37 protein-coding genes, 1 tRNA gene and 6 pseudogenes (1 of these 44 running past the window's edge) are annotated in these 41,595 nt (G+C 32.3%); 24 read left to right on the top strand and 20 right to left on the bottom strand.

Annotated elements, in window-relative coordinates:
* Nucleotides 1-380: 380 nt before the first annotated feature.
* The 3 genes from AACL09_RS06285 to AACL09_RS06605 all read left to right on the top strand — a co-directional run bounded on the left by AACL09_RS06285 (nucleotide 381) and on the right by AACL09_RS06605 (nucleotide 2,601).
* The gene (locus tag AACL09_RS06285; protein WP_339047840.1) at nucleotides 381-1,226 is read left to right on the top strand and encodes a transporter associated domain-containing protein; all 846 of its coding nucleotides are present in this window, start codon (nucleotides 381-383) and stop codon (nucleotides 1,224-1,226) included.
* An 844-nt stretch (nucleotides 1,227-2,070) separates the two neighbouring features.
* Nucleotides 2,071-2,304 carry a hypothetical protein gene (locus AACL09_RS06610; protein WP_410519796.1) on the top strand — a complete coding sequence of 78 codons (234 nt, stop codon included), beginning with the start codon at nucleotides 2,071-2,073 and terminating at the stop codon, nucleotides 2,302-2,304.
* A gap of 93 nt (nucleotides 2,305-2,397) precedes the next feature.
* Complete coding sequence (locus tag AACL09_RS06605) at nucleotides 2,398-2,601, top strand: transposase (protein WP_410519794.1); 204 nt, start codon at nucleotides 2,398-2,400, stop codon at nucleotides 2,599-2,601.
* 395 nt (nucleotides 2,602-2,996) lie between these two features.
* Here AACL09_RS06605 and AACL09_RS06600 read toward each other — a convergent pair.
* The 4 genes and pseudogenes from AACL09_RS06600 to AACL09_RS06260 all read right to left on the bottom strand — a co-directional run.
* Nucleotides 2,997-3,858, bottom strand: a pseudogene (locus AACL09_RS06600) (IS66 family transposase); the annotation flags it as partial.
* Between the two features lie 542 nt (nucleotides 3,859-4,400).
* Nucleotides 4,401-4,535, bottom strand: a pseudogene (locus AACL09_RS06270) (transposase family protein); the annotation flags it as partial.
* 912 nt (nucleotides 4,536-5,447) lie between these two features.
* Nucleotides 5,448-6,773, bottom strand: coding sequence for a ribosome biogenesis GTPase Der (gene der, locus AACL09_RS06265; RefSeq protein WP_339047838.1), 1,326 nt, complete (start codon nucleotides 6,771-6,773; stop codon nucleotides 5,448-5,450).
* A 32-nt stretch (nucleotides 6,774-6,805) separates the two neighbouring features.
* A tRNA-Thr gene (locus AACL09_RS06260) sits at nucleotides 6,806-6,878 on the bottom strand.
* Between the two features lie 26 nt (nucleotides 6,879-6,904).
* Between AACL09_RS06260 and AACL09_RS06255 the strand changes: the two genes are divergently transcribed.
* Nucleotides 6,905-7,033, top strand: a complete 129-nt coding sequence (locus AACL09_RS06255; protein WP_339047836.1) for a hypothetical protein — start codon at nucleotides 6,905-6,907, stop codon at nucleotides 7,031-7,033.
* A 20-nt stretch (nucleotides 7,034-7,053) separates the two neighbouring features.
* Here the strand turns inward: AACL09_RS06255 and AACL09_RS06250 are convergent, their stop codons facing one another.
* Complete coding sequence (locus AACL09_RS06250) at nucleotides 7,054-7,188, bottom strand: hypothetical protein (RefSeq protein WP_339047834.1); 135 nt, start codon at nucleotides 7,186-7,188, stop codon at nucleotides 7,054-7,056.
* A 224-nt stretch (nucleotides 7,189-7,412) separates the two neighbouring features.
* Between AACL09_RS06250 and AACL09_RS06245 the strand changes: the two are divergent.
* The 3 genes and pseudogenes from AACL09_RS06245 (at nucleotide 7,413) to AACL09_RS06235 (ending at nucleotide 9,394) form a co-directional block, all read left to right on the top strand.
* Nucleotides 7,413-8,182, top strand: a pseudogene (locus tag AACL09_RS06245) (transposase family protein).
* A 73-nt stretch (nucleotides 8,183-8,255) separates the two neighbouring features.
* Nucleotides 8,256-9,074 carry a bifunctional DNA-formamidopyrimidine glycosylase/DNA-(apurinic or apyrimidinic site) lyase gene (mutM, locus tag AACL09_RS06240; RefSeq protein ID WP_339047832.1) on the top strand — a complete coding sequence of 273 codons (819 nt, stop codon included), beginning with the start codon at nucleotides 8,256-8,258 and terminating at the stop codon, nucleotides 9,072-9,074.
* Nucleotides 9,075-9,172: 98 nt separating this feature from the next.
* On the top strand, nucleotides 9,173-9,394 hold the full coding sequence (locus tag AACL09_RS06235; protein ID WP_339047830.1) for a hypothetical protein: 222 nt from the start codon (nucleotides 9,173-9,175) through the stop codon (nucleotides 9,392-9,394).
* Here AACL09_RS06235 and AACL09_RS06230 read toward each other — a convergent pair.
* Nucleotides 9,377-10,072 carry a hypothetical protein gene (locus AACL09_RS06230; protein WP_339047828.1) on the bottom strand — a complete coding sequence of 232 codons (696 nt, stop codon included), beginning with the start codon at nucleotides 10,070-10,072 and terminating at the stop codon, nucleotides 9,377-9,379. The genes AACL09_RS06235 and AACL09_RS06230 overlap by 18 nt on opposite strands.
* A gap of 269 nt (nucleotides 10,073-10,341) precedes the next feature.
* Between AACL09_RS06230 and AACL09_RS06225 the strand changes: the two genes are divergently transcribed.
* Both AACL09_RS06225 and sdhA read left to right on the top strand, forming a co-directional pair.
* Nucleotides 10,342-10,599: a hypothetical protein gene (locus AACL09_RS06225; RefSeq protein ID WP_339047826.1), complete on the top strand. Its 258-nt coding sequence runs from the start codon at nucleotides 10,342-10,344 to the stop codon at nucleotides 10,597-10,599.
* A 71-nt stretch (nucleotides 10,600-10,670) separates the two neighbouring features.
* On the top strand, nucleotides 10,671-12,464 hold the full coding sequence (gene sdhA / locus AACL09_RS06220) for a succinate dehydrogenase flavoprotein subunit (protein WP_339047824.1): 1,794 nt from the start codon (nucleotides 10,671-10,673) through the stop codon (nucleotides 12,462-12,464).
* Nucleotides 12,465-12,655: 191 nt separating this feature from the next.
* Here the strand turns inward: sdhA and AACL09_RS06215 are convergent.
* Both AACL09_RS06215 and AACL09_RS06595 read right to left on the bottom strand, forming a co-directional pair.
* Nucleotides 12,656-12,788 (bottom strand): annotated as a pseudogene (locus AACL09_RS06215) (IS256 family transposase); the annotation flags it as partial.
* 419 nt (nucleotides 12,789-13,207) lie between these two features.
* Complete coding sequence (locus AACL09_RS06595) at nucleotides 13,208-13,360, bottom strand: IS630 transposase-related protein (protein ID WP_410519839.1); 153 nt, start codon at nucleotides 13,358-13,360, stop codon at nucleotides 13,208-13,210.
* 83 nt (nucleotides 13,361-13,443) lie between these two features.
* Here AACL09_RS06595 and AACL09_RS06210 point away from each other — a divergent pair, with 83 nt between their 5' ends.
* Nucleotides 13,444-13,641, top strand: a complete 198-nt coding sequence (locus AACL09_RS06210; protein ID WP_339047822.1) for a hypothetical protein — start codon at nucleotides 13,444-13,446, stop codon at nucleotides 13,639-13,641.
* A gap of 744 nt (nucleotides 13,642-14,385) precedes the next feature.
* Here AACL09_RS06210 and AACL09_RS06205 read toward each other — a convergent pair.
* Nucleotides 14,386-15,732, bottom strand: coding sequence for a hypothetical protein (locus AACL09_RS06205; protein WP_339047820.1), 1,347 nt, complete (start codon nucleotides 15,730-15,732; stop codon nucleotides 14,386-14,388).
* 100 nt (nucleotides 15,733-15,832) lie between these two features.
* Nucleotides 15,833-16,988 (bottom strand): annotated as a pseudogene (gene ubiG / locus AACL09_RS06590) (bifunctional 2-polyprenyl-6-hydroxyphenol methylase/3-demethylubiquinol 3-O-methyltransferase UbiG).
* A 221-nt stretch (nucleotides 16,989-17,209) separates the two neighbouring features.
* On the opposite strand from ubiG, the gene AACL09_RS06190 reads away from it, so the two are divergent.
* From AACL09_RS06190 to AACL09_RS06180, 5 genes are all read left to right on the top strand, one after another.
* Entirely contained in the window at nucleotides 17,210-17,389 is a 180-nt protein-coding gene (locus AACL09_RS06190) for a hypothetical protein (protein ID WP_339047814.1), read from the top strand.
* A gap of 199 nt (nucleotides 17,390-17,588) precedes the next feature.
* Nucleotides 17,589-17,786 carry a transposase gene (locus AACL09_RS06585; RefSeq protein WP_410519804.1) on the top strand — a complete coding sequence of 66 codons (198 nt, stop codon included), beginning with the start codon at nucleotides 17,589-17,591 and terminating at the stop codon, nucleotides 17,784-17,786.
* 28 nt (nucleotides 17,787-17,814) lie between these two features.
* A complete protein-coding gene (locus tag AACL09_RS06580; RefSeq protein ID WP_410519803.1) occupies nucleotides 17,815-17,976 on the top strand; it encodes a transposase in 162 nt (53 codons plus the stop codon).
* A 331-nt stretch (nucleotides 17,977-18,307) separates the two neighbouring features.
* On the top strand, nucleotides 18,308-18,532 hold the full coding sequence (bamE, locus tag AACL09_RS06185; RefSeq protein WP_339047812.1) for an outer membrane protein assembly factor BamE: 225 nt from the start codon (nucleotides 18,308-18,310) through the stop codon (nucleotides 18,530-18,532).
* A 167-nt stretch (nucleotides 18,533-18,699) separates the two neighbouring features.
* Nucleotides 18,700-20,148: a replicative DNA helicase gene (locus tag AACL09_RS06180; RefSeq protein WP_339047810.1), complete on the top strand. Its 1,449-nt coding sequence runs from the start codon at nucleotides 18,700-18,702 to the stop codon at nucleotides 20,146-20,148.
* Here the strand turns inward: AACL09_RS06180 and AACL09_RS06175 are convergent.
* From AACL09_RS06175 to AACL09_RS06155, 5 genes are all read right to left on the bottom strand, one after another.
* Nucleotides 20,145-20,888 (bottom strand): hypothetical protein, encoded by a 744-nt coding sequence (locus AACL09_RS06175; protein ID WP_339047808.1) that lies wholly within the window; start codon nucleotides 20,886-20,888, stop codon nucleotides 20,145-20,147. The two genes, AACL09_RS06180 and AACL09_RS06175, sit on opposite strands and share 4 nt — an antisense overlap.
* A gap of 219 nt (nucleotides 20,889-21,107) precedes the next feature.
* Nucleotides 21,108-21,353 (bottom strand): hypothetical protein, encoded by a 246-nt coding sequence (locus AACL09_RS06170; RefSeq protein WP_339047806.1) that lies wholly within the window; start codon nucleotides 21,351-21,353, stop codon nucleotides 21,108-21,110.
* Between the two features lie 59 nt (nucleotides 21,354-21,412).
* Complete coding sequence (locus tag AACL09_RS06165) at nucleotides 21,413-22,729, bottom strand: alanine:cation symporter family protein (protein WP_339047804.1); 1,317 nt, start codon at nucleotides 22,727-22,729, stop codon at nucleotides 21,413-21,415.
* Between the two features lie 79 nt (nucleotides 22,730-22,808).
* A complete protein-coding gene (locus tag AACL09_RS06160) occupies nucleotides 22,809-24,347 on the bottom strand; it encodes a hypothetical protein (protein WP_339047802.1) in 1,539 nt (512 codons plus the stop codon).
* The gene (locus AACL09_RS06155; RefSeq protein WP_339047800.1) at nucleotides 24,347-24,610 is read right to left on the bottom strand and encodes a hypothetical protein; all 264 of its coding nucleotides are present in this window, start codon (nucleotides 24,608-24,610) and stop codon (nucleotides 24,347-24,349) included. The genes AACL09_RS06160 and AACL09_RS06155 overlap by 1 nt, the downstream gene beginning before the upstream one ends.
* 130 nt (nucleotides 24,611-24,740) lie before the next feature.
* On the opposite strand from AACL09_RS06155, the gene AACL09_RS06150 reads away from it, so the two are divergent.
* From AACL09_RS06150 to gmk, 6 genes are all read left to right on the top strand, one after another.
* Nucleotides 24,741-25,463 carry a TRP75-related protein gene (locus tag AACL09_RS06150; RefSeq protein WP_339047798.1) on the top strand — a complete coding sequence of 241 codons (723 nt, stop codon included), beginning with the start codon at nucleotides 24,741-24,743 and terminating at the stop codon, nucleotides 25,461-25,463.
* Nucleotides 25,464-25,467: 4 nt separating this feature from the next.
* Nucleotides 25,468-26,796 (top strand): flavodoxin-dependent (E)-4-hydroxy-3-methylbut-2-enyl-diphosphate synthase, encoded by a 1,329-nt coding sequence (gene ispG / locus AACL09_RS06145; RefSeq protein WP_339047796.1) that lies wholly within the window; start codon nucleotides 25,468-25,470, stop codon nucleotides 26,794-26,796.
* 86 nt (nucleotides 26,797-26,882) lie between these two features.
* Nucleotides 26,883-27,005, top strand: coding sequence for a hypothetical protein (locus tag AACL09_RS06140; RefSeq protein WP_339047794.1), 123 nt, complete (start codon nucleotides 26,883-26,885; stop codon nucleotides 27,003-27,005).
* Nucleotides 26,977-27,531 carry a hypothetical protein gene (locus AACL09_RS06135; RefSeq protein ID WP_339047792.1) on the top strand — a complete coding sequence of 185 codons (555 nt, stop codon included), beginning with the start codon at nucleotides 26,977-26,979 and terminating at the stop codon, nucleotides 27,529-27,531. Before AACL09_RS06140 ends, AACL09_RS06135 begins: the two co-directional genes overlap by 29 nt.
* A 312-nt stretch (nucleotides 27,532-27,843) precedes the next feature.
* Nucleotides 27,844-29,520: a pentapeptide repeat-containing protein gene (locus AACL09_RS06130; RefSeq protein WP_339047791.1), complete on the top strand. Its 1,677-nt coding sequence runs from the start codon at nucleotides 27,844-27,846 to the stop codon at nucleotides 29,518-29,520.
* 69 nt (nucleotides 29,521-29,589) lie between these two features.
* Nucleotides 29,590-30,192, top strand: a complete 603-nt coding sequence (gene gmk / locus AACL09_RS06125; RefSeq protein ID WP_339049051.1) for a guanylate kinase — start codon at nucleotides 29,590-29,592, stop codon at nucleotides 30,190-30,192.
* Between the two features lie 81 nt (nucleotides 30,193-30,273).
* Here the strand turns inward: gmk and AACL09_RS06120 are convergent, their stop codons facing one another.
* From AACL09_RS06120 to AACL09_RS06105, 5 genes and pseudogenes are all read right to left on the bottom strand, one after another.
* Nucleotides 30,274-30,474 (bottom strand): hypothetical protein, encoded by a 201-nt coding sequence (locus AACL09_RS06120; protein ID WP_339049049.1) that lies wholly within the window; start codon nucleotides 30,472-30,474, stop codon nucleotides 30,274-30,276.
* 146 nt (nucleotides 30,475-30,620) lie between these two features.
* Entirely contained in the window at nucleotides 30,621-30,722 is a 102-nt protein-coding gene (locus AACL09_RS06575) for a transposase (RefSeq protein WP_410519838.1), read from the bottom strand.
* Nucleotides 30,723-31,675: 953 nt separating this feature from the next.
* Nucleotides 31,676-31,810 (bottom strand): annotated as a pseudogene (locus tag AACL09_RS06115) (transposase family protein); the annotation flags it as partial.
* 365 nt (nucleotides 31,811-32,175) lie between these two features.
* The gene (locus tag AACL09_RS06110; protein ID WP_339047287.1) at nucleotides 32,176-32,385 is read right to left on the bottom strand and encodes a hypothetical protein; all 210 of its coding nucleotides are present in this window, start codon (nucleotides 32,383-32,385) and stop codon (nucleotides 32,176-32,178) included.
* 345 nt (nucleotides 32,386-32,730) lie between these two features.
* A complete protein-coding gene (locus tag AACL09_RS06105) occupies nucleotides 32,731-32,880 on the bottom strand; it encodes a hypothetical protein (RefSeq protein WP_339047789.1) in 150 nt (49 codons plus the stop codon).
* Nucleotides 32,881-34,398: 1,518 nt separating this feature from the next.
* On the opposite strand from AACL09_RS06105, the gene AACL09_RS06570 reads away from it, so the two are divergent.
* The 3 genes from AACL09_RS06570 to AACL09_RS06095 form a co-directional block, all read left to right on the top strand.
* Entirely contained in the window at nucleotides 34,399-34,476 is a 78-nt protein-coding gene (locus tag AACL09_RS06570) for a hypothetical protein (RefSeq protein ID WP_410519830.1), read from the top strand.
* A 317-nt stretch (nucleotides 34,477-34,793) separates the two neighbouring features.
* The gene (gene clpB / locus AACL09_RS06100) at nucleotides 34,794-37,370 is read left to right on the top strand and encodes an ATP-dependent chaperone ClpB (RefSeq protein WP_339047787.1); all 2,577 of its coding nucleotides are present in this window, start codon (nucleotides 34,794-34,796) and stop codon (nucleotides 37,368-37,370) included.
* A gap of 54 nt (nucleotides 37,371-37,424) precedes the next feature.
* Nucleotides 37,425-41,595: the 5' portion of an NAD-glutamate dehydrogenase gene (locus AACL09_RS06095; RefSeq protein ID WP_339047785.1), read on the top strand. 566 nt of this gene lie beyond the right edge of the window; the window shows 4,171 of its 4,737 coding nt (coding positions 1-4,171); its start codon is at nucleotides 37,425-37,427; its stop codon lies beyond the right edge, outside the window.

Here is a 41,595-nt window from a genome sequence, read left to right as displayed (position 1 = left end):
TACACTTAATTAAATAAATTATATAATATAATACTATATTATAAATATTGTGTTGTTGATAATTTTGATTTTTCTTTATTTTTTGGTAAAAATAGTTATTCATAAAGCTGTGGATAAAACTGTGGATAAAATCTGTAACATATGGAATATCGCATGTAATTGTTGTGAATAATATCACTGCTTATGCTGTGGATAACTATAGTTAATGTTTAATTTTGCTTATTTAATAACCTGTTGATAACCTGTGGATAAATTATGAATATTTTTTTCTTTTTTGATTTATCCACAGGTTATACAGACTTTATTAACAATAGAAGTTTTTATGGATTATTGGTTTGTTATAGAATATAAACACAAGGTTTGATCTATTGAAATTAGAAATGACCCGTGATCAGGAAAAGATCTCATCTTTAGAAAAGATAAAACGTAAGTTACTTTTATTGCTGTTTAAAAATAGCTCTACCTTTAGGAAATGTGCAACCGAACTTGTGATAAAAAATAATTTGCTATATAGCTTGAATATATCCAATAATGTACTAGAGATCTGTAATAACAGCGTAAGGGATATAATGACTCCACGTGCAGAAGTCTATGCAATTGATATAGATAAAAATGATGCAATTGATAAGTTAAAGAATAGTAACCATATAGAAGTACCGGTCTATAAGAGTAATCTTGATAATATAATTGGGTTCATACGTGTAAAAGATATACTGTTTAACTATGATAGAAATATTAATTTAAAAAGTGTGATGCACAGTGTGTTCTACGTACCACCATCAATGAAGATAGTGAACTTATTTGTAAAAATGCAATCTTCGCAAAGATATCTAGCGATTGTTCTTGATGAGTATGGTTGTACTGAGGGTTTAGTATCTATGGTTGGTATTATAAAAAGTATGATTGGAGGTATGGCTAAGAATGAGTATGATGAAAGTCTTGGTTTTTCTTTTACTAAAATAGCAGAAAACAAGTTTGAAGTATCAGCAAGAACTTTAATCAAAGAAATTGAAGATAAGTTGCATATAGAGCTTAAAAACTCTGAAGATGAGGATTATGTTACAATTAGTGGTTTAGTTTTTGCAACTGCAGGTAAGGTACCGCTGATCAATGAAGTGGTCAAGCATAAAAGTGGAGTAAAATTTATAATAAAAGAAGCAAATGAACGTTACATACAAAAATTGGTACTTGATTTAAGTGAGTATAGTAAGAATGATAAGGTTTAAAGGGATTTTATGTTCAGCTTCTGCTTCAACGGCATGGTAATGAAGAAGGGAATAAGAGGGAAGGAGATTACATGTCTGCAAAAAAGTACAGTAAAATATACAATATTAGTAGAGAAGTGCTGATGAGGTGGATAGTGTAAAGCCAAATGAGGGAGATATTTTGTATTAAGCACGTAGACTGGTGCGAAAATTTGGTTTTCCTTTATAACATTAATATAGTAAATAGGATAAAGGAAAAAATCTTAATAAAATTGTAAAAAAAATATCAGAATATATTTCTTTGATAAAGAGATTTGTGCTGTTCATGAAAAAAAAGAGAATATATAGAAATAAACACAAGTGGTGATGTTAAAGTAAGTGATAAGTACTTAAAAGCTTATCAAAAAGGAAAATAGCTAATGGTAGAAGTAGTGTCTTTATAGATGATATTCATTTTTACAGTTGTGGAAAAATAATGTTATTATACACATGACATTAATATATCATTTTTATCAGGCTGGAAATCATTAAATGCAGATAATATCATTGCAATACAATCGTATCCGTTCAGGAGAATGGTTTAAGAAACGATAGATAGGAGATTGTGAAAAGCTCTTTGTTTCCATGTTAAGTATAACGAAATTATCCGTTCAAGGGAGTGTTCAACAAACTGTGTCAAACAAGAAAAATATTAATATAAAACATGGAATGAACGAAAAAACATCGAATAAAAACAGTGGATTAGTAGACTATAAAGAGTTAGAAAACAACATATTATCGTCCATCCGAGAAACTAACTGGAAAAGGAGGAACTGCTAATCAAAAAGTTACTAGAGGCTAGTTTAGAAGGTGAAATACCTATCAAATGAAGATGAAGAAAATAATCATAGGAATGGCAAAAGTTCAAAGACTATATATACAGATGCAGACTCATTTGAGCTTTCGAGATAGGGATGGAAGTTTTGAGCCACAAAAAAAAGACAGACATCCTGAACTTGAAGCAAAAATTCTTAGTATGTTTGCCAGCGGTATGAGTTACAAAGATCGCATATTGAAGAAATTTATGACCACAAGATATCGGCAGCAGAAATATCAATGACAAATTACTACCAACGAATGGCGTAACTGCAATCTGTATATCCAATAGTATTCATATGTTTTTTAAAGTCAAAGAGGATGCGTAAGTAAATGTATGTATAACATACTAGGTATAGATCAAAATGGCAGAAAAGAAGTATTGGGCTTTTATCTGGCTGATAGTGAGTTCTGGCTTAGTGTATTAAATGATCTCAAAGTGTGGAATCGTTGCCTGTGTAGATGGACTAAAAAGCTTTCCATAAACAACGTATTTCCCAACGCAGAAGTGCAATTGTGTATAATGCATCAGATAAACTAAAATATGTATCCAGCAAAATGAATGATTTGAAGAAAAGCTTCAAATAGAGAAATAGCTGAAAATTTGAGCTGGAAGAAAAATGGGAATTTCCATGGTAGTGAAATCATGGCAAAATAATTGGGAAACTGGCTATTTTAAGTACTCAGATCCTGTTAGGAGGCTACTACCAATCCAATTGAAATAGGCAAATCAGGAAATTCACTAAAACCAAGGGCTCTTTTACCAGTACAAATGCTTTGTACAAGCAGGTATATTGTGCTATAAAAAAGGTAGAGCAAAATTGGACTATACCAAATTGGGCTTTAACTATCTCTCAACTTGATATTTTCTTTCCTAATAGATTGAAAATTCAGTTGAATTAAAATATGGTTTGACACAGTTTGTTGAACACTCCCCCGTTCAAGGAATGTATTTCCCCGCCTCGATTGTGTAAAATACGAATTTTTGCGATAAACGACATAATGACGAATTTGCCGTTCAGCGTGGTTATTTGTCAGTGGAATATTTTCTGGGTCATCCTTTCAGATTTTAAAATATTTTTTGTAACTCGAGAAGCTCCAATTGCTTCAGGTAAGTAGGATATCTCCTTCAACTTGTACGTTTTCGCAACTTCCTTGCACGTCTGGTAAATCTTAAAACTTCACTTTTTAATAAATTAGTGCAAATAATTCAGTGACTACGTTTTTTAAGTAGCAGCCCAGAATTTTGACTTCAATGTTCCAACTATGCGCTAATCTTTCAAAGTCCCTTGCTGACTTGCCTATTTTTATCAGTAAAATAATTATATGCTGCATACCTGTCGGTTACCACTAAGCTAGTATGACTGTAGCATACGTTATTTTTTAACACTTTCATTCCTCTTGATTCTGCCAATTTTATAAAACTTGCTTTGCAAATATCCAGCACCAGCCAATTTATTATAATGGCTTGCTTCATCAATATTTCACTTCTGCTTGTTTCTTGTTTTCATATGTTTTTCCACATTTTGATGCAACTCTATGTTCACTGTTTGATATGCTGCCAACACTTATACTCAAATTGAAAATGTCATTTATGATGTTTTGAATTCTTGTAATTAACGCTGCAACTACTGATTTAACTCTTGGACCAAATTATCTAGTGTAACACCTTCTGGTAATTTGCTACTTCTTCTTTTTCCGCATTTTCGACAACGGCCATGCTCTAATTGATATTCTACTACATAATTTCGGAATTCTGATGAATATATGGTTTGTCACGCATTGCAATTTCTCCTCCGAAGTATTAAGCAACCCTATCTTTACTACTTTATGTAGTTAGGTGCTCGCCTTCAGCTTTAGTATAATATACTTCAGTAGATCCCCTGAGAAACGGTATACTAGTAACGAGGTATGAGTTAGGCCAAAGCAAAAAAACCATGCTTCAAGTTCCAGAAATAATATTAAACCTCATATTTTCTGAAAATTACATGTGACATAATTTTAAATATCTTTGAATCTTATTTTCCACTCTCATCCTAAACGACGCAAGCTATGATCCTTTTGCTCCGGGGTTTTTTACGGTATTTTTTATACTTTCTGCAATTTTTGCCAACCCTAGAATCAGCATATTTTATGCTATCTACTGGCAGAACTGTTTTCGTATCTTAAACACGATGAGATTTTGAAACCTTGTCCGTTTTCTTCATTTCGGTTTTTATGTTTTCTTTTTTCCAATTCCTTCTCTTTTTGCTATCTTTTGGCTGCTGTGTCTGTCACATCTACCAAAATATTTTTTCTGGTTTTGTGATCTTGATTTTTTTCGCTAACCCATTTTTTTTAGCAAATATTTGAATTGTGTAAATTAAACAAATAGCCCAAAAATGGATGCATTATATACGTTCGGTAGTATATTAACACACATAAAATTTTGTCTTCTAGCGTTTTAATGTGATTCCGTCGCCTGTTTTTTAACTTTTTCCCACTAACTATTTCGACTATTTTTTCGCATTCTGCTATTAGTAGACCTGTTAGTTGACGGAAAATGTATTTGCCACTTTTTCATAACTTCTGCCAAAACTGCTATTTTATATCTTTCTCTCTCTTTTCATACCTGTTTCCTCACTTTCTCAGGGGGTCTCTAGTCAAACAATGTTGAATTTCTTATATCGAAGTCATGAATTTTGTCTTTAGGAGCTTTTTTAAGCAAAGAATAGGAGAATTGAATACAGTTATGAATCTTATAAGGCACAGCAAATTTCAAGAAAATAACAGCCTGTGCGAGAATCCCAGATATTTACAATATTCCTACATAAATATAAACTTTTTGTTCGCGCTTCACAAATATCAACATGAAAATATCGTATTTTTTGAAGTTTTGGCTTAATATTCTTTTTAGGTAAAGATTATGTCTTTTTAAGCAACGATGCTGCAAGATAAGGTAGTTGTTTAAAAAACAATCATCTAAAAGTTTTTGACGGTAATTCCTCTCTCTCAGATAATTAGGGCCTATAGTTCTATAGAAGTTTCCATTTTAAGACCGTTTTAGGATTCAGGTTATATTGTTTACTTAACTGCGTGATTGTAAGCGCTGTAATTCTGTTCGCACAGCGTACGTTGTCTTGTGTGTAATATCTGTCCCACAATATCTCCTTTTCTACTAAGGAATAACTTACACCATTACTTGTTGGGACTATAACAGCTAGCCAATCTATTATCTAGAGTTTATATTCCCATGTACTAAATCAGTACCTTAAAACTCATGGAAGCAAAAACTTTCTCAACTTTTTAAATCCTCCACAAAAATCGCCTTTAATCCAATAAAATTTTTATATAAGTTTCTCATATTTGTTACTTTAAAAACTTTATATTTCGCACTACAACAGGTTACTACTTTTTTATACTAGAGTAAGGATTTTTGCTTTTTTTAAAAATTAGTTTAATTGGTATTCCTTCCATATAAAATGTTTCTCTTAAGTTATTGAGCAAGTAACGCTTGTAGCTTTCTTCAAGGTTTTCTGGTGTATTGCACATTATAACAAAGGCTGGTGGTCTTATGCTAATTTGAGTTATATATTTTAATTTTACCGATCTTCCTTTAGCTAAAGGAGGACTGTGTTTTTGGATAGCAGCTGCAAACCATCTATTGAGCATTGCAGTACTAATCCTTTGGTCAAAGAAGGTATAAAGCTTAAGGCATTTATCTATTACTTCTGTGCAGCGAACATTTTTAAGTGCCGAGGTTGTAATGATTGGAGCGCTGAGGCTAAGCTCATATTGTTTTATGAACTTAAGTAATTCTTTGCGATCGTTGCTATTAATTAAATCCCACTTGTTTAAAACTATAATCAGCCCTCTACCTTCATTCATCGCTTGCGCTCCTATGTGAAGATCTTGGCGTTCAATGCCAAATACCGAATCTAAAAGTAAAATCACTATATGTGAGCGCCTTATGATATCCAAGCTATTTTTTACAGAAATGGCCTCTAAATCATCTATAACTTGTGTTTTTTTACGAATTCCTGCGGTATCGATAAGAGTAATTGAACGACCATTATGGTCATAAATTGTGTCTATTGGATCACGTGTTGTTCCTGATTTTTCATCAGTAATAACTCTATTGCTGCCAAGTATACTATTTAAAAATGTAGATTTACCCACGTTTGGGCGACCAACAATTGCAATTCTAATATTAGTACTGCTGCTATTTTCTAGTTTATTTTCTTTGTAGAACTGAGATATAATTGGGCTCAATACTTCATATAAATCTGCCATACCTAAGTTATGCTCAGCGGAAATATATACAGGACCTAAGAAATCAAAATGCTGCAGATAATTGGCATCACAAGATTTTTTACTTTCACACTTATTTACTATAAGTATTATGGGTTTTTTGGTGCGTTTTTTTAGCCATTTAGCGAGCTCTTTATTCTGCTCACTCAAACTAGCATCGATTAAGAAAAATGTTAAATTGGCTTCATCAATTGCTAGTTCTAATTGTTCCATTACTTGTTGCGAGAAGGTAATTTTTTCATCCCAACCGCCTGTATCAACCAGCTTAAATGAGAGATCACTAATTCTCCCCATGCCTTCACGCCTATCTCTAGTGACACCAGCGATACTACTTACTATAGCTGATTTGCGACCAATGAGCCTATTGAATAAGGTTGATTTGCCAGCGTTTGGTAATCCAATTATTGCAATTTTAAAAAACATAATTTATAGTGGTGCTAAATATGATTTTATTGTGCCATTACCAAGAGTTGAACTTGGGACCTCGTCATTACCAATGACGCGCTCTGCCACCTGAGCTATAACGGCTATAATACTTTAGGTTATTTGTAGTTATGGAAAAGTCAAAAAGAAATAAGACTGAGGAAAATAAAAAACGCCTAGCTGTAGCTTTAAAACGCAATATAATCAGAAGGAAGCAAAAAGAGCATAATACAAAATACAACAAAAATTTAGTGAAGTAATGTAATTAAAAATTACATTACTAATTATTCACTACATAATTCTTACTACTTTCTTCTACTTTTGCAGCATTAAAGGAAGTACTGGGATTATTATCTACATTAGATGTTTTAGCTCTTTTAGTGAGGTTGCTATTATCACGCACGTATTCATCCATCAAGTGTTAGATAAATGTATGTTCTCATACTCAGTACTATTATTACCATAACAAATACCCTTCTAAAGTATCCTATTTAAAATTGAACTGAGAAATTTTAACATTCACATATATCTAAATTGTTAACTATTTTAACATATTTTATTTAAAAATAAAATCTTTTATCCATTAGACTTCTTTCGAAAGAAGTCTAAAATAAGAAAAGAGGAGATTTCAAAATGGAGATAAAATATAAAATAGTAAAAGAGTTAGAGGATGAGAAATTTCGCAAGGAGTAAAAAGGTCAACATTTGATAAAATAGTAGAGAGAAGCAAATAAGAGAAAAAAGGCTAAAGGTGGTAGGAAAAATAAATTAAGTGAAGAGGATATGCTGCTTATGGTATTGGAATATCTCCGTGAATATCGAACATATTTTCATATTACGCAAAGCTATGGGAGAGTGCAGCTTATAAAACGGTAAAGTGGGTAGAATAATAAAGCACCAAGATTTTGTGTTACCGAATCGAAAAGAATTGTTAAAAAATGATATGGAATATGAAGTTTTAGTAATAGATAGTACAGAAACACCTATAGAAAGACCCAAAAAAAGCAACGAATTCAGGTAAGAAGAAAAAACATACACTCAAAACTCAGTTAATTATAGGAAAACAGAACAAAAAGATTATATGTACATCTTTTTCGAACGGTATGATTTTAGGATGTTTAAGGAATCAAAACTACATATATTACCAGACGTTAAAGTTCTGGCAGATAGTGCCTACAGAGGAATGCAGAAGCTGCATAAAAACGCGTATTTGCCTCACAGAAAGACGAAAAAGAAGCCATTGAATAGGGAACAAAAGAAAAGGAACTTATGAGTGAAAGAGTAATAGTAGAAAACATAATTGGCTTGTTGAAAAGATTTAATCGGATAGATATAGAAACAGACGTAAACGTTTTGCTCTGAGGTTCAATTTAATCGCTGGTATTTACAATTTTGAACTTTCTATTTGAGTTTCGAAAGAGGTCTATTGATTGGTAGTAAAAAATACCTATTTTAAAACATATAATAAGAAAAAAACAACATATGCCAGAGTTGCCCGAAGTTGAAACAATTTGTAGGTTCCTGCACGCTAAGCTTTTAAAAAAGAAAATAATTGATATTAAAGTTAATCAAGCAAATTTACGTATGCCTATAACGCAAAACATCAATGAGATGATAAAGAGTGGTGTAGTAACTAATATCAGGCGTAGAGGGAAGTATATAATTTGGGAAATGAGTAACTCTGCATTGGTTATAATCCATCTTGGCATGAGTGGTAAATTATTATACTTTGATAGACAAACGCCAATAAGCAAGCATGATCACGTTATATTTCTTTTAGAGGATAGCAGTAGTATAATTTATAATGACCCTAGAAGATTTGGTCTGGTTGTAGCGATAAACTCTAAAGAGGAAGGGAAGTTTTTTCAGCATTTAGGGATAGAACCGTTAACCGATGGTTTTAGCGGCAGTACGCTTAAGCAAGTACTAACTGATAAAACAGCAAGTATTAAATCAATATTAATGAACAGCAAGATAATAGTTGGCATAGGTAACATATACGCTGCTGAAAACTTATTTCTTGCTGGAATTTCGCCATTTAAATTAGCCAAGGATTTAAGTCAAGAAGAATGTGATAAACTTGTAATAGCGGTAAAAAATACTCTAACTTGTGCAATAAATGCAGGCGGATCAACACTTAAAGATTATGCCAAGCCTTCAGGTTCACCTGGATATTTTCAACACCATTTTAAAGTGTATGGCAGAGCTGGCAAGCCTTGCATAATTTGCCACAATACTATTCTATCAGTGCGGCAAAGTGGTAGGAGTACTTTTTATTGTAGTAAATGCCAAAATTTTTAAGTGCTGCTGCTAAATTTAGATTAACCAAATTTATATCATTAGTTAGTATATTAATATATGGGATTGATTTTTATTAAAATTTTAATATAATAGCTCTTATGTGGAAAAGATTTAAAAATTTTATATTTAGCCTAGTTCGTTTACTCTTATTTAAAGATGTTTTGATATGTGGTGAAATTATTAATGAGTTACAAGTTCAAAACAGTGTAGCAAAAGAGGATGAGTCTCACAGTATTACTTTAAATGAAGGATATGGATTATCTCAGGCAACTGTTTCTTGTAGAGATTCTAAAGGAGCTGAACTACAAAGCAACTTGTAGCTCTGCTGGAGTTACATCTGGACTTTCAATTTGGGTGGAGCTTTTCTTTTCAATAGTTAATTGTAGGGTATACCCAGCTATCATCATAAACATACATATCAATCTTATCGTGTTGCTGAAGTTAAATGTATATGTAATGCTATTGCCGCAATCTATTATTTTATTCTCTATAATAAAGTATCCATATTTTTCTGTAACATTGATTACCTTACCTATAAGGTCAACTATTGTAAGAGATAGCATTGCAAATGAAATAGCAAGCAAGAATTTCTCTCTCTTTCCTCTTTTGCTACTTTGATAATCTTTACATTTACAATATCTTTCTATGGAAGAAGACATAAATAACTTTAGAAACTTCGTTGTAAAGCTGACGATAACATATCCACTCAGTGGATTTACATAATCAATAAGCTTAAGGCCAATATCTAGGGTATCAATCAAACCTACAAGTTGCCTGATTGCATCAACAGAGTAACATGTGATGGCGATAGAATAACGTACTTTCTTTAATTTTTTTATATCTTCCGAACATTTGTGTTTTAATTCTCTTAAACTATCTGTTGAAAACTTCAGCCATACTAAATTACTGATTAATTTAAGACAGAACAATGCTATCCAAAATCTGACTTTATTTTGGCTACTGAAATTGAATGGTAACAATATGGTAATAAGAAACATCGATACGAATGCGATGGTATCAATTTTGCTAAGTATAGTTTTGAAATTGCATTGCGTGCTTATACTTTTAGCAACCGTCATGTTTGTTTTGGGGTCTTAAAGTAATTTAATTATATAGTTTAAAATGAAATAGAATAAAATGTTTCTTTTTGATTGAGAAATATTAATTAATGCAATTATTTTCCTAAAATAAACGCTCATTAAAGTTAAAAAATTGACTTTAAGCATAAAAATATATATACTTTTATATATAACAGTAGGTTAATAATATGAAAGCAGAACTAACTCTCAATAAAAAATCACTTCTTTATGGTGCATTAACAACATTAGCTTTCTTAGGCATAGCAGCTACATTGTATTTTTCTTCTCCTAAGCAGTCTGCACAAACGTTTGCCATAATTTTAACGGCATTATTGATTCCTGGAGCACTAATAGCGGGACTTATGCCATATTGGTGTGCTGAACCGAGCCATGATTTGTCTGGTGTGGGAGTTGCCACTACAGGATCAAGAGATAAAAGTGAGTGACAATATTCCCGATTTAAAATTGATTTTTTGCTGATTGTTAACTACATTATATTCTTTTAGTTAAGAAATTTATGAACAACACTGCATATAAAATCACAGAACATGAATATGATGTAATAGTTGTTGGAGCTGGTGGTGCAGGGCTACGTGCAACTTTAGGCATGACTGCTGAAGGTCTTTCAGTTGCTTGTATATCTAAGATATTTCCAACACGTAGTCATACTGTTGCTGCTCAAGGTGGAATTAGCGCTGCACTTGGTAACATGTCAGAAGATGATTGGCGCTGGCATATGTATGATACAGTGAAAGGATCAGATTGGCTTGGTGATCAGGATTCTATAGAGTATATGTGTAAAAACGCCATGCAAGCAGTAGTTGAACTTGAGCATTATGGAGTGCCGTTTTCACGCACAGACGACGGCAGAATATACCAAAGGCCATTTGGTGGCATGACAACTGAATTTGGTAAGGGAAAACCTGCAGTTCGTACTTGCGCTGCTGCAGATAAAACCGGTCATGCAATTCTTCATACCTTATATCAACAATCTTTACGCTTTGGAGCTGAGTTTTTTGTTGAATATTTTGCTATTGATCTGCTTATGGATGAGGATGGAAAATGCCTTGGTGTTCTTGCTTGGTCTTTATGCGATGGCACGCTTCATAGATTTCGTGCCCATATTGTAGTGCTGGCAACAGGTGGTTACGGACGGGTTTATTTTTCTGCAACTAGTGCGCACACCTGCACTGGTGATGGCAATGGTATGGCCCTTAGAGCAAAACTACCGCTTGAAGATATGGAGTTTGTACAATTTCACCCAACTGGTATTTATGGTTCTGGTTGCCTTATGACTGAAGGATGCCGAGGAGAAGGTGGATACTTAATTAACGCTAATGGCGAGAGGTTTATGGAGCGTTATGCTCCCAAGGCAAAAGATTTAGCTTCGCGTGATGTTGTAAGCAGAGCTATGACAATGGAGATAAGGGAAGGTAGGGGAGTTGGCCCAAAAAAGGATCATATATATTTAACCATAGCACACCTTGATCCTGAAGTGATAAAACTTAGACTGCCTGGGATCAGTGAAACTGCAAAAACTTTTGCTGGTGTTGATGTAACACGTGATCCAATCCCAGTTATTCCAACAGTACATTATAACATGGGTGGAGTTCCAACCAATTATCATGGTGAAGTGTTAACAGTAAGAAAAGGCAAAACCACAGTTGTACCTGGTTTATTTGCAATTGGTGAAGCTGCGTGTGTTTCAGTGCATGGTGCTAACAGGCTCGGCTCTAATTCATTACTTGATTTGGTTGTGTTTGGTCGCAGTGCAGCAATGAGAGCAAAAGAATTACTAAAATCCAGCAATGCAAATAAACCCTTAAATAAAGAAAGTGAAGAACAGATTATAGACAGATTTGATAAGATGCGTTTTGCTAGTGGTAAAACCCGCGCATCTAGCATTCGCAGCAAGATGCAAGAGACTATGCAAGAATATGCGTCGGTTTTTCGCATAGCTGAGTCTTTAGAGGAGGGCAAAAAGAAAATAAGGGAAGTTGCAACTGCTATGTCTGATGTAGCCATAAGTGATCGTAGCATGGTTTGGAATAGTGATTTAGTTGAGGCATTAGAATTGGCCAATATGATACCACAAGCAGTTATCACCATGGAATGCGCAGCAAATCGCAAGGAAAGTAGGGGTGCTCATGCGCGTGAAGATTTCCCAGAACGCAATGACAAAGATTGGATGAAACACAGCTTAGCTTGGCTTGATGATGATTACAATATAAAAGTTGATTACAAAGAAGTATCTACAAAAACCCTAAGTAGTGAGATTGATTACTTTCCACCAGAGAAAAGAACGTATTAATATTTCGCCATAGATATAAAGTTTTAATTGTGCTTTAGAAGGTGTCTGCAAACTCAAGGATGTGCTAGTTTACGTAACATAACGGTCGTCATATTAAAGAAGATATTGGTTTTAGAAGTGGTAGAAGAATGTTCATAATCCTTACTCATGCATCTAAAATTCGAAAGCCAGGGAGTGTTCAACAAACTGTGTCAAAAACTCAACTGAATTTTTAATCTATTAGGAAAGAAAATATCAAAAAGCCCAATTTGGTATAGTCCAATTTTGCTCTATCTTTTTTATAGCACAGTATAATTGCTTGTACAAGGCACTTGTACTGATATAGTAAATTCACTTTAAATCAGGACTATTGGAAAGCGCGATAGATAGCTAAATTTATGTTTTGTGCATCAGTTTTCTAATTCTAGACTTTAAAAAAATGCTCAATTGGATTCAGATCTGGTGGATATGGTGGCAAAAATATCAATTTGAATTTTTAATCAAATTTTTCGTTTTTACGGATTTGTGAAATGAAGCATTATCACAGACTATAACTTCGTTTTTTCGAAGCATAAAAACTTCTCTATATATATATTTCAAATACGTTGCTGTCCCACTAAAAAACATCGGAACCTCTTTTTCCAGCAATTATACTAGTGATGTTTTCCTGAAATTTTTGCAATAACTTTTTCTCCTTTAGAACTCTATAAAGTCCCTTATCTATCCCGCATTCGTCAATATATATAATGTTTTCTTTATCTATTTTATTTTATAAATTCTTGACGTCTTTGCTCATCTTTGCTTTGTTTACTCTTTTTTACGCTCAAGTTTCTTAGCTTCTTTAACCACTCGAAAATAGTGCTTCTTCCAATTTTAAAAACCCTACAAGCTTCAGCTTTCGAATATCCAGAGTTTATAAATTCTATTACTTTTTTTCTTAAGTCTAACGAATGTCATATCTTTTATTCTCACAAATCTATTATTTTTAATAATAGTCCTTTTGTATAGTGAATTCACTATAGATGCTGGCTGTGTAGAAGGAGCTTTTCACAATGCTGCCTGCATTAATCATAAAGAAATTGTAGAGTTGCTTTCAAAGCACGAAGTTGTTGATACTAAAGATAGTGATAAAGTATTAGCATCTCAACTAAATGAAGTTAGTACAGAATCTGTAAACCAATCTCAGCACATTGTATAAAAATTTGATGTAGGGGGTTCTCTCACCTTATATACTCAAGTAAGAATGAATTTTAAAAGGATTAAAAATATTTGTAAATTTTTTGCTTCTATAGATTTTCAGGTATTGCTTATAATGGGGATACCAATCTGGAGAGATAGGTAGTAGAGGCTATTCTTAGGTGATAGAGTACTGATAGTGAATATACTGAATAAGATCTATCCGTGACCTAACCTAGCCGTTTTAGGATTTTTTCTTAAAATAAGGTTTTTGTAGCTTTTAAACACAAAAGCTATGGCGCTCCCAGCATCAGCTGGTAGCTTCCTGTGGTGGGAATCCGCAGATCAAAGCTATTTCCTCTCTCTGATGTTATCACTCGCTTCTCTCCAGATTGGTGATAAAAAGGTCGAGAAATGAAAATCTAAAATAACTCAGAGAGCTTTACTCATTTTTAAATAATTTAAAATCTTTCTTAGTAAATTCAACCACTATGGATTTCTAATCCATAGTGGTTGAATAAAGAATAAATAAAATTAATCTTATCAATAGTCTTTCATCCCTACTAATATATAGTTAATGGAAATATCATCTACCAATTGCTACTGATTATTTGTTACGCTGTATTTTATTCCTTTCATATCTTTTAATGCTACATTATTTTCACGTAGATACCTTATAACTTCTGCTGGTTAGGATAAACTTACTCCAGCAATGAGTGCCAATTGGCAGCCATTTCAGCTGCCCCCTAATAGCAAACATACACAGTTAGCCCTTAATACTATTTAAAAGCTTATCAAGTACCATTTCTATTCTAGTCATTTGTGTTTGAATAGCCTTATAATTTTCACCAATTATTTCTTTATATTCTCGTTTAGCTTTTTCAAGATGTTGATCAATCTCTTTTAAATGTGCTTCTCTTAAACCATCTTCTATTTTTATAAGGTGTAAAAATGACTCCATCTGTGCAATGTTCATTTGCTTTAAATTTTCTATTTGTTCTAGAATATCACTTCTAATATCTTCTGATCTTTCTGCTATTCTCTCTTCAATTAAACCTTTATCCTTTAAATTAATTTCTGCTAATATAATTTTTGACTTTTCTTCCATATTTTGAGGACTTAAGATATACTTATAGTCTGAAAATATCTTATTACGTTCAGCTTTGCCATCAATATCACGCTGATACTGCTCTTTCAGTTCATTCCAGTTTTCTGATATGAGAAGACGACGATAACCGTAATGAAAACTTCCACTATTTGGATCATCAGATTCATCTTTATGAGAGTAAAAAATATTCTTCCCACCTTCCGATAAAACTATTCCAACTGTTTCGTATAATGCACTTGTATTACATCTCTGTGTATACATAGTACCATTATAATCTATGTGGAATTTTATATTAAACCCTGAATCAAGATAAGGAATTTTATCTTTTATTTTTTGTTTTTTAGACTTACCTAAAATAACACCTTGAGTTATAAACTTTTCTTCAAATTCACTTTTGTTCTTCATATAGTTAATCGCTCTATCCACAGCATCTTTCGCTAATTGACGTAACTCGGTCCTTGAGGTAACCATCATAAATTGTGCCTCAAAACTTTGAAAGAGATCAAATCCTGCGTTTACTAACATTCTTCTAAAATCAGCAGAGCCTTCTTGGGAAAAGTCTACCAATTTTGACAATTCAGTTACTTTTCCTAAATGGTAATTTTCACCTATTTTATTTATTTCATCTGCTATTAAATTAGTTGATACGGATTTTACTACGCCCCCAACCATAGGAATTTTTCCAGCTGCAAAACCAATCAACCCTCCTAGAGCGTCATTTGTAAGTTTTGCAGATTTTCCTGCTTTTTTAATCTTTCCATCTAGCTCTAAACTGTATAATGTTAACTTCTCTTCAAATTCTTCAACAAAATATCTAACAAAATGCTCTAATTTATTAGACACTTCATTAATTTCAACATCATTAACTATTTGCTGATTTTGCCCAGATTCTGATATAACATCATTCATTTTTTCAACTTCCATTTTATCTTTAGCTATAGCATCAGATATACTTATATTAATAAGCAAACATAAACTTAATAATAGCGTTCTATGAAATTTCATTTATGATCCCTCATATAATAATACACTTAAATAACATTAGTATGTTTAATATACAATTAAAAATTAAGAATCTACAAATCTTATGATTAAATTTTAATTTTTAAGCTGTTTTCACTCCAGTCAATATATAATTGACAGAAAGATTATCCGTTAATTGCCACTGATTATTGACTATATTATATTTTATTCCTTTCACATCTTCTACAGTTATACTATTCTCACGTAAATACTTTGCAACCTCTGATGGCTTAACAAATTTATTCCAACTATGAGTACCTTTTGGCAACCATTTCAATATATATTCTGCTCCAATTATAGCAAATACAAATGATTTTATAGTTCTATTTAGAGTTGATATAAAGATTAGGCCTCCAGGCTTCAATAGATGGACAGATTTTTCCATAAAAAAAGCAAGGTTATCTACATGCTCTATTACTTCCATACATAATATCACATCATATTTATTTTTTTTCTCTAATTCTTCAATGCTTGTACATTTATATTCTATTTGTGCTAGCCCTACCTTTTTAGCATGCAGCTGTGCAGCAAGGATGTTTTCTTCACATACATCTATTCCTAAAACTTTTGCCCCAATGCGAGCTATTGATTCTGATAAAATACCACCACCACAACCTATATCTAGTACCGACATTGAGCTTAAATCTTTGTTTACTTTTGCTTTTATTTGCTTAGTAATATACGAAACACGCACAGGGTTGATTATATGTAAGGGTTTAAATTTCCCATCTTCATCCCACCATTGATCCGCATATTGAGAAAATTTTGATATTTCTTGATAGTTAATAGTTTTCATATTCCCATTCAGTAAGCTTGTTAATACGTAGCATATGCCTACCTCCTGCAAATTCTGTAATCAAAAATTGTTCTATAATTTTTTTTGCCATTTTATTAGCTATATATTTAGCACCAAGACAAAGAATATTTGCATCATTATGTTCGCGTGCTAGTCGTGCGGTCTCAACGTCATGACATAAAGCAGCCCTTATTTTTCGATGCCTATTAGCTATAATACTCATTCCTATTCCAGTATTACAAATTAATATGCCATATATTGATTCACCATTTATTATGCTGCTAACAACAGCATCAGCATAATCTGGATAATCAACTGACTCTGTTTTAGAGTAGCAACCAAAATCATAAACTTTATGACCCAGATTTTCCAGGTATAACTTGATTACTGACTTTAAACTTACACCATTATGATCAGAAGAAATAGATATAGATTCTGACATACGTTTTTCTATATTGAAAAATAATATTTATAACTAATGCTCCAGTCAAATACAATTGATCTGCACTTGCTGTTTCAAATATTTATTTATAGCTAACTAAAATAAGCTTGCCCTAGATTGGATTTTATGATAATAGAGGCATATTGAATAAAAAGCATAGATTAAAAATGCCAAGATGAAGATTTGCGTGAGCGTGTTTTAAAAGTGGTAGACGAGAAAAAATGACAATGAAAGCTATGAATGGGATGTTCAGTATTGACAGAAAAACACTGTATTGGTGGAGAAAAAGAAGAGAAGAAACTGGAAGTATAAAGCTAGCCTATAGCTACCAAATAGGTCATAGGAGCAAGATTAAAGACATGGATAGCTTTTTCAAATTTTTGCAAGATAATCAAGGCTGATATAAGTAATTGAAAGATTTGGCAATATGTGCAAAGAGACAGCATATAATTATCTAAAAAAAGCTGGCTATACATATAAAAAAACCTTTCTTTATCAAATAAAGTAAAGAATTCAAAGCAAAAGTAGCTAAAATAAACGAATGGTATTTATAGATGAATTGATGACAACGAATTTTATACATATCCAAAAGGTAAGAGATTGTTTACTGAAAAACCTGCATTTAAGAAGAAAAGGATCAGTATTATTGGAGCTTTAAATCATGGAAAAGTTGGCACGCCATGTGCATTTGAGGGATATTGCAACAGTGAACTTTTTGAGGTTTATATTAAAAATATACTAGTTCCTGAATTGAAAACTGGACAATCCTTGATAATGCAAGCTTTTATAAGTCCGTAAAAATTAGAAAACTGATTGAAAATGTAGGGTGTTGTTTTTGCCGCCATATTCACCGGATTTGAATCCAATTGAGCATTTTTGGTTTGCAATTAAACATGCTGTGAGAAAAATGCTACCAATTTTCTTGCCAGATATTAATGTTGCTGTTAATTTTATTTTTCAAAAATCGGAGAAAGCTTATCTGTGTTAGCTATAGAAGTAGTAAGTGAGAAAGTGTGTCACTAGAACAACTAGGAAATAGTAAAGAAAAAGGCAGGTAATTTTATCTATGTTTTATAGAAGATGCTGCTAATATTAAATTGACTGTATATACTTATCAGTCTGGCATTCTATTTAGTTATAAAAATTTGACAAATTTAATAATATAAATACACAATAGTAGCAATGATACTATACTTTAATAATCTCTCAATATGCGTGTTTTCTCTATATTATGTTTGATTTTACTGCTCGGTTTTAAGCCAGTTATTTATGAACACGGCTATTCTTCTTTGGACATGGAATTGCGGGATAGAATAAAGTTGGGAGATAGTAAGGAAGCAGTAGCAGATTTGCTTGGTAGCCCCACTTTTTCATCAAAGCATGATGATAAAATCTGGTATTATGTATCAAGTAAAATAAAGCAATATCGTTTTTTTCAGAAAAGAAAATGCAGCAGTAAGTCTTTGCAAATTACCTTTAATGATAACAACATAGTGGATTATATTAATTATATAATTATTCCTGAGAAAAAATGTGGTGAATAAATATAATATTTATTTAAATTTGAAAATGCATATTTTCAATGATACGGCCCTTATGGGTTTACAGTAATACTGGTATATAACATCACTTTTTTAAATTAAATAATTATGATTTTTCCTCCAATCTTAAAAATTATACTGTAGAATGAAATATTAACGAATTATTGTTAATGACAGAGATTAACCATTTATTACAAACTTCGAATCTAGAAAAAGAAATATGCAAACTGCCACGTAATATAGAAGCAGAGCAGATATTAATTGGCGCAATGATACGCAATAACGGAATTTGTGATGCTGTGGAAGACATAATCAAGGCAGAAGCGTTATATGAGCCACTGCATCAGCGTATTTTTGAGCAGATCATTAAAGTCAGAAAACGTAGTATTGTTGCAAATGAGATGAGTTTGGAGATGTTTCTTAAAGAAGACTCAGGATTTGTTGAATGTGGAGGAGTGCAGTATTTGGCAAGGCTTGTAGCTAAAGCAAGTATAGCGCTTGACATTCACAGTATTGCAAAAATTATATGGGATACTTACCTAAGAAGATGCTTAATTGAAATTGGGCAAGGTATTATAAATGATAGCTATAGCTATGATATTGAAAGCCCTGCACAAATACAAATAGAGCAAGCCATGACAAAGCTATTTAGCCTAGCAATTACAGGACAAGCTGAAAGAACTTATGCAAAATTATCTAGCTCAATAGCAGAGGTCATAGAAAAAGTAAATTTGGTAAAACACAACCCAGAGCTACTTGGCATAACGACAGGATTTCATGATTTAAATCAACTTTTGGGAGGTTTGCAAAAGTCTGATTTATTAATTCTGGCTGCAAGGCCCTCAATGGGTAAAACGGCATTTGCGCTTAATATGGCACTAAATGCTTGCAAAGCTCTACAAAAAAACACTGAAGAACAACACGTAGGTTTTTTCTCACTTGAAATGTCGGCAGAACAGTTAACTGCAAGGCTTATGACCATAGAGTCTGGAATAAGTTATTATAAAGCTTTAACAGGAAAGATTAGCGATTTTGAGCTACGTAAATTTTTAACTACCAGTAGTAAACTATCGGATCTTCCGCTAATAATAGATGATACTCCAGCACTGTCTATCAGCACTCTGCGCACAAAAATAAGGCTTTTATATCAATTATATAACTTACGGGTAGTATTTATAGATTATTTGCAACTGCTAAGAGGAACCACAAAAAGAAGTAGTGAGAACAGAGTACAAGAAATATCAGAAATTACCCAAGGGTTAAAAGCAATTGCCAAAGAACTTAATATTCCAATTATTGCGCTGTCACAACTTTCTCGTTTGGTAGAACAAAGAGATGATAAAAAACCACAGCTTTCTGATTTGCGTGAGTCGGGAAGTATAGAGCAAGATGCCGACATAGTAATGTTCTTATATAGAGAAGAATATTATGAGTTAAGAAAGCAACCAGATGAAGGCAGTAGCAAACATAGGGATTGGCAAGAGAAAATGGAAAAAATTAGAAATATTGCAGACCTCATCGTTGCGAAACAACGAAACGGCCCCATAGGTAACATAAAATTATACTTTAGCTCAAGCGAAGGGGTATTTAAAGATTATACAGGAAGATATGATATTTAAGTTATAAAATTGTTGTACCTAATACCATTTCTCATATAATCATCTGTTCTTTTTGTGAATTTATCAAATGGTTCCAATGTTATTTTTTTATTTGGTTCATTAGATTTAAGTAATTTATCACGTTCTTTCATCTCTTTTAATTTACTATTCATTTCATAACCCAGTTTAGGCCATAAATTTGTATATGTTTCTCCATTTGAATATGAATTATCTACAAGTTCTGAACTCGGAGTATCAACTTGTAACTGTGGTGATGGCATAGGATTAAAATAACTAGAGCGAAGATAATCATATGGAATATGTTGGATATCAATGTTATGACATTCTTGATTCATTTGACCTATAGCTTTTTTAGTATCTTGAGTAACACTCTTATCATCTAATTGTTGACTGCTTACAGTAGATTTTATAGATGAATTAGGTTGTAATAGGGGATTAGTATCATCAGCAGTCTTACTTTTTTGTTGCAGATTGTCCGTAACAGGATCAATGCTAACACACTTTAAGTCAGATTTTTTAGTTGTTGTAAGTACGCAGAACATAGTGAATGCACTGAGTGTTATATATGCTAAAGAAACTGCTGCTGCAATAAAAACCCAATTTCTAGCATCAAGGTTTTTATCAAACAAATTTATTTTAGATGGAGTAGCTCCTATAAATAAAGTAAACCCTACTACTGCCGTGGCAGCTAGTGTTGTTGAGCAATATAATGCTACTCCAAATTTCCCCCAACCTGACACTTATCCCCCTAAATAGTCAGTTTCAGTATAATATATAAATTCTTTTATATCAACTGCGTAAAAAAAGCAACTTACTGTAGGTGAGTAGCTTTACTAATGATTAACTATAAGTTCATTTATAATTATAATCCCTTCATTAATTAACTTACTTCTACAAGATAAGAAGGATTTTAAATCATACCTAAGTTATAGAGATATACACGTTGAATATTTTTATCATTACATTGATAAGTAACTAGATTTATGAGCATTAACAACTGCATCTTTTATTTTAGAACCCACTCTGCAAAGTTGAGAAAAGCTAGAAATAGCAAAAATTATTCCAGCTGCAATAACGATCCCATTATTGATGCTACGATTTCTATCAAATAGTGCAACTCCTAATATTGCAATCCCTGCTACTGCTGCTGCAAACCCTAATATACTTGATACTACTGATATTTTTGCTCTATTATTATTTAACATTTTATCCCCCATTAATTATTATATTAAAAGTATAATATGTAATCTCTTAATATCAAATATTAAAAATAATAAGATTTATCTATTATATTTTCCTTATATTTCAAAAACATCATAAGTATTGCTGCAGTATTAATTATTATCATAAAGGCAATGGTAATATCTGCTGCATCCCATAAAACTTGAGCTCTGCATATTGAACCTATAGGTATAACCAAAGCAAATATTACGCCCCATACCTTAAGGCAGTTTTTATTTCCTGCAGAAACATAGCTTATAGTTGACTTAGAACAGAGAAACCAATTGATAATAGTTGTAAAGGAAAAGCAAAACATGATGGCGATTATAATGTAATTTGTGTAATTTGAATTAATCGCAGCTTTAAAAGCTAATATACACATGTTTGTGCTTTCCGCATCAGCTATCCATGCATCTGTGACTAAAAGTACTAATGTTGTGATAAAAACTACCGTTGCAACAAGCAGCGGTGATATAATTGCAATTAAGCTTTGCTTAATTTTAAATTGCTCGAAGTCTCCATCGCTCTTTATCGATGAGTGTATAGTTCCCTCAAGCCCCAATCCTATATCAGTTGCAAAAATACCGCGCAGTGTTCCTACTTGAATGATACTGAAAGTCTCCAATATAAAACTGCCAATTAAGCCAGATTTTAAACTTTCGATCGCTAAAAAGTTGCTAAAGATTAATTTTATTGATGGTAAAATATTATAACTAAATTTATATAAAACTACCACAGCAAGGAAAAAGTAGCTTATAGTCATAAGTGGCACTACAGTTGACATTAAAATCGTAATTTTGCGTGCACCAACTGTGATAGAAAAAAGAAAGGCAATCATCATAACAAGCCCGCCTACAACTGTGGGAACATTGACGAGACTGAGCGGTATTGACAACGAATTAACTTGCACCAAATTACCAACAGTTATAGAGGCTAAAATCATAGCTATGAGAAATAAAATTGTAACTTTATTGCTGCCTAGTGCATCACCAACATAAGTTATTGGCCCTCCTATATATTTTCCATTATGTTTGATTCTTTTTTCCAAACTAAAATAGCAGGTAACGTATTTAATTATGGAGGTGATTGTAATTATTATGATCATCCACAGCACAAATCCTGGTCCTCCTGTCTTTAATGCTACAGCTGTGCCTGAAATATTGCCTACGCCTAAGTTTCCTCCAAATACTATAAACAATGCTGCAATAGATGATAACCTGCTGCTTCCATTATTACTTTTGCCCAGCAGCGATATTGCAAAAGGTAATTTTAATATCTGTATCCATTTTAGTTTTATTGAAAGGTAAATACTGGTTGTAAGCAGTAGTAGTATTGCAGGTAAAAAGAGTATTACTTTCATTAAAACTTTAAATCTTAAAGTATAAAATATATAAAATATGAGTCAATGATCTCTTCTGCCTGCTTACTTACATTTCATCTTATCTAGTTTTTTGCATATCATTCTCAATGGAATTAATGCGAGGATTTTCAATTGTTTTACTATGTTCTGAATTTTGAGCCAAATTAGCTTCTACTGAATCTGTAATTTTTTTTATTATGCTTTTTGTTTTAGCGATTTTTAATTTTTGAACAAGTTCATTATGAGTTTGAAAGTCGTCTAAATTTTCAATTACATGCTCTGTTAACCAGTCTTTTACAGATATATGATTTCTATTTTCCTTTATCCAATCTAAAGGTTCTTTATCTTGAATCTGTTCTTGACGCTCTAGTGCATAGGTTATAGGGTGTTTACCAAAAATTTCTTCATTGCTTTCCAGTGCATAGAATATTCTATTTTCAATGTAATCATCATAATCACATTCAACTATATCTTCTTTCAAAATTTTAAATTCTTGACTGCTTGCAAATTCTTTTAATAGTTTTGCCTGTATTTTTATTTTTTCTGCTAGATTTTCAACTAAATTTAATTCTTCTTGAGTTTTTAATAATGGTTTTGTATAAAATAACGCTTTATGTATCAATGATATAGTGTGCTGAGGATTGTTAATAAAGAAATTGCAAGCTTTATCTATTTCCTCCTTTAATTTATCATAGTCAATATCATGTATTACGTTACAATACATCAAGCTTGATTTTATAATATGTTTAAGATCGTTTATGTATCGAGAATGATCTTTATATTGCAAGTTATGAAATGAATCACTCATATCAACTTTTGCATATACATTCTCTGTTATTTCATCACCATCCCTATTGTTATATATTAGTTTCATAATGCCCATGTTAGTACCAGATATATCCTTATATCCTAATAACAGCATAGCAGTAATTAATTTTTCTATCCCTTGTACCTCTCTGTTAACTGTTTGACTTACATAGTTTACTAATTGTTTTTCTACATACTTTCTACTTTGAATCTCTTCTATTATTTCAGCAATAAGTTCCTTGCTTAATTCCTTTTCATCAAGCCTCTTAGTGATATTTTTAAATGATGTCTCAGATTTAACCATAGTTTTTATTATTGGCCCCATCATCTTTACTAATGTTTCATTCTGTTCATTATATAACTTATTTAGTTTACTTAATAACATATCATACTTATATTTCGCACTAAAAGTTATTTCTGGAGAATAGAATAGCTTACCTATCAACTCCTTTCTATCTTTAAATTTTTCAAACATTTGAATTAGTATGTCACCAAAAATTGGTAGATCTTTTAAAAGAATGTTCTTTTCTATGCCACTTAATTGTTTGGTTATAATATCAAAAAACTCTTCTTGTTTTTTTACTTCTTCTTTAAAAGACTCTATTGATTTTTTAAATTGCTCCACATTGTAAAAGTAATAAGTTGAGTGCTTTATTAATTCTTTTTTCCCATCCTCGCTAGCAAATTTTTCATACACTAAATCCATAAACCTTTCTTGCCTTACATTGCTTACAAACTCATCTAATGTAACAAAATTATTTAAAAGTTTCGATTTTAGCTTCAGCTCATTACTACCATCGAATTCTTCCACTAGAGTAAAATTAGGAGATCTATTGTAAAGTAATGCTTTATATAAACTGCCTGCATAACTTCTGTAATTGTACTTTTTAAACCTTCATATTTTATTATAAAATGAGAGTCATTATTTGTATTATCACTATAAGTTACAGTTTTAGCTGATTTCGTTCTAGGACCAGAAGCTTCTATAAATTCATCATCTGAATGGATTATAACGTTATCCATTAAGTGTTTACTCAAAATTTCTATTGCTTTAGTTTTTTGTTCTTTTTGCATATATCCGCCTTTTACGTTTATTATATCTTGTTTTATTAAAATAATCAATTTTTAAATTACTTCTTTAATAAAATTAATATAAAATAAAAACAACTTGCTTTAAATATGTTAATTGATATATTAACATGTAGTGTATTGTTTAGCAGAGTTAATGCGTAACTTAAATAATAGTTTTTTCTTAATTATTTGTTTCTTTTTTATATTTTGCGGTAGCAATAAAAAAATTCAATTTAGTAAAAAATACATTCCTATTTATAATCCAGGGGGAGAATATTTTTTTTACGATCAAAAGTTTTCAAAGTCGTATGAACTATACCAAAAACGTCAAAAAGAGAAAACTACTTTGGGGTATAATTATGTTCCAAAAACAGATAAGCCAGAAAAAATGGTTAGTCAATCTGTCGAGTTAAATACTCAATTTACTGACGATAATGCATTTATTAACGATGGCAGTGCTATGGTTAACAGTTATGGTATAGATCTTACGCGTCTTAAAGGTGCAAAGTTTATAGAGATTATAGATGATAGCAGTGATTATGAGTATAATCACAAAGAAAAGAAACCATCTTTTGTGGCCTTGCTGCAAAAAATAGAAGATGGGTTTGAAGAAATTGGTCATGATGTCAGTCTAAAGATGAAAAATCTGAATAAGAAAAAATCAATGAATCCTAGTAATCAAGAAACCATAGTGAACTTTAATAACCATAGCAAAATTGAATGTAGCTGTTGTGATGATTCTACTGATATCCAAGAGGAAGATAACGAGATAAGTAACATTGAAGTTGAGGCATCTGAAGATGAGCTTATAAAGGATGAATTTACAGAAGAAGAAGCTGAAATAGATACGGAGTAATTTTATGAATAGTAATTTATCTTTTAAAGAGGACGATAATACTCTCTGTTACAGTGATGAGTTATATAAAATAATACCTACAGTTAAGCATAGAACTCATGAAGTTAAAGTTGGCAAAGTAAAAATTGGAGGAGGCAGTCCAGTAGTAGTGCAATCTATGGCACTTGGTCCAGTTAAGCAACCTGATAAACATGAAGGTACGGAATTTCAGCAGTATGTACAGGAAGCTGCACAAGAGGTAGTAGAACTTGCACATGCTGGTTCTGAGCTTGTTCGCATCGCACTAAATTCAGATATAGCTACTAAGTCTGTTCCTTATATCAGGGACGCACTAGTGAAAGAGGGATTTGATGAGAAAATGATAGTAGGGTGTGGTCAATACGAGCTGGATAGGCTTTTGGTCCAATATCCCGAAGAATCAAAAGCATTAGGGAAAATTCGTATTAACCCAGGTAATGTTGGCTTTGGTGATAAGCGTGATGAAAAATTTGAAAGAATAATAGAATATGCAATCAAATATGACATTCCTGTTAGGATTGGAGTAAATTGGGGTAGTCTTGATAAATACTTAGCTTCAAAGCTTATGGATGAAAATGCTGCAAGCGAGAATCCTCAATCTTCTGATGTAGTTTTAAGGAAGGCACTGGTTATGTCTGCTCTAAATAGTGCAAAACAAGCAGAAAAGATCGGGCTCAGTCCTGATAAAATCATTATTTCTTGCAAAGTAAGCAAAGTGCAAGATTTAATTTTAGTCTATACTGCACTGGCAAAGTTATCCAACTATGCTTTGCATTTAGGCTTAACTGAAGCAGGTGGTGGTAGCAAAGCAGTGATAGGTACAGCATCTGGTCTGTCGTATTTATTGCAAAATGGAATAGGTGATACTATACGTGCTTCATTAACTCAACGTGCTGGTGAATCTCGCACCAATGAAGTTAAAGTATGTCAAGAAATACTACAAGCTATAGGTTTGCGTCACTTTGAGCCACAACTTACTTCTTGTCCAGGATGTGGGCGCACCAACGGTAGTTACTTTCGCGAATTAGCTGAAAAAGTCGACAATTACATGAAAGAGCGTATGCTTGTATGGAAAGAGAAAAATCCTGGCGTTGAATATATGAACGTTGCAGTAATGGGCTGCGTGGTTAATGGTCCAGGTGAAAGTAGACATGCAAACCTAGGAATAAGCCTGCCAGGATATGGTGAAAAGCCAATCACTGCTGTATACGCAGATGGCAAATATTTCTGCTCTTTAAAAGGAGATGATGTTTTTAAGCAGTTTACAGTAATTATAGAGGATTATGTAGCAGAACATTACGTTTGCAGTAATTAAATTTTATTAATATATTTAATATATATGTTGACTTTTTAAGAAAAGAATGTTATATTTTTTTTTATGTCCTTATTAAAATATAATATATGCTTACTGCCTCTCAAACAGATAAACTTTTGCAACTTGCATTAAAAGATAGTTCTTTTTTCTATCAAATGATGGAAGATGGTGATTTAGATGATGCATGTGTCCTTGCCTATAAAACATAATCCCGATCTTCTTTTGGATCGCCGATCAGCGGCTGATGGAATTGATGGATGCTTTATAGTGGATGTGGGGATCATTAATCACACGCTTATCTCTAAACCAAATCTAATACCAAAGTTATTAAAACTAATGTCAGACTCAGCTGTGGATACACTTCCTGATATAGAGATGCAAAAATTGAGGGACCTAGAACCAGAGGCTCTCAGTAACGCGGAAAAAATCATCGCTGAATATTGTACAAAAATTAATAATGAAAGATATCATGTTGAACCACACTATCTTTTACCTATTAAAGATCATGCTAATTTTAAAGAGCTCAAGCAATGCTTTAAAGATACTTATAACGCTATAGAGTCTAGTGACTCCAATAAAGTGGAAAATAGTTTAAAACAGATTGAAAGTAACATTAACAAATACAATATTGATACTATCAATAAAGTATTAGTTGGGTTAAAAAAGGAAGCAGCTGGACCAGATAAAAAAATTGTAAAAAATGAAGAAATTGTGAATTCTATTGTCGCTTTTTAAGCAAGTATTACCGCCCCTGAACCACATCTTCAAAATGCAAGTATATCCAATGGAGAAGTAGAAAAGAAGGGTGGAGTGCAGCATATTTAAGAAGGAATAGAGTTATAGATATTACTGATTTAGTAATTTATTTGATATATAATTGTCTTTCTAAGTTATGTCATTTCTATGATTTATATTTTATGTCTACTATTGAGTTTATTCTGTCATACCAGTTACGCAGATTTTTCAGAAGAGACTAAAGATGTAAAATATGTATCTTATGATAAAAAAGTCTTTTTGAATTTTGTCATAAAATGCCACGAAAAAAAAATGCCTCTTAATTTCAAAACAGGGTTTGGTGAAAACTTATCTGGTGCGGATTTTAATGGCTTATATATAAGAGGTGCAATTTTTGATGGCATGACTTTAGTTGGTGCAAATTTTGCCAATGCAGATATAACAGATTCTTCCTTTGTTGGTGCAGACTTACAAGGTGCAAATTTTTCAAATTCTAATTTGCATGGTTCTAATATGAGCAGTACAAACTTAAGTTTCGCTAACTTAGTTTCCGCCGATTTAAGTAAAACAACTTTTAGTAATTCTAATATTAGTAGTGCTAATGTTAGTAACGCTGATTTACGTAATGTAAATATGCACAACGTCAAAGGCATATACACTGATTTTTCAAACTCTGATCTTACTTACTCCTACCTATCTCAGTCAGATTTTAGCTATGCAAATTTTGAGAATATTCAAGCGGAAAATATTGCTATACAGGCAAGTAATTTATCTAAAGCAAATATTTTTGGTGCGAATTTATATAGCTCAAAAGTACAGTTTTCTTCTTTGGAAGATACTATAATGTATGGAGTGAATTTGGACAATTCTGATCTAACAGGTACAAGTATGCAAGGAGCATATTTGGATACATCATACATAAACGGTGCCAATTTATATATGGTAAATCTAAAAGGTGCAAGCATGTATGCTACTGATTTGAACTATTCTAATTTCTTTAAAGCAGATTTAAGTAACGCAAACTTAAAAAATACTTCTTTTTTAGGATCAAGCTTAAAAGATGCTGCTTTGGTAGGCAGTGATATGAGCTTTAGTAATTTTCAAAATGTTCTTGCTGTTTATGCTGATATTCGTCATGGAAAATTTTACTCCAGTAACATACTCAATACCAATTTCAGTGGTACATTCTTTGATGATACAACATTTGACTATGTGAAGTTTGATAAAACTAACTTAAGTGAAACATTCATGACCAACGTAAAATGGAAAAATTCATTTATATATAATAGTCTTTTGTCTCATGCTACAGTTGTAAATAATCAAATAGATAACTCATTGTACTTGAATGTAAATTTAAGCCATGCAAATTGGGTAGACTCAAAAATACAAAATACTAGTTTTGTAGGAAACAATTTTAGCTATTCTGTATTTCACAATAATACATTTGATAAAACTAGTTTTTCTAACAATGATTTTAACTCATCAATAATTAGCAATTCATTATTTAATTCTTCAAGCGTATATAAAAATTCATTAACAGACCTTCAATTAGAGAATTGTCAGTTTAATACTACAGTTATCATTGAAAATGAAGGACAACATCAGTTTAACGACTATCTGCTTGCAAACCAAGTTATTATTTCAACTGAAGATTTACAACATTTCATACTAAGTAGCAAGAGACTTGAAGTTAATTATTCCGATCTTGATTTTTCAAATATGGATTTAAGTAATACTGATTTTACCGATTCTATATTAAATAGAGCAAATTTTTCTAATGCTAATTTAAAAGGTGCAAATTTATCTAATGCACAACTTCGTTCAGCTATTTTTCACAGATCCATACTAAATAACGCTAATATGTCTGGTTGCAACTTAGAAGGTGCAGATTTTTCTTGGTCAAATCTGCAAGGTACGATATTTAAAAGTGCAAATTTACTTAATACTAGATTTTTTGAAGCAATTGGTTTAGAATCTACTATTAAGTAAGGATTTTATACATATAATTAATATATAAATAAGGTAAATTTAGTGGATGAGCTGCAGAGTGAAGATATTATGCTTATTTTATCTTCTCCATCTGGTGCTGGTAAAACCACAATCTCAAATGAGTTAATCAACAAAGAAAGTAATTTAGTTAAATCTATTTCTGTTACTACTCGTAAGCCTCGTCCAGGAGAGATAGATGGGAAAGATTATCATTTTATTAGTGAGAAGGAGTTTTTTAGTCTTTGTAATGCTGGGCAAATGTTAGAGCACGCCATAGTATTCAATAATCATTATGGTATACCAAGAGAACTAGTAGAAAATAATCTCAAGAATGGAGTAAATGTATTATTTAGTATAGATTGGCAGGGTGCTGCTAGCTTAACTAGAGTTATGAAAGAAAAAGTTGTTAGTATTTTTATATTACCTCCATCAATTAAGGAGCTTCAATTTCGGCTAAAAAAACGTAACTGCAAAACACCAGATGATGAAATTAAAAATAGACTAGATCAAGCATGCTTTGAAATGGAACGATGTCTTTATTATGATTATGTTATAATAAACCATAGTGTTGATGACAGTGTGCAGAAAATTAGACAGATACTGTATTCAGAAAAAATGAAAGTAAAAAGAAAAATGAATTTGAGGAGTTTTTTGCAGAATATGTCTCATTAGATGTGTAATTCATAAAGGTTATTACAACTGACTTGTCAGATTGAGTCTGAATTAGCAGGCTTTGTTAAGTGATTTACATTTTTAAAGTGATTTTAATCTCTGATCGTGTTTATAATTTTGCATGACAAACGGCTCTTTTGACAAGACATAATTTCTTTGTACTTCACTTAAACAAGGAATTGTATTTTTCAGTTCCTTATATTTTTCCCAAGGAGTTTTTCCTTGAAGAGCACTATGAGAACGCTGTTTATTATAATATTCCTCCCAATCTCTAAGTTTAATTTGTAGTTCAGGATCCTTGATCTACTATAAAATTCATCTAGGTCTGTACGTTGCGCTCTTTCCACTTTACCATTTATAGTCTTTCCTAAACTGAATGATAAACCTAAATAATAGAGTTACCAACAAGAAGAAGAAATGTTGATGCATTAGAGGTAACTTTTGATGGTATGCGAGCAATGTTCAATGGGGTTCAAGTCAGGAGAATATGGAGGAAGATAGAGTTTTCTATTTTGTTTTAGCGGTTTTATTGCATTATCGATAACTATCGCACTGTAATTGTGGTAATAATATTTGTTCTAACCACAGATTAAGCACCTCTTTGTCACAACCTCCAGTAAACAGTCATTGAAATCTTCCTCCATCCTATTATGTTCTCGTCTTTTGCCAGTGCATGTATTTTCTCTCCTCTTGTCCATATTCTCTATATAATCTTTCATCTCTTGATAAATTTTTTTTAATGTAATTTTCAGCTGTTGTACCAAATTGCGCTTATTCCGAAACCAATTTCATCTCTGCCAGCTGGATGCTTTTTTACATATTCTTCTAGGGGTCTATTTTTCGGATAAAATTACCATTTTTTGCTGGTTTTAACCATCTGCTTTCTTTTTTAGCCATCGTCGCTATTCTTATCTCTAAAAGCTCCGCAACCTCAGCCTTTCTTTTTCAACTAAAGATAATCTCTTAAATCTACACTGTATGCCATTTTCCCTCTTCTAAAATTGTTCATTATACCTTTATCATTTACTTTGGAAAGTACTATAGTAACGAGGTATGAGTTAGGCCAAAGCAAAAAAAACCATGCTTCAAGTTCCAGAAATAATATTAAACCTCATATTTTCTGAAAATTACATGTGACATAATTTTAAATATCTTTGAATCTTATTTTCCACTCTCATCCTAAACGACGCAAGCTATGATCCTTTTGCTCCGGGGTTTTTTACGGTATTTTTTATACTTTCTGCAATTTTTGCCAACCCTAGAATCAGCATATTTTATGCTATCTACTGGCAGAACTGTTTTCGTATCTTAAACACGATGAGATTTTGAAACCTTGTCCGTTTTCTTCATTTCGGTTTTTATGTTTTCTTTTTTCCAATTCCTTCTCTTTTTGCTATCTTTTGGCTGCTGTGTCTGTCACATCTACCAAAATATTTTTTCTGGTTTTGTGATCTTGATTTTTTTCGCTAACCCATTTTTTTTAGCAAATATTTGAATTGTGTAAATTAAACAAATAGCCCAAAAATGGATGCATTATATACGTTCGGTAGTATATTAACACACATAAAATTTTGTCTTCTAGCGTTTTAATGTGATTCCGTCGCCTGTTTTTTAACTTTTTCCCACTAACTATTTCGACTATTTTTTCGCATTCTGCTATTAGTAGACCTGTTAGTTGACGGAAAATGTATTTGCCACTTTTTCATAACTTCTGCCAAAACTGCTATTTTATATCTTTCTCTCTCTTTTCATACCTGTTTCCTCACTTTCTCAGGGGGTCTCTAGTTGTCTTGCTAAAATCCTAGTTTTAGTATTTTTTTGTATTGTATTCATTTCTCTTATTTTTTGTTCTAAGTGTCAGTTCAAATCTTATTTAATACAACTAATACGAAGTCTTAGCTTCATCCTCTGTTCTTGCTTATCGCTTCCATCGGCATTACTATCTTTACTTTCAATAAAATTATACCTATATTCCTTTAGTGTTTATTGATAACAAAATTCTTTTCTATCAATTAGCATCCTATGCATAATTACTGACAACTTCCGCGCTACAGCAACAATTGCTTTCTTCATACCTTTCTTTTTTGCTAATCCCCAGCTTTTTAACTTAAATTTTCTCTTACATCTTGTCAGCAAGGATTGCGCAGCCTCATATAGCATACTTCTGCACTCCATTGTTTGATATACTTCCATGTCGATCAATCTCCCCAGAAGCATACTGTCTTGGGCTCAATCCCATATATGCTCCAACTGTATAAGATGTTTCAAACCTATGTGTATTGCAGCTTTGTATGTCATTGCTACTATAATACCAACCCCTGGGCTAATAATTTTCATCTTTTTTGCACTTTTCTGAAAGTAATTTATCAAATTGATTCTTCTATTGTTTCTAAGCTATGTACTAATGCTTCAATTGAGTTTTTGCTAACTTCATCTAGATCATTTCTTCTATTTTTAAAGAAAAGCTTTCAAATTTTAATCCTCGACCAACCGTATATCTTCAATTTATTGTTCCAATAATCTGCTGTTTGCTACATGTTAACTGTCTTCTGCTTCCAAGTTGATTTGGCAAGATTTATCTGATTTTACTAATACTTCTCTGTACAACCCAATCCTCATCATTTGAGCTATACCCCTTGCATCTACACAAATCACTGGTAATCCAAAATCCCTTAACTCTTTACACATTGATATTGACAACTTTCTATCCCTATGGATTCTTATTTTTTGCCTTGACTTAGCAAGTTCTCTGCTATTGCTTTACTTTTTCTTGCAACAACTTCTTCCTTAACAACTTTTCCTTTCTCATCAACGATACTGATAAAAGTTTCTTTGAGTGAGACATCTAACTCGATATAATATTTTATGAGACTACTCCTACTTTAAAAGTTTAAATTATTTTTGAAGAACTAATTCTATCGAATTTCTTACTTCTCTCTAAAATATTCTATCTCCTTTTTTCAATAGCTATTACAGTATGTCTAATATTTGCATCTCATCTCTTTAAATTAGAATTTATATCTTGTCTATTTTATATTAGTAATCCCTTTTTTTTAACTGTTCAAATTCTTGGAATAGCTTTTTGATATACTGTTGGATAGTGGGCGGCATAGAATATGTAAGGTACCACTGACAATATCTACGTAATTTGTAACACATATTTCTCTGACAATCTCTCTACAGCTATTTCACCTGTAAATATCTGTATTTAGTACAAAATACTACATGAAATCAAACGTATTGTGAGAGCTGTGTTTATAAATAAACTAAAGTAGATCTAATACTGAAATACTAAAGCTGAAGGCGAGCACCTAACTACATAAAGAAAGCGATGAGCAAAGACGTTAAGAATTTATAAAATAAAATAGATAAAGAAAACATTATATATATTGACGAATGCGGGATAGATAAGGGACTTTATAGAGTTCTAAAGGAGAAAAAGTTATTGCAAAAATTTCAGGAAAACATCACTAGTATAATTGCTGGAAAAAGAGGTTCCGATGTTTTTTAGTGGGACAGCAACGTATTTGAAATATATAGTACTTTCCAAAGTAAAGGATAAAGGTATAATGAACAATTTTAGAAGAGGGAAAATGGCATACAGTGTAGATTTAAGAGATTATCTTTAGTTGAAAAAGAAAGGCTGAGGTTGTGGAGCTTTTAGAGATAGGAATAGCGACGATGGCTAAAAAAGAAAGCAGATGGTTAAAACCAGCAAAAAATGGTAATTTTATCCGAAAAATAGATCCCTAGAAGAATATGTAAAAAAGCATCCAGCTGGCAGAGATGAAATTGGTTTCGGAATAAGCGCAATTTGGTACAACAGCTGAAAATTACATTAAAAAAAAGTCACATTTTATCAAGAGCGAAGTCATGAGAGAATTTTATCGAGAAGATCGCTAAATTAGACCAGTCATATATATAGATGAAGCTGGAATTGATAATAGATTATATAGAGAGTATGGGCGGGCGCCAAGAGGTGAGAAGATACATGCACTGGTAAAAGACGAGAACATAATAGGATGGAGGAAGATTTCAATGACTGTTTACTGGAGGTTGTGACAAAGAGGTGCTTAATCTGTGGTTAGAAGAAATATTATTACCACAATTACAGTGCGATAGTTATCGATAATGCAATAAAACCGCTAAAACAAAAGAATTAATTGAAAAGGCAATTTACTCCATCTTCCTCCATATTCTCCTGATTTGAACCCCATTGAACATTGCTCGCATACCATCAAAAGTTACCTCAAATGCATCAACATTTCTTCTTGTTGTTGGTAACGCTATTATTGAGGCTTATCGTTTATTTTAGTATATACTATACATAAAGAGTTAACATATTATCGTCAATATCATTTGCTTTAATGGCGCTGTGAAGCTCTGGTGATAAATTCTTATGATTTAATATTTTAATCTTTTATTTTAATAATCTTACCTATTTTACATTAAATTTACAAAAAAGTAAATTAAAATTTTAATAAATAGCTTTTTACTTTATCATCTCAATTAATGGACCGTTTTATAAATTATTATTGATAAACATTGATAAGCTCTCTAGCGAGTATTACATTAATAGAAAATAAACTAGTGTTTAATTTATGGACTTAAATAAATTTACTGAGAAGGCAAGAAATCTAATACAAGAAGCACAGCTTAAGGTGCTAGCTGGGGGACATCAGGTTTTTATGCCTGAACATCTGCTGAAAGTAATGATAGATGATGAAAGTGGTATGACAAAAGACCTAATAGCTGCTTGCGATGGAAATATAGAGGCCATACGAGAAGGTGTTGATAGATTATTGCAAAAATTACCAGTAGTTGAAGGCCCAGGAAGTGGCCATATCCAACTTTCACGAGAGATGGCAAAAGTTTTAGAAGACTCTTCAAACATAGCACAAAGGAATAAAGATTCTTTTGTTACGGTTGAGCGGCTTCTGCAGGCACTTTCTGCACAAAAAGAAAATGGTGTAAGTAAAATATTGGTAGAAAATGGTGTAACACCACAGAAGTTGAATGCTGTGATTGCTGACCTAAGAAAGGGGAAAAAGGCAGATTCAGCAAACGCAGAAGATAAGCTTAATGCCTTAAGGAAATATGCAAAAGATATAACGCAACTTGGGGCAGAAGGAAAACTCGATCCAGTAATCGGTCGCGATGATGAAATAAGAAGAACAATGCAGGTTCTACTTAGACGTACTAAAAACAACCCAATACTTATTGGTGAACCTGGAGTTGGAAAAACTGCAATTATTGAAGGTTTGGCATTGCGTATTGTGTCAGATGATGTGCCACTTGGTCTGCGTGGTGCCAAAATAATGGCCTTGGATCTTGGCGCTTTAATTGCTGGCACTAAGTTTAGAGGGGAATTTGAGGAGAGGCTCAAAGCTGTAATTAATGAGGTAGTTGCAGCAAGTGGCAGTACGATACTATTTATAGATGAGCTCCACACTTTAGTTGGAGCAGGAGCAACAGATGGAGCAATGGATGCTTCTAACTTGCTTAAACCTGCCTTAGCACGCGGTGAAATACACTGCATTGGTGCTACAACTTTGGATGAATATCGAGAGCACATAGAAAAAGATGCAGCGCTTGCTAGGCGTTTTCAGCCTATTTTTATCTCACAGCCTACTGAGGAAGACACCATTTCCATCCTAAGAGGACTTAAAGAGAAATATGAGGTTCATCATGGAATTAGAATTACAGATAGTGCTATAATTGCAGCTGCAACTTTATCAAATCGCTATATTACTGATAGATTTCTGCCTGATAAAGCTATTGATTTAATGGATGAAGCAGCGAGCAAAGTCAGAATGGAAATGGATAGTAAACCTGAGGCAGTTGATGAGCTTGAACGAAAAATAATGCAATTAAAAATTGAATCAGAAGCTCTTAAAAAAGAAGATAATGAGTCATCTAAGCAACGTCTGGATAAATTAAACAAAGAAATAGAAAATTTAGAAAGCAAGTACACTGACCTGAACAGTAAATGGCAAATAGAAAAATCAAAAATTACAAAAATACAAGATTGTGCGGAAAAATTGGATAACGCGAGAAAAGAACTTGAAATAGTACAGAGAACTGGCAACTTAGCAAGAGCTGGTGAGCTTATGTACGGTATTATTCCTACACTTGAAAAAGAATTGAAAGAGCAAGAGAAAGTAGTAGGTAGTTTTTTAAAGAAAGAAGTTACAGAAGATGATATTGCCAATATAGTTGCACGTTGGACTGGAATTCCAATTGAAAATATGATGCGTAATGAAAAAGAGAAGCTTCTTAAGATGGAAGAGAAAATAAAACAAAGGGTAATTGGACAAAATGAAGCAATTGAAGCAATTAGCAACGCAGTAAGGCGCTCACGCTCTGGCGTGCAAGATGCATGTAGACCTTTTGGCTCTTTTTTATTTTTAGGTCCAACTGGAGTTGGCAAGACTGAGCTTGTTAAAGCTTTAGCTGAGTTTATATTTGATGACAAATCTGCACTGCTGCGTTTTGATATGTCTGAGTATATGGAGAAGCACACTGTTTCAAAATTAATTGGAGCTCCCCCTGGATACGTTGGCTATGAGCAAGGTGGAACACTTACTGAAGCTGTAAGAAGAAGACCTTATCAGGTAATTTTATTTGATGAAATAGAGAAAGCTCACAGCGATATTTTTAATATATTGTTGCAAGTGTTAGATGAAGGAAGACTTACTGATAGCCACGGTAAGTTAATAGATTTTCGTAATACTATACTTATTCTAACTTCAAATTTAGGTGCAGAAATTTTAATAAAAGAAAATATTAGTTTAAGCCAAACTGCAAAGGAAGAAGTAATGCAAATAGTACGCTCATATTTTCGTCCTGAATTTTTAAATCGACTCGATGAGATAATCATTTTCCACCGTTTAAATAAAGATGATATATATAAAATAGTTGATATACAGTTTTCTTACTTGCAAGAACGCTTGCTTAGTCAGAAGTTAAGCATTGAATTATCACAAAAGGCAAGAGAATGGCTTGCTGAACGTGGTTATGATCCTTTGTATGGAGCAAGGCCACTTAAAAGAGTAATACAGCAACATATTCAAAATAATTTAGCAAGATTAATACTTTCAGGTGAGGTAAATGAAAATGATAAATTAGAGGTAAAATTAAATAATGATAAAATAGTAATAAAAAAACTATTATTTTAGTTTAATTTAATAGATATATATTATTTTAGACTATAACTTAGTTAATAAAACATTATGTATCATAATTACAGTATAAGTAATCAAGTTATTGACTCTGTACTAAAGCTACTGGATTCAGAGGATAACAATGATCAATTGCGAGAATTTATTAAGCATTTTTATAACCTGTTTTACAACAGTGATCTGAAGATTAATGACGAGTTCTTGCTATACCTTGCACAAGATGTATACCAGTTTATCCTCAGTCGCAATATCCATGAAAGTAAAGTACATATATTTAATCTTGATAATATTCCTAAAATAGAAGGAAAGTTCACAATCATTAAATTAGTCAATGATAATATGCCTTTTCTTGTTGATTCGGTTACAAGTACAGTTAAAGCAAATGGTTTATCTATATGTTATTACATTAATTCAATACTTAATATTAGTAGGAAAAACGGAACAATACAAAAAATATATCCTCTTAAGAATGAAGGGGATGATAGAGTAAAAGAAGCTGTTATGTATATTATGCTAAAGCGTATAGATGACAGCCTTATTGCTAAACTAGAAAACGATATAAAAAAGACTCTTACAGCGGTGGAATGTTGCGTTAATGATTGGCCAGCAATACTAAATGAGTTAGATGCAGCAATACAAAATATGCATCTAGTAAACACAGCAGAAGCAGAAGAAATCTGCGTGTTTTTAAATTGGCTTAAAGATAATAATTTTGTTTTTTTAGGGTATAAGGAATATTTCTATTCCCAAAATCAATTAGTACATGATGATAAAAAAGATCTTGGATTACATAAAATTGATCATGGTAATGGTCATGTAAAATCTTACTATCAAGAGCTTGGTTATTTATATATTGCACATCCCAATCTGATATCTATTGTGCACCGTCGTGCATATTTAGACTGCATTGGAGTTAGGAATTTTGATCAAGATGGTAACATAACTGGTGAACAATGCTTTTTTGGTTTTTTTGCATCGGTTGTTTCGTTCCAAGATATAAGGCTCATTCCGATCATTAGAAAGAAAGTAAAAGCTATTGAGGAAAGAGCAGGATTTTTAGTGGGTAGCCATAACAATAAAGCTTTGATTTCAATATTGCAGAAATTTCCGCGTGATGAGCTTTTTCACTCTTCTGAAGATGAATTGCTTGACATTTCAATGGCAGTTTTAACCCTTACTATTAAACCTGGAGTGAAGTTATTTCTCGCCAAGAGAGTTATAGGGAGCTTTATTAATACTATAGTGTTCATTCCAACCGCTAATGCTAATGTTAGACTTATACTGAAGATACAGAAAACTCTGGAAAATGAATTAAATGGTACAGTTGTTAGCGCTTACAATAGCATAATTGACGAATACAATTTGGTTATGCTTAAAACTGTGCTTAAGATTGATGCTACTCACTCTGAAATTCCTCATGAGCATATTAGCACAATAGAGAACAAGCTAATACATGCAGCACAAAAATGGCAAGATCGCTTTCTAGCTGGGCTGTACAACACCTTTGGTATTGTATCCAGTGTATTTTTACAATATCAGGAAGCGTTTCCTGTAAGTTATCAAGAAAGTTTTGAACCTAATGAAGCATACTTTGATATCAAAAAACTAGCGATTGTAAGAGAAAAAAAGAGCAACGAGGTAAACTTTAAATCGTATGATGATCACTATGAAATCAAATTATACACTCTGAAAGATAAAGGACTCCAATTATCAGAGATATTGCATGTAATTAAAAATATAGGAACGCAGTTGTTATCTCATAATAGTTATTATATCAACATAGGAAACGGTATATGGATACATCATTTTGTATTATCTAAAGCTGAAAAGCCTGTAAGTGATATCAGTTTAAAAGAGCAACTTGAAGCTACGTTAACTAAAGTCTTCATGAAAGAAGTAAAAAATGACTATTTTAACAGCCTTGTTATCTTAGCTAGTTTGACATGGAGGGAAGTTTTATTAATTAGAGCCTTAAGTAGCTATCTTAAGCAGATTTGCTTTAACTATAGTCAAGCTTATGTACAAAAAGTTATGGCAAAGTACCCTAAAATAGCAAAGTGCTTAGTACAACTATTTCATGCACGATTTGACCCTAGCATAGATGTTGATAGAGAAGGAGCTACTTCTATTATTAAACAAAACATTTATGATCTTTTAGAAAATGTAAGTGATATTGCATGTGATTATGTATTACGCTCTATATTATCTTTGATCTTGGCTATTCTACGTACTAATTACTATCAAGATAAATCTTACATATCAGTTAAGTTTGATTCAAGTGTAGTACCTGAATTGCCATTACCCCACCCATTTCGAGAGTTATATGTATATTCATATAATTTTGAAGGGATACATTTAAGAGGGGGAAAATTAGCAAGGGGGGGAATCAGATGGTCAGATAGAGTGGAGGATTTTCGCACAGAGGTGCTTGGTCTTATGAAAGCACAAATGACAAAAAATGCTGCTATTGTTCCAGTCGGGGCAAAGGGTGGCTTTATTTTAAAACATTCTCCAAAAGATAAAAGTTTAGTGCAAAATTATGCTGTTGAATGCTATAAGAGCTTCATCAGAGGAATGCTAGATATAACGGATAATATAGTTCAAGAAAAAGTAATTATACCAAATAAAGTGGTAAGACACGACGAAGATGATCCTTATTTAGTAGTTGCAGCAGATAAAGGCACAGCATCTTTTTCTGATTATGCAAATCAGGTATCTTCTGAATACAGTTTCTGGCTTGGTGACGCATTTGCCTCTGGAGGATCAGCAGGATATGATCATAAAAAAATGGCCATTACAGCAAGAGGAGCATGGGTTGCTGCTCAAAGGCATTTTTGGAGAATGAATAAAGACATTGAAAAAGAGGTGTTTACTGTAGTGGGAATAGGTGACATGTCTGGTGATTTATTTGGTAATGGAATGCTGCTTTCTAAAAATATCAGTTTAGTTGGTGCATTTAACCATAGTCACATGTTCATTGATCCAAACCCTGATCCTAAAACAAGTTTTGCTGAGCGTAAACGTTTGTTTGATCTTCCTCGCTCAACTTGGGCAGATTATGACAAAAATATTATATCTGTAGGTGGAGGAGTTTTTGAACGCAGCGCTAAATCTATACAGATTTCTGAAGAAGCAAAGGAGCGTTTTAACATTAAAGAAGATAGATTATTCCCTAATCAGCTGATAAAATATCTGCTTAAAGCTAATGTTGATATGATTTGGAATGGTGGTATTGGCACATATTTTAAAGCATCAAGTGAAAACAATAGCATGGTTAGAGATAAAGCAAATGACCTCTTAAGAGTAGATGGTAAAGATATCAGAGCTTCCATGGTTATAGAAGGCGGTAATTTAGGTTCTACTCAACTTGCAAGAGTAGAATATGCAAAAAATGGGGGTTACATTAATACTGATTTTGTAGATAACGCAGGTGGGGTCACATGCTCAGATTTGGAGGTTAACATTAAGATTGTTTTAGCTTCAGCTATTAAGGATGGTTCAATTTCCTTGAAAGAGCGCAACCAATTGCTAAGTAGTATGACAAATGATGTGGCTTTTCAAGTATTAGAAAATCACAGCAAAATAAATACAAAGGCGTTAATGTTAGAGTCTCTGCAAGCAAAAGAAAAAATAGAGCATCATCACAGGTTATTACTTAATCTGGAAAGATTACAATATTTAAATCGCAATATAGAATTTTTGCCAAATGATGAAGAAATTACGAGAATGTTAAATGAATCTTCGGGATTTAGTGCTCCTCAGCTTGCAATACTAATTTCTTATTGTAAAACAGTTATAAAAAATGAAATAATACATTCTGATATTCCTGATAACGAGTTTCTGTCTCAAAGCTATCTACTAAGTTATTTTCCTGAAATTATGGTGAGTAAATTTAAAAATTATATACTAAAGCATCAGTTATATAAGGAAATTATTTCAACTTATATTACAAATGAAATAATAAGTAGAATGGGGTGTACATATATCAATCACTTAATTGAAAATTCTAATGTAACTATCTGTGAAGCCGTAAGTATCTATATTACTATAATTTACCTGCATGATTTAAAGGAACTATGGAAAAGCATTGATGCGTTAGATAGCGCAATAGATGTTAACTCGTATTTAATTTTAGTGAAGGAAATAAGGAATTTTGTTGAACAAATGTCGTTTTGGTTTGCTAAAAATATCAATAAACTAACACTTACAGCACCGATTACAC

The organism is Candidatus Mesenet endosymbiont of Phosphuga atrata (assembly GCF_964020175.1).
In the GTDB taxonomy this organism is placed as follows: domain Bacteria; phylum Pseudomonadota; class Alphaproteobacteria; order Rickettsiales; family Anaplasmataceae; genus Mesenet.
The sequence above is the reverse complement of the archived record's forward strand: the minus strand, read 5'-3'. Positions and strand labels throughout refer to the sequence as shown.

What these genes read in the sequence shown, in the direction of transcription:
- AACL09_RS06105 (WP_339047789.1), bottom strand. Translation starts at nt 32,880, where the DNA reads ATGTGTAAAGAGTTAAGGGATTTTGGATTACCAGTGATTTGTGTAGAT.
- mutM (WP_339047832.1), top strand. Translation starts at nt 8,256, where the DNA reads ATGCCAGAGTTGCCCGAAGTTGAAACAATTTGTAGGTTCCTGCACGCT.
- AACL09_RS06190 (WP_339047814.1), top strand. Translation starts at nt 17,210, where the DNA reads ATGACAATGAAAGCTATGAATGGGATGTTCAGTATTGACAGAAAAACA.
- AACL09_RS06165 (WP_339047804.1), bottom strand. Translation starts at nt 22,729, where the DNA reads ATGAAAGTAATACTCTTTTTACCTGCAATACTACTACTGCTTACAACC.
- AACL09_RS06610 (WP_410519796.1), top strand. Translation starts at nt 2,071, where the DNA reads ATGAAGATGAAGAAAATAATCATAGGAATGGCAAAAGTTCAAAGACTA.
- AACL09_RS06235 (WP_339047830.1), top strand. Translation starts at nt 9,173, where the DNA reads ATGTGGAAAAGATTTAAAAATTTTATATTTAGCCTAGTTCGTTTACTC.
- sdhA (WP_339047824.1), top strand. Translation starts at nt 10,671, where the DNA reads ATGAACAACACTGCATATAAAATCACAGAACATGAATATGATGTAATA.
- clpB (WP_339047787.1), top strand. Translation starts at nt 34,794, where the DNA reads ATGGACTTAAATAAATTTACTGAGAAGGCAAGAAATCTAATACAAGAA.
- AACL09_RS06110 (WP_339047287.1), bottom strand. Translation starts at nt 32,385, where the DNA reads ATGGAAGTATATCAAACAATGGAGTGCAGAAGTATGCTATATGAGGCT.
- AACL09_RS06250 (WP_339047834.1), bottom strand. Translation starts at nt 7,188, where the DNA reads ATGGATGAATACGTGCGTGATAATAGCAACCTCACTAAAAGAGCTAAA.
- der (WP_339047838.1), bottom strand. Translation starts at nt 6,773, where the DNA reads ATGTTTTTTAAAATTGCAATAATTGGATTACCAAACGCTGGCAAATCA.
- AACL09_RS06140 (WP_339047794.1), top strand. Translation starts at nt 26,883, where the DNA reads ATGCTTACTGCCTCTCAAACAGATAAACTTTTGCAACTTGCATTAAAA.
- AACL09_RS06130 (WP_339047791.1), top strand. Translation starts at nt 27,844, where the DNA reads ATGCCTCTTAATTTCAAAACAGGGTTTGGTGAAAACTTATCTGGTGCG.
- AACL09_RS06205 (WP_339047820.1), bottom strand. Translation starts at nt 15,732, where the DNA reads ATGAAATTTCATAGAACGCTATTATTAAGTTTATGTTTGCTTATTAAT.
- AACL09_RS06180 (WP_339047810.1), top strand. Translation starts at nt 18,700, where the DNA reads ATGACAGAGATTAACCATTTATTACAAACTTCGAATCTAGAAAAAGAA.
- gmk (WP_339049051.1), top strand. Translation starts at nt 29,590, where the DNA reads ATGCTTATTTTATCTTCTCCATCTGGTGCTGGTAAAACCACAATCTCA.
- AACL09_RS06285 (WP_339047840.1), top strand. Translation starts at nt 381, where the DNA reads ATGACCCGTGATCAGGAAAAGATCTCATCTTTAGAAAAGATAAAACGT.
- AACL09_RS06605 (WP_410519794.1), top strand. Translation starts at nt 2,398, where the DNA reads ATGTATAACATACTAGGTATAGATCAAAATGGCAGAAAAGAAGTATTG.
- ispG (WP_339047796.1), top strand. Translation starts at nt 25,468, where the DNA reads ATGAATAGTAATTTATCTTTTAAAGAGGACGATAATACTCTCTGTTAC.
- AACL09_RS06230 (WP_339047828.1), bottom strand. Translation starts at nt 10,072, where the DNA reads ATGTTTCTTATTACCATATTGTTACCATTCAATTTCAGTAGCCAAAAT.
- AACL09_RS06255 (WP_339047836.1), top strand. Translation starts at nt 6,905, where the DNA reads ATGGAAAAGTCAAAAAGAAATAAGACTGAGGAAAATAAAAAACGCCTA.
- AACL09_RS06135 (WP_339047792.1), top strand. Translation starts at nt 26,977, where the DNA reads ATGCATGTGTCCTTGCCTATAAAACATAATCCCGATCTTCTTTTGGAT.
- AACL09_RS06155 (WP_339047800.1), bottom strand. Translation starts at nt 24,610, where the DNA reads ATGCAAAAAGAACAAAAAACTAAAGCAATAGAAATTTTGAGTAAACAC.
- AACL09_RS06170 (WP_339047806.1), bottom strand. Translation starts at nt 21,353, where the DNA reads ATGTTAAATAATAATAGAGCAAAAATATCAGTAGTATCAAGTATATTA.
- AACL09_RS06225 (WP_339047826.1), top strand. Translation starts at nt 10,342, where the DNA reads ATGAAAGCAGAACTAACTCTCAATAAAAAATCACTTCTTTATGGTGCA.